Annotated in this window: 61 protein-coding genes and 2 tRNA genes (1 of these 63 running past the window's edge); 48 read left to right on the top strand and 15 right to left on the bottom strand. The window is 49.7% G+C overall.

Features of this window, described 5'->3' with window-relative positions; all coding sequences use genetic code 11:
• The 3 genes from Mcas_RS09805 to Mcas_RS09795 all read right to left on the bottom strand — a co-directional run.
• Positions 1–20, bottom strand: the 5' end (the start) of a protein-coding gene (locus tag Mcas_RS09805) for a hypothetical protein (RefSeq protein WP_040335348.1). Its footprint begins 208 nt before the window's first position; 20 of the gene's 228 nt are visible here — the first part of the coding sequence; the start codon lies at positions 18–20; its stop codon lies off the left edge, out of view.
• Between the two features lie 118 nt (positions 21–138).
• Positions 139–1,194: a pentapeptide repeat-containing protein gene (locus Mcas_RS16725; RefSeq protein ID WP_052567111.1), complete on the bottom strand. Its 1,056-nt coding sequence runs from the start codon at positions 1,192–1,194 to the stop codon at positions 139–141.
• A 90-nt stretch (positions 1,195–1,284) separates the two neighbouring features.
• A complete protein-coding gene (locus Mcas_RS09795) occupies positions 1,285–2,406 on the bottom strand; it encodes a metallophosphoesterase family protein (RefSeq protein WP_081853757.1) in 1,122 nt (373 codons plus the stop codon).
• A gap of 253 nt (positions 2,407–2,659) precedes the next feature.
• On the opposite strand from Mcas_RS09795, the gene Mcas_RS09790 reads away from it, so the two are divergent.
• Together Mcas_RS09790 and Mcas_RS19220 are read left to right on the top strand one after the other, a co-directional pair.
• Positions 2,660–2,869: a hypothetical protein gene (locus Mcas_RS09790; protein WP_040335346.1), complete on the top strand. Its 210-nt coding sequence runs from the start codon at positions 2,660–2,662 to the stop codon at positions 2,867–2,869.
• A complete protein-coding gene (locus Mcas_RS19220; RefSeq protein ID WP_052567110.1) occupies positions 2,850–3,098 on the top strand; it encodes a type II toxin-antitoxin system RelE family toxin in 249 nt (82 codons plus the stop codon). The genes Mcas_RS09790 and Mcas_RS19220 overlap by 20 nt, the downstream gene beginning before the upstream one ends.
• A gap of 209 nt (positions 3,099–3,307) precedes the next feature.
• Here Mcas_RS19220 and Mcas_RS09780 read toward each other — a convergent pair whose 3' ends face one another.
• Positions 3,308–4,552: a disk-shape morphogenesis protein volactin gene (locus Mcas_RS09780; protein ID WP_052567109.1), complete on the bottom strand. Its 1,245-nt coding sequence runs from the start codon at positions 4,550–4,552 to the stop codon at positions 3,308–3,310.
• A 299-nt stretch (positions 4,553–4,851) separates the two neighbouring features.
• Here Mcas_RS09780 and Mcas_RS09775 point away from each other — a divergent pair, with 299 nt between their 5' ends.
• The 26 genes from Mcas_RS09775 to Mcas_RS09655 all read left to right on the top strand — a co-directional run bounded on the left by Mcas_RS09775 (position 4,852) and on the right by Mcas_RS09655 (position 25,647).
• Positions 4,852–5,385: a hypothetical protein gene (locus Mcas_RS09775; RefSeq protein WP_040335345.1), complete on the top strand. Its 534-nt coding sequence runs from the start codon at positions 4,852–4,854 to the stop codon at positions 5,383–5,385.
• An 82-nt stretch (positions 5,386–5,467) separates the two neighbouring features.
• A complete protein-coding gene (gene mamK / locus Mcas_RS09770) occupies positions 5,468–6,529 on the top strand; it encodes a MamK family actin-like protein (RefSeq protein WP_040335344.1) in 1,062 nt (353 codons plus the stop codon).
• 3 nt (positions 6,530–6,532) lie between these two features.
• A complete protein-coding gene (locus Mcas_RS09765) occupies positions 6,533–7,153 on the top strand; it encodes a Uma2 family endonuclease (protein WP_052567108.1) in 621 nt (206 codons plus the stop codon).
• The gene (locus Mcas_RS09760; protein ID WP_040335343.1) at positions 7,146–7,385 is read left to right on the top strand and encodes a lipopolysaccharide assembly protein LapA domain-containing protein; all 240 of its coding nucleotides are present in this window, start codon (positions 7,146–7,148) and stop codon (positions 7,383–7,385) included. The genes Mcas_RS09765 and Mcas_RS09760 overlap by 8 nt, the downstream gene beginning before the upstream one ends.
• Before the next feature lie 23 nt (positions 7,386–7,408).
• Positions 7,409–8,083, top strand: coding sequence for a hypothetical protein (locus Mcas_RS09755; protein ID WP_040335342.1), 675 nt, complete (start codon positions 7,409–7,411; stop codon positions 8,081–8,083).
• 6 nt (positions 8,084–8,089) lie between these two features.
• Positions 8,090–8,242 carry a hypothetical protein gene (locus tag Mcas_RS18175; RefSeq protein ID WP_156033298.1) on the top strand — a complete coding sequence of 51 codons (153 nt, stop codon included), beginning with the start codon at positions 8,090–8,092 and terminating at the stop codon, positions 8,240–8,242.
• 42 nt (positions 8,243–8,284) lie between these two features.
• Positions 8,285–9,355, top strand: coding sequence for a magnetosome magnetite formation protein MamP (gene mamP / locus Mcas_RS09750; RefSeq protein ID WP_040335341.1), 1,071 nt, complete (start codon positions 8,285–8,287; stop codon positions 9,353–9,355).
• Entirely contained in the window at positions 9,328–10,251 is a 924-nt protein-coding gene (gene mamM / locus Mcas_RS09745; RefSeq protein WP_040335340.1) for a magnetosome biogenesis CDF transporter MamM, read from the top strand. Before mamP ends, mamM begins: the two co-directional genes overlap by 28 nt.
• 152 nt (positions 10,252–10,403) lie before the next feature.
• Positions 10,404–11,081 carry an EcsC family protein gene (locus Mcas_RS09740; RefSeq protein WP_040335339.1) on the top strand — a complete coding sequence of 226 codons (678 nt, stop codon included), beginning with the start codon at positions 10,404–10,406 and terminating at the stop codon, positions 11,079–11,081.
• Entirely contained in the window at positions 11,066–11,653 is a 588-nt protein-coding gene (locus Mcas_RS16720) for a LemA family protein (RefSeq protein ID WP_052567107.1), read from the top strand. The genes Mcas_RS09740 and Mcas_RS16720 overlap by 16 nt, the downstream gene beginning before the upstream one ends.
• 40 nt (positions 11,654–11,693) lie before the next feature.
• Positions 11,694–12,587 (top strand): cation diffusion facilitator family transporter, encoded by an 894-nt coding sequence (locus Mcas_RS09730; protein WP_040335338.1) that lies wholly within the window; start codon positions 11,694–11,696, stop codon positions 12,585–12,587.
• Positions 12,584–12,967 carry a hypothetical protein gene (locus tag Mcas_RS09725; RefSeq protein WP_040335337.1) on the top strand — a complete coding sequence of 128 codons (384 nt, stop codon included), beginning with the start codon at positions 12,584–12,586 and terminating at the stop codon, positions 12,965–12,967. The genes Mcas_RS09730 and Mcas_RS09725 overlap by 4 nt, the downstream gene beginning before the upstream one ends.
• Before the next feature lie 58 nt (positions 12,968–13,025).
• The gene (locus Mcas_RS16715) at positions 13,026–13,676 is read left to right on the top strand and encodes a tetratricopeptide repeat protein (RefSeq protein ID WP_052567106.1); all 651 of its coding nucleotides are present in this window, start codon (positions 13,026–13,028) and stop codon (positions 13,674–13,676) included.
• A gap of 38 nt (positions 13,677–13,714) precedes the next feature.
• Positions 13,715–13,954, top strand: a complete 240-nt coding sequence (locus tag Mcas_RS09715) for a hypothetical protein (protein ID WP_040335336.1) — start codon at positions 13,715–13,717, stop codon at positions 13,952–13,954.
• Positions 13,955–13,989: 35 nt separating this feature from the next.
• On the top strand, positions 13,990–15,804 hold the full coding sequence (locus tag Mcas_RS09710; RefSeq protein WP_040335335.1) for a trypsin-like peptidase domain-containing protein: 1,815 nt from the start codon (positions 13,990–13,992) through the stop codon (positions 15,802–15,804).
• Positions 15,801–16,523, top strand: a complete 723-nt coding sequence (locus Mcas_RS09705; RefSeq protein WP_052567105.1) for a LemA family protein — start codon at positions 15,801–15,803, stop codon at positions 16,521–16,523. Before Mcas_RS09710 ends, Mcas_RS09705 begins: the two co-directional genes overlap by 4 nt.
• 15 nt (positions 16,524–16,538) lie before the next feature.
• Positions 16,539–16,979: a hypothetical protein gene (locus tag Mcas_RS09700; protein WP_040335334.1), complete on the top strand. Its 441-nt coding sequence runs from the start codon at positions 16,539–16,541 to the stop codon at positions 16,977–16,979.
• 197 nt (positions 16,980–17,176) lie between these two features.
• Complete coding sequence (locus Mcas_RS09695) at positions 17,177–18,235, top strand: coiled-coil domain-containing protein (protein ID WP_040335333.1); 1,059 nt, start codon at positions 17,177–17,179, stop codon at positions 18,233–18,235.
• Entirely contained in the window at positions 18,232–19,383 is a 1,152-nt protein-coding gene (locus Mcas_RS09690) for a coiled-coil domain-containing protein (RefSeq protein ID WP_040335332.1), read from the top strand. The genes Mcas_RS09695 and Mcas_RS09690 overlap by 4 nt, the downstream gene beginning before the upstream one ends.
• Entirely contained in the window at positions 19,384–20,454 is a 1,071-nt protein-coding gene (locus tag Mcas_RS09685; RefSeq protein ID WP_040335331.1) for a sulfite exporter TauE/SafE family protein, read from the top strand. It abuts the gene before it with no gap.
• Positions 20,455–20,484: 30 nt separating this feature from the next.
• Complete coding sequence (locus Mcas_RS09680; protein ID WP_040335330.1) at positions 20,485–21,096, top strand: hypothetical protein; 612 nt, start codon at positions 20,485–20,487, stop codon at positions 21,094–21,096.
• 73 nt (positions 21,097–21,169) lie between these two features.
• Complete coding sequence (locus Mcas_RS09675) at positions 21,170–22,135, top strand: HEAT repeat domain-containing protein (RefSeq protein WP_040335329.1); 966 nt, start codon at positions 21,170–21,172, stop codon at positions 22,133–22,135.
• Between the two features lie 14 nt (positions 22,136–22,149).
• Positions 22,150–22,767 carry a hypothetical protein gene (locus tag Mcas_RS09670; protein ID WP_040335328.1) on the top strand — a complete coding sequence of 206 codons (618 nt, stop codon included), beginning with the start codon at positions 22,150–22,152 and terminating at the stop codon, positions 22,765–22,767.
• Entirely contained in the window at positions 22,764–23,483 is a 720-nt protein-coding gene (locus Mcas_RS09665; RefSeq protein WP_040335327.1) for a hypothetical protein, read from the top strand. The genes Mcas_RS09670 and Mcas_RS09665 overlap by 4 nt, the downstream gene beginning before the upstream one ends.
• A 4-nt stretch (positions 23,484–23,487) precedes the next feature.
• Positions 23,488–24,090, top strand: coding sequence for a hypothetical protein (locus tag Mcas_RS09660; protein ID WP_040335326.1), 603 nt, complete (start codon positions 23,488–23,490; stop codon positions 24,088–24,090).
• Between the two features lie 306 nt (positions 24,091–24,396).
• A complete protein-coding gene (locus Mcas_RS09655) occupies positions 24,397–25,647 on the top strand; it encodes a 3-deoxy-D-manno-octulosonic acid transferase (RefSeq protein WP_162176298.1) in 1,251 nt (416 codons plus the stop codon).
• 11 nt (positions 25,648–25,658) lie between these two features.
• Here the strand turns inward: Mcas_RS09655 and ilvD are convergent, their stop codons facing one another.
• From ilvD to hemH, 4 genes are all read right to left on the bottom strand, one after another.
• Positions 25,659–27,314 carry a dihydroxy-acid dehydratase gene (gene ilvD / locus Mcas_RS09650; protein ID WP_040335325.1) on the bottom strand — a complete coding sequence of 552 codons (1,656 nt, stop codon included), beginning with the start codon at positions 27,312–27,314 and terminating at the stop codon, positions 25,659–25,661.
• Between the two features lie 69 nt (positions 27,315–27,383).
• Positions 27,384–27,641: a DUF465 domain-containing protein gene (locus tag Mcas_RS09645; protein WP_052567103.1), complete on the bottom strand. Its 258-nt coding sequence runs from the start codon at positions 27,639–27,641 to the stop codon at positions 27,384–27,386.
• A 91-nt stretch (positions 27,642–27,732) separates the two neighbouring features.
• Entirely contained in the window at positions 27,733–29,109 is a 1,377-nt protein-coding gene (hemG, locus tag Mcas_RS09640) for a protoporphyrinogen oxidase (protein WP_040335324.1), read from the bottom strand.
• A 39-nt stretch (positions 29,110–29,148) separates the two neighbouring features.
• Positions 29,149–30,099, bottom strand: coding sequence for a ferrochelatase (hemH, locus tag Mcas_RS09635; RefSeq protein WP_040335323.1), 951 nt, complete (start codon positions 30,097–30,099; stop codon positions 29,149–29,151).
• 152 nt (positions 30,100–30,251) lie between these two features.
• Between hemH and Mcas_RS09625 the strand changes: the two genes are divergently transcribed.
• The 5 genes from Mcas_RS09625 to Mcas_RS09605 all read left to right on the top strand — a co-directional run bounded on the left by Mcas_RS09625 (position 30,252) and on the right by Mcas_RS09605 (position 37,647).
• Entirely contained in the window at positions 30,252–31,544 is a 1,293-nt protein-coding gene (locus Mcas_RS09625; protein WP_162176297.1) for a TolC family protein, read from the top strand.
• A gap of 5 nt (positions 31,545–31,549) precedes the next feature.
• Positions 31,550–32,719 carry an efflux RND transporter periplasmic adaptor subunit gene (locus Mcas_RS09620; RefSeq protein WP_040335320.1) on the top strand — a complete coding sequence of 390 codons (1,170 nt, stop codon included), beginning with the start codon at positions 31,550–31,552 and terminating at the stop codon, positions 32,717–32,719.
• Positions 32,637–35,924 carry an efflux RND transporter permease subunit gene (locus Mcas_RS09615; protein ID WP_200873675.1) on the top strand — a complete coding sequence of 1,096 codons (3,288 nt, stop codon included), beginning with the start codon at positions 32,637–32,639 and terminating at the stop codon, positions 35,922–35,924. The genes Mcas_RS09620 and Mcas_RS09615 overlap by 83 nt, the downstream gene beginning before the upstream one ends.
• 539 nt (positions 35,925–36,463) lie before the next feature.
• Entirely contained in the window at positions 36,464–37,051 is a 588-nt protein-coding gene (gene hisB, locus Mcas_RS09610; protein ID WP_040335318.1) for an imidazoleglycerol-phosphate dehydratase HisB, read from the top strand.
• Entirely contained in the window at positions 37,051–37,647 is a 597-nt protein-coding gene (locus Mcas_RS09605) for a YkgJ family cysteine cluster protein (protein ID WP_052567102.1), read from the top strand. Before hisB ends, Mcas_RS09605 begins: the two co-directional genes overlap by 1 nt.
• Positions 37,648–37,810: 163 nt before the next feature.
• Here Mcas_RS09605 and Mcas_RS17655 read toward each other — a convergent pair whose 3' ends face one another.
• Positions 37,811–39,004: a lectin-like protein gene (locus Mcas_RS17655; RefSeq protein ID WP_081853754.1), complete on the bottom strand. Its 1,194-nt coding sequence runs from the start codon at positions 39,002–39,004 to the stop codon at positions 37,811–37,813.
• Positions 39,005–39,233: 229 nt separating this feature from the next.
• On the opposite strand from Mcas_RS17655, the gene Mcas_RS09590 reads away from it, so the two are divergent.
• Together Mcas_RS09590 and Mcas_RS09585 are read left to right on the top strand one after the other, a co-directional pair.
• Positions 39,234–39,947: a hypothetical protein gene (locus tag Mcas_RS09590; RefSeq protein WP_040335316.1), complete on the top strand. Its 714-nt coding sequence runs from the start codon at positions 39,234–39,236 to the stop codon at positions 39,945–39,947.
• 117 nt (positions 39,948–40,064) lie between these two features.
• Positions 40,065–40,328 carry a hypothetical protein gene (locus Mcas_RS09585; RefSeq protein WP_040335315.1) on the top strand — a complete coding sequence of 88 codons (264 nt, stop codon included), beginning with the start codon at positions 40,065–40,067 and terminating at the stop codon, positions 40,326–40,328.
• 173 nt (positions 40,329–40,501) lie between these two features.
• Here Mcas_RS09585 and Mcas_RS16710 read toward each other — a convergent pair whose 3' ends face one another.
• From Mcas_RS16710 to Mcas_RS09560, 5 genes are all read right to left on the bottom strand, one after another.
• Positions 40,502–40,984, bottom strand: coding sequence for a hypothetical protein (locus tag Mcas_RS16710; RefSeq protein ID WP_052567100.1), 483 nt, complete (start codon positions 40,982–40,984; stop codon positions 40,502–40,504).
• Positions 40,985–41,121: 137 nt separating this feature from the next.
• Positions 41,122–42,420 carry a B12-binding domain-containing radical SAM protein gene (locus Mcas_RS09575; RefSeq protein ID WP_040335314.1) on the bottom strand — a complete coding sequence of 433 codons (1,299 nt, stop codon included), beginning with the start codon at positions 42,418–42,420 and terminating at the stop codon, positions 41,122–41,124.
• A gap of 63 nt (positions 42,421–42,483) precedes the next feature.
• Entirely contained in the window at positions 42,484–43,743 is a 1,260-nt protein-coding gene (locus Mcas_RS16705; RefSeq protein ID WP_052567099.1) for a metallophosphoesterase, read from the bottom strand.
• Positions 43,744–43,824: 81 nt separating this feature from the next.
• Positions 43,825–43,901, bottom strand: a tRNA-Asp gene (locus tag Mcas_RS09565).
• Positions 43,902–43,947: 46 nt separating this feature from the next.
• A tRNA-Val gene (locus Mcas_RS09560) sits at positions 43,948–44,023 on the bottom strand.
• Positions 44,024–44,153: 130 nt separating this feature from the next.
• On the opposite strand from Mcas_RS09560, the gene holA reads away from it, so the two are divergent.
• The 8 genes from holA (at position 44,154) to Mcas_RS09525 (ending at position 50,486) form a co-directional block, all read left to right on the top strand.
• A complete protein-coding gene (gene holA, locus Mcas_RS09555; RefSeq protein WP_162176296.1) occupies positions 44,154–45,020 on the top strand; it encodes a DNA polymerase III subunit delta in 867 nt (288 codons plus the stop codon).
• A 131-nt stretch (positions 45,021–45,151) separates the two neighbouring features.
• Entirely contained in the window at positions 45,152–45,619 is a 468-nt protein-coding gene (locus tag Mcas_RS09550) for a coiled-coil domain-containing protein (RefSeq protein WP_040335312.1), read from the top strand.
• 72 nt (positions 45,620–45,691) lie between these two features.
• Entirely contained in the window at positions 45,692–46,066 is a 375-nt protein-coding gene (locus Mcas_RS09545; protein ID WP_040335311.1) for a response regulator, read from the top strand.
• Positions 46,063–46,698: a hypothetical protein gene (locus Mcas_RS09540; RefSeq protein ID WP_040335310.1), complete on the top strand. Its 636-nt coding sequence runs from the start codon at positions 46,063–46,065 to the stop codon at positions 46,696–46,698. Before Mcas_RS09545 ends, Mcas_RS09540 begins: the two co-directional genes overlap by 4 nt.
• 10 nt (positions 46,699–46,708) lie before the next feature.
• Positions 46,709–47,689, top strand: coding sequence for a sensor domain-containing diguanylate cyclase (locus tag Mcas_RS09535; RefSeq protein ID WP_052567098.1), 981 nt, complete (start codon positions 46,709–46,711; stop codon positions 47,687–47,689).
• A 16-nt stretch (positions 47,690–47,705) separates the two neighbouring features.
• Positions 47,706–49,193 carry a DEAD/DEAH box helicase gene (locus tag Mcas_RS09530; protein WP_052567097.1) on the top strand — a complete coding sequence of 496 codons (1,488 nt, stop codon included), beginning with the start codon at positions 47,706–47,708 and terminating at the stop codon, positions 49,191–49,193.
• A complete protein-coding gene (locus tag Mcas_RS18710; RefSeq protein ID WP_052567096.1) occupies positions 49,163–49,831 on the top strand; it encodes a DEAD/DEAH box helicase in 669 nt (222 codons plus the stop codon). Before Mcas_RS09530 ends, Mcas_RS18710 begins: the two co-directional genes overlap by 31 nt.
• Positions 49,812–50,486, top strand: a complete 675-nt coding sequence (locus Mcas_RS09525; RefSeq protein WP_040335309.1) for a DUF2290 domain-containing protein — start codon at positions 49,812–49,814, stop codon at positions 50,484–50,486. Before Mcas_RS18710 ends, Mcas_RS09525 begins: the two co-directional genes overlap by 20 nt.
• A gap of 48 nt (positions 50,487–50,534) precedes the next feature.
• On the opposite strand, the gene Mcas_RS09520 is transcribed toward Mcas_RS09525, so the two are convergent.
• Complete coding sequence (locus Mcas_RS09520) at positions 50,535–53,624, bottom strand: efflux RND transporter permease subunit (RefSeq protein ID WP_052567095.1); 3,090 nt, start codon at positions 53,622–53,624, stop codon at positions 50,535–50,537.
• A gap of 216 nt (positions 53,625–53,840) precedes the next feature.
• On the opposite strand from Mcas_RS09520, the gene Mcas_RS09515 reads away from it, so the two are divergent.
• From Mcas_RS09515 to Mcas_RS09500, 5 genes are all read left to right on the top strand, one after another.
• A complete protein-coding gene (locus tag Mcas_RS09515) occupies positions 53,841–54,332 on the top strand; it encodes a DUF29 domain-containing protein (RefSeq protein WP_081853751.1) in 492 nt (163 codons plus the stop codon).
• 302 nt (positions 54,333–54,634) lie between these two features.
• Complete coding sequence (gene argJ / locus Mcas_RS09510; protein ID WP_040335308.1) at positions 54,635–55,828, top strand: bifunctional glutamate N-acetyltransferase/amino-acid acetyltransferase ArgJ; 1,194 nt, start codon at positions 54,635–54,637, stop codon at positions 55,826–55,828.
• A 135-nt stretch (positions 55,829–55,963) separates the two neighbouring features.
• On the top strand, positions 55,964–56,344 hold the full coding sequence (locus Mcas_RS18705; RefSeq protein ID WP_200873674.1) for a Fic/DOC family N-terminal domain-containing protein: 381 nt from the start codon (positions 55,964–55,966) through the stop codon (positions 56,342–56,344).
• Positions 56,344–57,096, top strand: coding sequence for a Fic family protein (locus Mcas_RS09505; RefSeq protein ID WP_200873673.1), 753 nt, complete (start codon positions 56,344–56,346; stop codon positions 57,094–57,096). The genes Mcas_RS18705 and Mcas_RS09505 overlap by 1 nt, the downstream gene beginning before the upstream one ends.
• A gap of 177 nt (positions 57,097–57,273) precedes the next feature.
• The coding region (locus tag Mcas_RS09500) for a transposase (protein WP_162176295.1) at positions 57,274–57,671 on the top strand (398 nt) is incomplete at its 3' end.

The raw sequence follows: 57,671 nt of genomic DNA, 5'->3' as shown, positions 1-57,671 counted from the left end.
ATCTCTGTTGAAATAACCATTTTATTCACCTCTTATCGCTTTGTACTTTTAGCTCTAAAATGAAGCTATGACTATATAAATCAGTTGATGGCATAAAAAGACAAGTGTCAACAGCACAGCACCCGAAATGCTATAGGCTTATTTGTATGTCTCCATGCAAGAGCCTGCTATTTCGCTGCAGGCAGAATGTACCGAACCGTCTTGCTTTATCAGGTTCATTGACACGCGCCTGAGGTGCATCTTGAAGTTCCCGCTGAGGGGGGTTATCTTGTACATGGAATATTCAGATTCCAGGACGGAGATTAGCTGCTCTGAGGGGTCAGTGCCCCTGATGGCTACTTGCAGGGCAGAGGCAAGCTGAGTCGCAGCCATGTTTAACAGGTCGTCTCTGGAGACGTTGAGGCGTATGGAGGCTTGTTGTCCGCTTATGTTGATGCCGGAGATAGTCAACCCCAACCTCGGGTGATTTTTGCCGATGTGTCGCACAATGGCCTCAAAACCAAACAGGTCATCAAAGAGCAACGGCGACTCTATCGTTACATCAATTGCGGCATAGCTGCCATACATCCGTTCAAACTGGCCAGGGACAAATGATATCTTGTGCCTGTCCCTCTCCGCTGAATTGTACAGCTCACTGCTGCGGTAGATGTAGTCTGCACAGGCATCCTTGAGATTCCATCCTGCCGTGGAGATGTTGTACAACAGGGCGCCGGTAAAATCTGCCCCCGTAAGGTCTGCCGATATCAGGTTGGTGTTTATCAGGGCACAGTCCCTGAGGATGCAAGACCTCAGCGATGCGTTGTACAAGGTGGCGTTTGAGAGGTTTGCCCCGGAGAGGTTTGCCCCGGAGAGGTATGCCCCGGTCAGGATCGCAGAGACCAGCTCCGCTTCGGTGACAATAGCCGCAGAGAGGTCGGCCTCGATTAAGGATGCGATCTTGAGGTCAGTCCTGTTGAGGTTTGTCCCGTAGAGGTCAGCCCTGTTGGCGTTGGCCCGCGACATGAGTGCATCACTGAGGTCTGCCCCTCGTATGTCTGCCTTGTATAAGTCGGCGCCACGGAGGTCTGCCTTGTGCAGATTAACGTCTCTCAGATATGCCTTCTGGAGGTTTCGTCCGATCAGCTTTGCCCCGCTGAGGTCCCATCGCTGTAGCGACATAGGGCCATTTACAACACCCATCTCCGACAAGGCCATCCATGTCTCCTCCTTTGTCATAGTCGTTTTGTTATAACATATCTACATGGCGATAGTCAAAAAATATAAAGAAGTCCCCTTGACCCCCTTTCAGGTGCCGCATTTGTCCACAATCCTGTCCTGCGCCTCCCACCCCGGACATGGTTTGCCCGCACCCGACAGACAAAACTTATCAATGGGCGTGATGTCGTCCGTCAGCGAGCTGAATCCGTAGGTGGTGCCAAATATCTCATTGGCTGTGACGTCCATGACGGTAAAGCTGTACTTGGCGGCACAGGCAGAGAGTCCGTATGCCGGATTGGGTTTGTGCAGGGGCGCTCCGCCACCGCCTGCGACTATGTGGGTCACGCCGTTGGACCATCTGTGACCATCGGCGGTTTCGATCTTCCTTCTTACGTAGTAGTGCTCGTGTCCGGCAAAATATATGTCAACGTGGTTGTCGTTTAATACGCTCATCAGCTCAAGCATGTGTGTGGTCGCAGGGGGATGCTCATTGTGAACGCCGGAGGAATAAACGGGCTTGTGAGCGAAGACAAACCTGTGCTTTTTATTGCTGCCGGAGACCCTTTCCCTGAACCACTTCAACTGCTCCGACGATATGTCATCATAGTACTTAACGTCCTTTGTCACATAATAGGTATCCAGTATCGCAAAGAATGAATTGCCAAACTCAAAGGCAAATACCAGGTTCTCATACCCGGGCAACTTAGGCTCTTCCGGGAAACAGATTGGTCCGACCGTGTTTGAGGTGCAAAAACTGCACTGATACTCGCTCTGCATCTGCGGCGATGTGTTCGTTCTCCACCAGGCCGGAAAGGAGGCGTAGAGTTCATGATTTCCTACCGCCACTGCATACGGTATGCGGGCATCGTTGAGCTGCTTCATGGCCCTTTTGCCTGAGCCGTAGGCATCGGCGCCACCCCTTCTGGCCAGATCGCCCGTGTGGATTACAAAGAGAGGGGCCGGGTTAAGTGAAACAATATACGTGTTGATCCTCGATATCACATCCGCATTGACGGTGTGCATCAGATTACCCCTGGTGTCGCCGTATACGACAAAACGAAACGTATCCGTCATCCCGCCGGCCCTGGAGGCAAGGTACTCCTCAAAGCCGGTGTTATCCCCGTTTTTGCTCCCCGCACAGTTCGGGGAAGCAGCAGAGCATGTCACAAGCAACAATGACACTGCCGCCACCAACCACTTATAGCTCATTTCGATTGCGTACCATACAAAGAAAGAAAGTAAAGAAAGGGGCGGCTCCGCCCCCCTTCAGAACCCCCTGCAAGGGGACCAGTCCCCTTGACCCCATATAAAAACCATTGTCCACTTGCTTATTATTAATCATAACTCTATGCTCAAGTTTTTTGCAAGCAGTTTTGTCTGCGGTCTGCGGAGGACAGTTGACGTTGTAGCTGCATCTCAGTTATTATAAAGACACAGCAAACTATCAAGGAGGACATGTGCTATGAAGGTAAGCGATATGACAGTTGAGGAGTTTACAGGGTTGATGGAATCCATTATAGAACGCAAGCTCAGTGAGTATTTTAATGACCCCGATGAAGGTCTTGAATTAAAGGATGATCTCAGAGAGTACCTTGAATCTCATCAGGACGACACCGACACAATCTCCTTTGATCAGATAAAGAGCGATTTGTATGATCGTAAAATTATCTAAAAAGGCAGAGTGTGAACTTAACAAACTTGCCCCCATCGTTATGCGGCAAATAGTAACTCACGTGGACTTAATACGCAATAATCCTTTCAACATGAAAGTCAAACCTTTACATGGCAAATGGAGAGGGCATTTCAGATATCGCGTGGGTAAGTGGCGGGTTATCTTTGCCCTGGTAGGTAATGAGATTGTCATCAAGTCCATTGGTCATAGACAGGATATCTATAAATAAGCTGAGTCTATACTGTAAACAAGATATAATGGGGTCAAGGGGACTTCTTCGTGCCCGGGGCGGGTGCGACCCGCTGCGACAAAATTGCGCCTCGCCCCTCCCCTTGCGGGGGGTCTGAAGGGGGCCAGGTGCGACTTTTATGGCAGGGGTGCCTCACCCCCTGGAGCGCCAAGAAGCAGAGCCGCCCCCTTCTTTTCTTTCCTCTTTTCTTATGACTCCAGGGTCATGGCCATCTTTAGTGCCCCTTTTGCGGTGGTGTTGAGGGGGTCTTTGGCTATCCGAACCTCGGAGATATCTATGGGCATGTTGCTCCTCCTGAGGCCTTCGTCAAACCTATCCTTAAACCCCTTGGGCATGGCAGTGCCGCCGCTGAGGACTATGGGGATGGGGGCCGATATCTTGGGGATGTTCTCCGAGGATGAGATCACTTGCCTGAGGTTTTCAACCAGCGTACTGATGAGGTCCATGTAGTAGACGTGCAGGGCGGTTTCCATCCTGTTCTTGGGAAGCACCGACAGATCAAGGGATTCCTCTTTGGTCACCTTTATCTTGGTTGCCGGTTCGCCTATTTCACGGCTGACCATTGCATCCACGTAGTCGCCGCCCTTCTGTATGCTGAAGGTAATGACCGGCACGGACAGGTATGACAGGCAGACGTTGCACATCCCCCCTCCCAGGCTTATCCCGATACCCGTAAAATTATCATCGGCAAGCTCCTCCATGACAATGGCCAGGGCCTCATTTATGGATATCGGCGTGTACCCAAGACTGCCAAGATACATCTTTATGATCGACTCATAGCCGGCCACAAACGCCGGGTTATCCACGGGTACACCGGGGATGCTGAAGCATATGTATTCACCGAAGTTCTTTGGCTTTTTGACAATCGTGCTTATTATCGACTGGATGATCGTTATGCCGTCGTCTTCCTTTGAACTGAGGAGGCCCTTTTCCATCGGCCTGCGGGTGTTTTCGTTGAACATGTTGGCAAAGCTCTCCGCCGAGTATCCAATGACGTAGTAGAGCTTGTTCTTTTCGACAAACAGGACATTGTTCTGCGTCAGTATTTTCTTGGTAAACTTGGATTGTACGACGGGGAAGAAGGCGTTGAGTTGTTTTGCTATGTGCAGGTCACCTCCCTTGCTCTGCGCCATGACGATGTTGCTGGTGCCAAGGTCAAGCCCCACCGGCCCCCTGGGACTCTCCGCTTCGGTTGACGCCGGTTTTGAGGGTTCGGGTGTTGGTACCCTTGAGGGTTCGGGTGCCCTCTGTTGAGGTGGCGTCATTAGCGGCTCCTCCGCTGCCCGCACCTGTTGTTGCTGCAAAGGTGGTTGTACCGGGGGCATCTCCTGCCGCAGAGGCGCCTCCTCGGGCTGCTTGCGCTGCTCCATATCCTTTATGCGATCTCTTAGCATCTTAAGCTCATCCTGAAACTTATCTAACTCGTCCGCCATAGTAGCCTCCTAAAAATTCTTACATGTCATAACTTAATGTTATGCAAAAAGCATTACTAAAGCATTACTAAAGCATTACTAAAGCATTACTAAAGCATTACTATATGCGTATTATAACTTAACGATCAGTTTTTTTGCAAGAAAAATTTTTTTACCGGAAAATTTTCTCTTGACATTGGGTGTGCGACATGTTATGCTTACCTGAATAGATTGTGATACATTGTAAGGATAACAAGGCAGGTAAATATTTGATGTGCCGAAACGTAGCGATAGATAATTTTTTGGAGGTATTTAGGACAATGACCCCTAAGGATATTATGTCATCCGGAGTGGACGTGTTGAATGAGACATGGCTTTATTCTGTGGCCTCGGTTGAGTACAGTGGCTTGGTGTCGTACAGTTATTTAAGGCGCGGGGTGGACCTGACAGGGTCTTCGTGGGATTATGTTGCTGATCGGTCGGTCAAGTACGTTGCCAACCCGGTTGTGCAGTCGTTTAAGTATGTAGCCGATCCCGTTGTTCGGTCGTGGAATTACGTAGCCACTCCGGTTGCCGACTCGGTGAAGTATGTTGTTGCACCCGTGAGTTATGTCGGACAGTGGTTTAAAAAGCTCGGCCCTCTGTTTACGTGTAAAAATGCAGAGCGGGATGAGAAATTAACGGCTATTGAGGCTCGGTTGCAAAAAATAGAGGAACGCCTCGCCAATATAGAAAAACACGGTGTTGTGGTTGCAAGCGACATTACGGTTATCAAGAAAGAAGTTGACGAATATAAGAAGGCGCTCCTGCGCGGAGTTCTGCAGGAAAATATCATGTTGAGGGAAGAGACATAATTCTGTTATGCTACGAGAGACATAATCTGGCCATGCCAGGATAAAGTTATGTCAATCTCAGAGATAACGGAGAATAAGGACGATGACAAAAACAAAGATACTTAACATTGGAATAGACCTTGGGACGTCAAGGAGTGTTATAGCGTGCGATAACGGGGTGCGGACGTTTGTGCCAAGCTACGTGGGATTTCCAAAGGACGCCGTATCACGGAAGATGTTTGGCCGGGACGTTATCTTTGGAGATGAGGCCATCAAACACCGGATGGCGCTGAATCTCTTCAGACCCTTTGACAAGGGTATGATCAAGTACGCCGATACAAATCCGGAATCCAAGGAGTACAAGAACGCCCTCTATGTGGCAAAGGCGCTGCTGCAACACCTCGTTGATCTGGCCAAGGAAGGGGATCAGGAAAGAGGGGTTGACTACATAGTGCGAGGCGTCATAGGGGCGCCGGCCTTGGCAAGTAGGAAAAACAGGAAGGCCCTCCTCGATGTGGCACGAGGTATACTCGATGGTGTGATGATATCGTCGGAGCCATTTACGGTGGCATACGGGTTGAATCTGCTTTCCAATGCGCTGATAATCGATATTGGCGCCGGCACCGTTGACCTGTGCAGGATGCACGGCACTATTCCCACGGACGAGGACCAGATAACGACCTTCAAGGCCGGTGATTACGTGGACCAGGCATTTTACGACCTCATTACAAAAAAGTACAAGGATGTCAACCTGACTATCAACATGGTCAAGAAGTTCAAGGAAGAAAACGCATTTATCTCCTCTCAGGGCGAGAGGGTGTTCATAGAGGTGCCCGTCAAAGGCAAGCCCGAAAAGCGTGACATCACCGACGAGTTGCGCCAGGCCTGCAGGATGATAGTGCCCGATATAGTAGAAGGTATACGAAAACTGATAGCCGAATATGACCCCGAGTTCCAGAACAACCTCAAGCAAAACGTCGTCCTTGCCGGTGGCGGAAGCCAGATCATAGGCCTGCGCAAGGAGATCGAGGACTACATGATAGAGACGCTCGGCTACGGAAAGGTGATAAAGATAGAGGAACCCCTCTTTGCCGGTGCCAACGGGGCAATGATGCTGTGCAAGGACATGCCCGATGAGTATTGGGACGAAGTAAGCAAGCGATAATCAATGGAAAAAACACTGTCAGATATACAAACCCGGTGGACGACAGAAGACCCGTGGGCAGAGGAAGGCCGTTTGGCTGCGCTGTGTGGCGACTTCGATCTGACCGAAATTATAGACGGCCAGGAAGTTGTGGCGTATAGCCCGTCCTTTGAGCATCAGAACGTACTGATGAAAATTGCCACAAAGATTATTATCCACCTGCAATACCATAAAACCGGTGAGTTGTTCTTATCGCCTCTGGATGTGATATTAGAGGAAGGTCGGCAGAGGTTGCAGCCCGATCTGATATTTATAAAGAACGAAAGAATGTCTATAGCCCAGGACTGGATACGCGGCGTGCCCGACATGGTGTGTGAGATCGTGTCGTCGGGGAGCTATAGGTATGATGCAATCAAAAAACGCAGGATATACGAGGACTACGGTGTTGCGGAGTTCTGGCTCGTCCAGCCTCAGTACAAGGCCATCGAGGTGTTTACCATAGCCAACGGCAGGTACGTTCAGCTTTGTGCGGCGGCAGAGGAGGGTGTAATCACGTCAGAGGTGATTGACGGCCTGGAGTTTGATGTCAGAGATATCTTTGCCAAAGAGAGATTGATAGATAAAGGAGTAGACGGGTTTGCTTAAAAAATTACTGTTAGCAGGGATAGTTCTCTTTCTGGCGGCGGTGTTTCTGGATCAAAACTATGTACAGGTGCCGGTGAAGTTTTTCGTGGGTAATCCGTTTCACTTCAACCTGAGTTTGATTATTATTATCAGCGTGTTTGTGGGAGTTTTGCTGACAGCCCTGTCAATATTAGGGTTTAACATCACCAGGGATAAACTCCTGAAAAGAAAACTGAGTTTGAAAAAACATTAAATGTATATATGTAGGAGGATCACATGGAGAAGAATCTAAGGTATATGATGTCGCATATGGGCGATTACATGGCTGATTTGATAGATAAGGTAAGCGATGCCGCAAAGGCCTCTGCCAAGGGAATTGTCCTTACCTATGATATACGTGATCTGCGTGGCAGAAAGAAAGACGTCTTGCACAAGCTAGGCAAACGCCTGACGGAGTGCAGGAACATCGACGGCGGTGCGTTTGTGGCCAGAGACGATGAACTTACCAGACTGCTCGACGAATTTGACGACATCCAGAACAAGGCGGAGACGTTTCTCAAAGAAAGAACCGAACGGCTCTATCCCCAGGAGGCAACTTCGTGCGTGCATTCGGCAGCCGAGTTGAAGGATGCCGTTGACATAACCCCCGTGGCTGAGGAAGCCGTAAGCAAGCCGGTTGAGGCAGTGGCCGAAGAGATCGTCAGCAGTGAGCCGGTTGAGACAGTGGTCGAAGAAGCTGTTAGCGAACCGGTTGAAACGGCGGCTGAAGAGGTCGCCAGTGAGTATGTTGAGCCGGCGCCTGAGGAGACTGTCAAGAATGAGGATGTCAATAATATCTCAATTATTTCACCACTGCCGGTGGTAGCCAGTGAAGGTAGTGAAGCATCCGTTGAGGACGTTGGCAGCGAAGATCAGCCACAAGACGAAAAAACGCAAAACGAAGGGGTATAGGCAACCATGTCAAAAATAATGATAGGCGTGTTTTTGGGCGTATTTGTAAGTGCATTGACCTATGAGATACTCTACAGGAGCAATCCCGAACTGATAGACAGGATCAAGAACAAGACGATGGAAAAACTGGACTGTCTGCTGGCCGTAAATGAGGTATGAACACGGCAATGACCTCGAGACAAGGATGAAAGGTGCATAACGATGAAGGGCTTTCTTAGAGCAATAAAGTACATAGCCGTCGGCATATTACTGACAGTCGTGTTTCTTTTCTATCTCAATCCGCCCGAGCCTGTGCGCGAAATGTTCAGGATAAAGGACAAGGATAAAAGAGCAAAACACATAGATGCCCCCAAGGTGAGCCTCAGCGATGCCATCCTGGTTGCCGGCAAGCGGATTTTCAACTGGAGACAGGCCAACAAGCATCAGTTGGTAAACGGCGCCATAGCGCCAGACCAGCTCCAGCCGGATGCAAACAATCCCGCTCCTCCGGCAGTCGATCCGCTCAACAACGCACAACCCTTTGACAACAATGGCGTTGTGGACCCGTTGGCACAGCAACCCAACGGTGATGCCCCGATAGATGTGCCAAACGACGTACCGCTACAGGCACAGTTCCCCGGTACTCAAAAGGGGGCAACATCTCAAGCGGCGGCCAATCAGAATCAGACCCTCAACAACCTGGGCACCAAGACCAAAGACATCGCCAACACCATTATAAACGAAACAACGGAAAAGATACTGCAAGAGGGCCACTGGATAGGCCTGGAGGTAGTCCCGCTGACGCCTCAACTGGCTGCGGCAAACAACATCCCCGCTGACGTCGTGGGCGTGCTCGTGGATGAGGTCACACTAATGGCCGCCGCTGCCGGGGTTATGGCAGGAGACGTGATACTTGCGGTCAACGGCCTGAAGGTCAAGGACCTAAACACCTTTGAGAAATCAACCAGACAGGTCGCAACGACAAACCAAGCCACCGTAGCCGTATACAGAGGTGGCACCAACAAAGACGTAAAGGTTGTGGCCAACAACGCCCTGGGTGTGGCACAGATGGAGGGGGCGCCGATGATCCTCTCAACCGCCGTCAGACCCCACGGCTACTACGGCCCCTGTGACAGGTGTCACGTGATATCAAAGACACCCAGTAACAAAACCGGACAACTGGCAAAAGATGCCGGCGATGTGTTAATCACCACCCCTCCCCCAATACAGTGGGGGGCACAGTCACCACACGGAGACAGAGGAAAATGCACCAACTGCCACACAATAAAATAGACCCCGATCACATAGTCTACAAGGAGTGCTACAAGTGCGAGAGCAAGGCAACCCTCGTGGCTGTCGTTGCCAATCTCCTGCTGGCCGTGTTCAAGGCCGTCATCGGAATAATCAGCGGCAGTAAGTCCATACTCGTTGACTCCCTGTATTCCTTCAAGGACTTCATGACCTCGCTGGTGGTCTACGTGGTGGTGATAGTATCAGGAAAACCAGCCGATGACAACCACCCCTACGGACACGAAAAAATAGAGTTCGTGGCCATACTGCTCATCAGCATATTGATAATAATCGGCACACTGTTCTTGTTTGTCCACTCGGTGAAGTCGGTGTGGCTTGCCTTCCAGGGCAATATCGAACAGCCGCGGTTTATAGCGTTCTGGGCGGCGTTGATATCGGTGGTGGCAAACTACAAGATAGCGTCGTATCTCTCCTGTGTCGGACACAAACGAGGCTCGCTGGCAATGCTGGCCAACGCAAAACACAATCATTCCGATGCCGTATCCTCCGCCATGGTGGCAGGGGCTATCCTGGGCACCCACTATGGATTGTATTTCCTTGACCCCCTTGTGGCAGTTATCGAAACCATCGACCTCATCCGCTTAAGCGTAATCATGCTCAAGGATGCACTGGACGGCGTCATGGACTCAAACGTAAATCAGGGAACCATCGACCACATGGAGGAATTGACAAGACTAGTCCCCGGAGTGCAACAGGTAACACAGGTCATAGCCAGAAAGGTTGGCAGGGGCATGTGGGTCAGCATAGTCATAAAAGTCAAACCAGACCTGAACTATGAGGACGGATACCGGGTTGGCCTGCAGGTCGAGGAAACCATAAAGAAAAAAGTCGGCAATGTTGCCGGTATTAACCTATCTATAGAACCACATGTCGTATGAGTATGTTGGTAATAAGAATGTCTGAACCACGATTTAACGGATTCAGAGATTGTCAGGATTATGTAAGAAAAAGTCTTGTATCTTTTTCCTGTAAATCCTTTAATCTGTTTAATCTTGGTTCAGACAGTTTCTTCCACTTAAACGATAAATAGATGAAAGAGAAAGATTTTGATTGGTTTGAGAAGCTGTTGATAGTCACTGGCACTAACCTGGCAGAGATCAAGGGTGAGGTGCAGGACATCATGAGGGAGTATGAAGGCGAATACGAAGGCGTACCTAAAAAGATAGTGGCATACAAGGTGGCAAGTAAATTGATAAGAGACAGCGCCCTGAAGGCCGGAACAGTCGGTGGAGTATCGGGTGCATTTGCAACGATCCCCGGGCTGGGGACAATTAGCTCCATTGTCCTGGCCACAACGGCAGACATAGCCATACTATTGAGGTTACAGGTGGAACTCTGCTACTGCATAGCCGTGGCTTACGAGGTCAACCTCAACGAGGATGAACTCCGGGCAATCACGCTTGCGATCCTGGGATTTTCAGGCTCAACACAGTGCGTAAAAGGCATAACGGCCGGGGTCACCAGAAAGCTCATTGATGAGTTGGCCGAAAATTACCTCAAGGTCGGCATTGCAAAGGCAACCGAAGGCGTGGCCGAGGCGTTGCTCCCGCGCCTGATGCGCAACGTGTTTAAGTTCATGCCCCTTGTGGGCGTGCCCCTGGGGGCGTCTATTAATATAGCGTCAACCATAAAGTTGGGCAACCAGGCACGGAAGTACTTCAGCACGTGGCACGACCCCGTAGAGTTGGATGTATGCGTCGGAGAATAGGCAAGAAAAAACTGTTTTTGGTTGTTGTACCACTGGCGATTTTCTTTCTGACAGTGGCAGAGAGGGACTTGGTCTACAACAGACTCATAGACAAACAACACTTTGTGCATATAGCCAAAAGTGGGGTAGAGGCTGAAACCCAACGCCGTCATGACGTTGTGTACGGTAACATGGCGGTGGCAAAGAGATACGTGGAGATAGAAAAACAGGTGTTTGAGAAATTGAGCACGTTAAATGGGATGATAAAAGACAACGCCCCCGTAAATGACAGGGGCAAGGTCCAGGATGAGATCATAGTGCTGATGAGAGACCTCAATCTCATAGCCGAAGCCTATCCCGGCATAAAGGCAAAAGGCCCCTACATGTTCCTGATGGAAACGATGCAGGAGGCAGGAATACGGTTAAGCAATGCACGGCATAACTACAACAGCATCCTGTATGAGTACAACGTGTTTTGCCGGATGTTCCCGTTTAACATCTTTGCCCGTCTGTCGGGCTTCAGGGAAGAGGAATTCTACGAGGCCGTGCACGGGGCAAACAAGGTCCCGACCTTTTTACAGTTGACAAAGTGAAAGAGACTGAGTTGATAAGGAGGACATAAGACGATAGTTTATGAAGTATCCTGAATGTGAAGTATGCGGTAAATGGTCGCCGCGATTGAGTTTTGTCGGTAATTCCGCCATATCGGTGTTCAAGTTTGTCGTGGGCATACTGACCGGCAGTAAGGGGCTTGTGGCAGACGCCATCCACTCGGTGGCCGATGCGATATCGTCCCTGTTTGTCCTCATAGCCCTGAAGATATCGTCCAAGCCCAAAGACAAGGGACACCCCTTCGGACACGGCAAGATAGAGTATATCAGCACGATATCGGCCAGCATATTTATATTTATATGTGCAACGATGATATTTATAGATGCCCTGCACAGCTTTAAAAGCGGTGTTCGTGAGGTGCCGGAAAATGCCGCCATCTTGGCCACTGTCATAGCGTTGATATTCAGCTACCTTATGTACTCATCCAACTCGTGTGCCGGAGGGCAGCTCAACAGCCCCGCACTCATGGCCGATGCCGCAGAGAGCAAGGCAGACAGTCTGACTTCGGTGGCAGTGCTCCTGGGTCTGATCGGAACAAAGATCGGTTACACGCAGGCCGATACGGTGGCAGCGGCGGTGGTCGCCCTGTTCGTCTTCCACATCAGCGTGGAGATGTTCCTCAAGGGCGTAAACGGTCTTATAGACGTCTCCATGGACAAGGAGGTCATAACGACCATCGTTGATATGTGTATGAAGGTAGATGGCGTTGAGGGCGTAAAGAGCGTAAAATCCAGGTGCATGGGGCAAAAGTGTGCCGTTGACGTGAGCATCGACGTCTCAAACAAAGAGACGGTGTTGAGCGTACATAATATAGCAGAGCAGATAAGACAGGCAATTACGCTAAATATAGATGAGATAGACGAGGTCTTTGTAAAGGCACAACCAATTGGAAAATGGAGGTTTTGGGGCACATGATTGGTGTTGAACTAACGGGTTATATTGCTTTAATTGTACTGATAGTCGCAAACGTGTACTATCCCGCAAGGATGATCGCAAGGACGTTCTTCAACGATGTCAGTGAGGTAAAGGCGTTTTTTAACAAGTATCTGGGCTTGCACATGTATCTGAACTTCTTTGGCCTGCTGATCGTGGCAATACATGGGCACAGCGCCGAAGAGAGAAACATTGTCCTGCAGATAGCAATGATGCTGACGATATTTATGGCAGTTGCCGGCTTTACGATGTACCAGAAGGCAAAAAAAGGGCAGGGCAGAGATGATGATCTCTATCACGCCAAACAGATATTGTTCTTTGCATGGTTCATAACCGTACTGGTGGGACATGCAATACTGTAAGCTAAAGAGAATTAAGTTAGTATCTATGTATATGAAAGACGGAGGTTTTAATTAACGGATGATGGAAAAGTTTGACACAAGTGACCTGCAGGTCTTGTTGAAAGTGGCAAAGGTCAATTCAGGAAAATTCCTGGATACGATGATCGGCTACTACAACAAGATATTTCAGATATCCAGCGCAGAGACAACAACTATTTATATGGATATTGGCGACAAGAAACGCACAAAGGGAGATTTTGACGGCGCCATCAGGGCATACAAAAAAGTGCTCAAGGCCGACCCCAATAATGTCGATACCCTCCTGAAGCTCGGCAAGACATACATGGATATCGGATTGCCCAATGACGCCATAGAAACTCTGCGGAAATTTGTAGTCCTCGATACGACCTCGGCAGAGGCATACTATATACTGGGATCGGCCAACTTCATGATCGACGAAAAGCAGGCGGCCATAGATGCCCTGGAGCGCGCCATTGCGCTAAACAGCGGTTATGCGGATGCCTACTATAAAATCGGCTTGGTCTATGACAGTATGGCCGAACACGACAAGGCCATAGAGGCTTACGAAAAGACAATATCGATTAAACCCGGCTTTATCAGGGCGTATCAGAGCATTGGACTGGCCTACGAGGGCAAGGGGCTAAGGGATGAGGCCGTGAAGTACTTCAAGAAGGCCCTGGAAAAAGAAGAAAAAAAGGCAAGGTATTAAATGTTTAAGATAAATAAAAAAAACGTAAGGAGTGTAATATGCTGAGTATTGTTTTTGGGTTGATAGCAATATGCCTGGGACTGTGGGGTTTGTCCAACTACTGGTGGTATATAGTAGACGTGTTTGTCGGTATCTTGCCGCTGTTTTTGATCTTTGGCGGATTTATAGCGGTACTGGCCGGAATAAGAAATACCGGACTTACTGCTAAAATGAAGGACAACAACGTAAACAAGACAGAGGCCCATGAAGCTGATGAAGCTGATGAAACTAACACTTAGGGTTGTGGCATAAGCTATAATGATAGGAGAAGGCTATGGAAAATTACAACACAGAAGATAGCATGGAGCGTCAGGCCGAAAGCTGCCCCAAGAGTTACAAGCCTTGGATATGGACGATAGTGATTATGGCCGTGCTGACCCTCGGATGGGCTGTATATGAGAGCTATCAGAAGGGCAGTATAGTCAGAAAGCTCCTGGAGACCGACGACTATAAGGGCATGGCCAAGGGCAAACTGTCAGGCTTCTACAACACCGCCGGGACAACCCAGGTAAAGGCCAAGATATCCCAGAAGACGTATCACGAAGTTATAGATGCCGTGCGCCCGTCCCTGGTTGGCATAGACGTTGCCGTTGGCCCGATGCAGAACGCACAGGCCCCGGACCCAAATAATAACAACGTAACCTTCATTGCCGCCGGCGAACCAGCAGTCAACTACACGAGGGTAGGCTCCGGTGTCATCATAGAACCAAGCGGCTACGTCCTGAGCAGTTACCACGTCGTCTCAGGTGCGGTTGCGATGAAGGCCACCGTTTACGATGCCGAAGGGGCAGCACGGGAGTATCAGCTAAAACTGGTAAACGCCGATAAGGAAAACGACCTGGCGCTGTTGCTTATACAGGGTAAGGGACCATTTCCATATGCGTTCCTGGGAGACGCCAACAAGACAAGAACCGGAGACTTCGTCCTCGCAATGGGAAGCCCCTACGGTTTTGACCAGACCATTACAAACGGCATAATCAGCAGCCGAAACAGAACCATAACCATCGGCGGTCGTATATATGAGGGAATGCTCCAGACCGACGCCCCAATTAACAAGGGCAACAGCGGTGGCCCGCTGGTCAACCTTGATGGCGAAGTAATAGGAATCAACACGGCCATCTATTCCCCAATGGGCACGTTTAGCGGGATTGCGTTTGCCGTACCGATAGACAGGGCATCCGAACTGGTTGCCGGCGTGGTGGACTTCAAGGGTGGTGCAGTGCCCGTTGCCGCCGGACAATTGGTGGCCTGGCAGCGCAGTGGCCGACAGGTAGGAAACAGCTTCAAGCTCCCCAACGGTCAGATCATAACCCCGCCCCATCCCTACAAGGGCAAGTGCATCACGTGTCACCCGCAGTTGTGCGTAAACAATGGCGCCGGCATGGGACCAGGCATTGGTATTGGACCTGGTATGGGTCAGGGTGGCAATATGCCTGCTGCAATGGGGCAACAGGGTCCGATCCAGCAGGTGGCAGCACAGGCCAACATCAACGATGAGCCATTCCTGGGTATAGTTGTCCAGTCGGTTGATACGGTCGTGGCCGACCACAACGGCATGATCCATCCCGCAGGCGTCCTGGTAGACAGGGTCTATCCCCGTACAACCTCCGAAGCAGCCGGACTCCAAAGAGGAGATATCATACTCAGAGTAGATGGCAGACGTGTAAATACGCCGGTTGACTTTAAACAGGAACTGGCCAAAAAGAAGATAGGCGCAAAGTTCGAATTCGAAGTGCTGCGCAACAAGGCAACGATAAAGATCAAGATAAAGACCGATCAACAACCACCGTTTCTGCCGGAGACCAAGCTCAAGCCAATAAAGGAGTTTGTCTGGTTGGGTTCGGAGTTCCAGCCGCTTAAACAGCCGCTTGCGTTCTACGTCAAAAACGGCGTGTTCGCAGCCGACATAGAAGGAGTCCTGGCCAGGGCCGGTCTGATGCGTGGCGATATCATCGTGGGCATCAACAAGATGGACGTCAACGACATGCCGTCCTTTATCGAAATAACCGGCAAGTTAAAACCAGGCAAGGGCATCCTGCTTGACGTACTCAGAGCGGGCGAGTTCCTCTACATAACGGTGCCTCAATGAATGAAAAGGTGCAAATGAACAGGATCATCAAAAAGCTCTACGCCAAAGAGCTTGGGCTTATTGAGGCCGCTCCTGTTGTGCGCATAAGGAGGATAAACCCCCTTACCCTGATCAGACAGCAGTTGTGGAGCAGGCACTCCGCTGCCGTCCGGGTCGCAATGTTTGCCCTTTTTATGGCAATGATATCGGCAGCCATATACTACTACAACGCATTTACGATTAATGTCTATAAGGTAAAGATGGAGGCCGCACAGATCGACGTGCAGTTGCAACGCCGAAACGACCTCATCCCAAACCTCATAGCGGTCGTCAAGGAGTACATGGGATACGAAAAGAACGTGTTCCTGCACACCGCTGACGTAAGGTCTGCGGTAAAGTCCATAGAGGACACGCTCAAAAAGCCCGGCACCGTTGCCGGGGTCGCCGCCGCAGGTGCAAAAGAACTTGAAATGGCCTCCGCACTGTCAAAGTTCCAGGCAGTGGCCGAGGCCTACCCGGCCCTCAAGGCATCCGATGCCTACCAGGCGCTGATGAAGGAACTCTCCGATACCGAAACACGAATCGCCGAGATGCGCATAAACTACAACAAAGCAGTGACGTTTTACAATTCAAGGCTAAATATGTTCCCGGCGAACCTGTTTAACCTTTTGTTTAGTTTCAGACCCATCGAGGCATTTGAATCAGAACAGGGCGCAAAGTCTTCGCCCAGGATGAAGTAAAAAGAGGTGTAAACTATGGTTGAAAGCGACATCGAACAGAAGATAAAGACCATGAACGAGGGCGAAAAAAATACCCTCCTCAAAGACCTGCTAGTGGCAGCCCTGAAGGTTAAGGATATCTCCGACTCAAGGAAGGCCGTGATGGGCGAACTCAAAAAAACCTCCGAACGGGTAATTAGCGACGTCGTTAAGGTGATGGAAGACCAGATAGTCCGCGCCGAAAGCGAAAAGGAAGAACTCAAGGTACAAATCAAAAAACTCCAGGACAACACCGCCCAGTATGAGCAAAAGATAGCAAAGGTTACGCGCGAAAGCGACGAAAAACTACGGGCCTTCAACGAAGTCCTGGAAAAAACGGAAATGGTCGCAGCACAAGCACTGAAAGAAAAAAGCGAAGTCCAGGAAAAACTAAAGAGACTCCAAGATAGTTGGGAGAGCTTTGTCAGTGGGACGTAAAGTGTATTTGGTAGTCAGATATATGATTGAAATATTGTATCTAAGCATACACGGCAAACAAGGTATAATGGGGTCAAGGGGACTGGTCCCCTTGCAGGGGGGTCTGAGGGGGGCCAGGAGCGTCCTGGAGCGACAAAGAAGCGGCTCCGCCCCCTCCTTGTGCCTCTTTTTAACCATAAGAGGGGGATAATTTTTCTATGGTTGCAATACGGATATCAAATGGTAACGGGTCAGAGACCCAGGAGTTTGACGAACTAAACGGTAAGTCCAAATATCTCTCCACCGAACTGGAGGAGTTGATTGCCGAGTTCAATCGCCTCAACGCGACAATCGAAAAAGACGGCTATAACCTACAAAAAACAAAGTCGGAACTGGCACAGAACGACCTCGAGATAAAGGCAGCCTCCGATGTAATCCTGAATTACAGGAACAAAAAAGCCAAACTCGGAGACCCCGACGAAATACTCAAGGAACTGGATTTCCTCGATAAACGCCTGTCCACCCTACAGGAGGACGAAAGAAAACTCAAGGCGGATATCTCCAAAACGGAAACCCTCTCCTATAACGACAACCTGGACATCGAAGAGTTAAAGACAAGGTTGCAAGCCCTGGTGTCCTCAATTGAAACAAATACGTCTCAGAAGGAGTCCCTGACGGTACAGGTGCGTCAACTGCAAGAAATAGCAGCAGTCTTTGTCCAGGCAGAGGCCCTCGAAAAAGAACTGGATACCCTCAACAACGACTATGACAACTACGTCAATGACCTCGACAAGGTCAAAACGTCACTGTCAAGGGAAACGGATATCGTCGAATCACTCAGAGGCAGCGTAAAACAGTATGAAACCCAGTGCAAAGAACTCGAAATAAAAACCAGGGGCGTGGACGAACTGGTCAAAGAACGCGCGTTTATGAAGTCCGAAATCGAGTTCATATCTCCCCAGGTGACTAGCTATGACATACACATACGGGATCTCACCAGGGACCTCGAGGCCAGACAGGCAGAACTCAATACCCTGGCCGGTGGCAACGCACAGAGCAAGGAAGAGTTAAGGCTGATAGACGATGAAATCGCCCAAAAAGACGGTGAACTTCAAGCAGTTGCCGAGCAGCGCCAAAGAAGCGACGAACTGGCCGCTACACTTGAAAAAACCCTCAACAACCTCAAAGAGGCATACATGGATAAAATGATCCTGGATACCGAAATGCAGTCTATCGACGGCAAAGCAAGCCTCATAGCCCAGGCGGTGCGCTTATGATGACCAGAGACTACAGCCCCAAAGAGACTACCTACAACAGAGAGGAGATGCTCGATCTCATAAGTAATGTGGTACAAACGCTGGTCATTAAAAAGAGGATCATCGCCCTGAAATCGGAGATCGCCAAAAAGCTCAGAGACGTTCAATACATGCAGGACAAGGTCGCCACAGTCAGGAAAAAAAGCATCGACCTTAAAACTTCCATCTCTGACTTGGGTAAAAAGTTGGCCCAGTCCCGCGAGTCTCTGAAGAACTACAGAGAGGAAAAGGCAAAGGTACTCATCTGGCTGGAAAAACTCAAGGAGTTTGAAAATACCCCTGGCCTCATCGACGACAAAAAGAGACAGGTGCAAACGTTGACCGACAGCGTTCACAAGCTCTCGGAGAGATTTAAGACGCTCGATAAGTCATACAAGGAGGTCAGCAAACTCAAACAAGACCTGCTCCGCAATACGGAGGAAAAAACAAAAACCGCAGACAAACTCTCAGACGAAGTGCTCACCCTCCAGCGGCAAAAAGACCAACACGCCGATAAACCCTACCTGACCGCAAGCAAGGACGAACTCTCCGCAATGCAAAAGGAGGCCGCAGCAAAAATAAAAGACCTCCAGCAAGAGATCAAAAAGGTCAAGGACATGCTCACCAAGGGCAAAGCCGAGCTTACACAGGCACAGGCCAGTCTGACCAAAGAAACCCGGGAAAAGGAAAAACTCTCCGCCACCGAAAAGGAACTCGAAGAAAAAATCGCCTACTACACCTCCATAGAGGACAAGGATGTACTGAGCGCCGATATCGATGAACTCAAAAAACAACGTATCGCCATCATTGCAGAACTCGAAGAAAAACAACGCAGGATACATGAACTTGAAAATAGCATCGAATCAACAAACGAAGCCATCGAAGCTGAAAAACACTTCACCGAAAACTTCGAAAAACGTAAACTGCTCTTGGAGGAAAAAAGAAAGCAGGTCGAAGGTATCCCGCAAAAACTGGCAGAGTACAGCCGGCAAGCGGATATCAATGAACGCTTGATACATCAGAGTAAGCAACTCAATGGTTATATAGATGCCGTAAATAAACTCATAGATGCCGAAGTCAAAGGCATTGAGAAGTACTTTAAGGTATTTGAAGAGGCGGTTGCAAAGTAAATGCTGATGAAATCAATCCAACAAACAACCCAAAAGGTGATCCGACAGGCAGTCTGGGAGATGAAGACACAAAACCCCCTGTTGCTGCTGCTGATACTGGGAGGCATATGCTGTATCGCTTGGTTGATGTTTGACGTCACCTCAACAACAACCATGTCGGCAAATCCACCCGTCATAACCGTAGACCCGGATGTTGCAGCAGATATGGTAATGCTGGAGACAACCCCCATGATCGGCGTCGGCCAGACCCTTCATGAGCCAATAGACGGTTTTTTTGAGATCGTGTTACTGCTTGTCGTAGGGGTCTCAATCGGCTTTATCGGTACGCTGATAGGGGCAGGGGGAGGATTTCTGGTAGTGCCGGTGTTGATTATATTTTATAAGTTCCTACCGCACTATGCAGTTGGAACCTCTATGATTATCGTCTTTCTCAACGCCCTCTCAGGTACGTTTGCATACGTGTCACAGAGACGCATAGACTACGAAATCGGCATCAAATATTCCGTGGTGGCCATCCCCGGCGTGATCATCGGCGCCGTGCTCGCCCTCAATATAAGCATCAATACCTTTTACGCTATATTTGCCATGTTGCTGACCGTGATGGCATATGTGCTGATCTTCGTAAACGACTTCTGTCTGGTCAGGGAAAAAGTTGATGACCTGCCACTGCGCCGGACACTGCGTGACTCCTTCGGTACAACTTATGTCTACAGTCCCGATATGGCCATAGGGTTTTCGGGCAGCTTTATCGTAGGCATCATATCGGGTCTGCTGGGTCTGGGTGGAGGCATTATACACGTCCCATTTATGAACTTCATCGGTATGCCCCTGCACGTGGCCACGGCTACGTCGCACTTTATAATAGTCATAACCAGCTTCTTCGGCCTCGTAACCTTCCTTGGACTTGGGGCCGTCAATGTAGATTATGCCGTAGTCCTGGGAATTGGCTCGATCCTGGGCGCCTATTACGGGGCAAGGGCCTCTATCAAAACACACTCGGAGATGTTGAAAAAGATCATCGCAGTACTGTTGGTGCTCTTGTCGATTAAACTATTTCTGAATATCACATAAGGATTATATAAAAAAAGTTAGGAGGATACAATGCAGCAAGAGACGCAGAGAAAAGGATTTATGGGTGGCGTGGCAAGGGCACTAAATGCCACAGGCAGCTTTATGGTAAGTGCATACGACGTCAGCGCTGACTTCACAGTGGCTATGTACAATCAGTTAAAAAAGACTCCAGACCTCTTGAAAAAGACTCCGGACCTCTGGAAGAAAACAGTAGACCTTATGAGTTTTACCCCCGCACTGGCATCCAAAACAAAAGACCTGTTTGTCGGTGGTGTGTCAAAGATTAAACTCAAAAAAGACGAAGCCGGTGAACTCGAAGACAAGATCGAAGAGTACGAAGACAAGATCAAGGGCCTGTTCTATGAGATAGGACAGGAGGGAGCGTCGGCAGAAAAACTCGACTCCGATAAAGCAAAAAAACTCATAAGTGACGTCAAGGAGTACGAAAAAGAGATACAGAGACTCAAGGTCCGTATAGCCGAGCTGGAAGACATCAAAAAGGCCGAAAAACTAAAACAAAAAGAGAAAAAAGGCCGAAGAGAAAAAAACCGCCGAAACAAAGGCAACAAGGAAAAAAGCCAAACCCGTAGATACCGGCACAGTCAACGCCAACATCAAGTCCAAGACCGACAAAGCCGTTAAACTGGGCGAGTTCGACACCGATTCCGATCGTGCAATATTCAGCAAGATAGCAGCCGACCTGCTCGACTCCGATATGGAGATAAAGATACTCTCCGCCGCAGAACTCGGAAAGATCGGTAACAAGGCAGCCGTCCCCATACTGCTTGAGGCCGTCAACTATAATAACCCGTTTTTGACCACCGAGGTCGTCAACTCCCTGACCAATATAGGAGATACACAGGCAATAGAGCTGTTTGTCGATCTCCTCAACGATCCCGCTTACAGGGTCAGACTCAGCAGCCTCAGGGGTCTGTACAAAATAGGCGAAGGCGACAGGATAAAGCAGATACTCACCGAAGCCCTGAAAGACGAGCATCCCGAAGTAAGACGCATGGCCGCCACATACATCGGCTGGAAGGATATCACGGAGGCCGTACCGTCCCTCGTGCAGTCGCTTAACGACAAGGAGGACAAGGTCAGAAAGGCCGCCGCCATTACCTTGGCAAGTCTCAAGGACAAGACGGCTGTGCTACCGCTGATGAGACTCCTGGGTGATGACAACGTAGAAATCAGAGAAAAGGCGCTGGAGTCATTGAGTATCCTCACGGGTGAGTCTATATCGTTTGACGTGCAGTTGTCGGGCAGCGCCCTTGCCGGTGCAATCGAGGAGCTGAAAGATTGGTGGCAAAAGGAGAAACTCGGCAAAGTGGAGTCCTTTGAGCTTCCCTCTGAGGGCGAAAGCGTATCGGTCGAAGCTGTAACAGAGGTACAAGAGGTCCCTGATGAGACATCACCGGAGGCATCCCCGGTACAAGAACCGGTAGCCGAAACCCACGAGTCGATCACCGAGGCAGCCCTTGCCGCCATGTCAGCAGAGGAGCCTGCTGCAGAAGAATCAGCCGCACTGGAAGCAACCACCGAAGGCCAGGACAGCAGACTATCCGAGGCACAACTGCGCGATATGTCAAAGTCCGAAATCATAGCCCTATGCACTGAGCGTGGCATCGAGTGCGATGAGACCTTTACAAAGACCGAGCTAATAGAGTTATACCTCAAATAAGGAGGTAGTGATAAATGCCACAGGAGCAGATAAACGAGCAGATAACGGATTCCAATCCGGTTACACCCATCAACGATCAGGGTATAAATGCAGACTCCATCGTGGAGGATGTATTAAAAAAAACCGAAACGGAACTGGAACTGGTAAAAAAACAGGTCAAGTCCCTGGAGGACAAAAACGAACTGCTTACAAAGGATGCAAAGGTGCTTGAACTCCAACTCCTTGACAAGAGAATGGAACTCAAGAAGCTGCTCAGACAGGCCAACGAGATCAGAGGAAAGCAGCTCAAACCCATGATAGATGAAAACAGCCTAGTCTTTGACACCGACTTCCTGCAGGCGGAGGTCACAAGGCTGGGTGAGGTCTATGACAGCGTCTCGGAACAGTTGAACGAGGATATATTTGTCCTTGGCAACATCATCATGGATATCGAGTTCATGAAGGGTGAAATGAATATCTACAAGGAAAAGATCAACTCTGTCCAGGGGGATATACCCAGAAGGACGATAAGCCTTGCGGGCCTGGAGGACAAACTCATCCAGACCCATAAGGGCATGAAAAATCTTCTGGACAGAATGAAAGAGATCAACAAAAACGTCAAGGTAGAGTTTTACAAAAAGGAGACCAGATGACGCCAACAGATATAACGCAAAGAGATGCCAAAAGAGATGATATCTCAGATGCAGCAAACAACGTAACAGAGATGTCTGCCCCTGATATGGATGCCTTGGAGTTTCCCTTTGAGAGCAAGACACAACACCAGAGTCGTGCCCTGATGACTACGCCGCTGTTGTCTGAGATCAGGGGAATTGAGTTCCTCAAGGAAGTGATCAGTTCCGTTGACGTAGAAAAAACGCTCAACGACATGTTTGCCATAATAGGCAATATGGAAAAGCAGCTCAAGAAAGTGCTTTCCATAAACGCCATACTGGACAAGGACCTCAGGGCATCAAAGGAGATCATCTCAGAGCTGCGCCATGAAAAGGGACAGGTTGAGCAGAAACTCCAGCGCATCACCGATGAAACCGCAACCAAAGAGGAGCTGCAGGCAGAGATCGAGCACCTCATTGATGAAAGAAATATCGCCCAGACCGCCATAGTTGACATGAAAAAGGAGATCGGCGCCCTCAAACGCAAAGAACTGCTAGCCAGGGAACGTGCCGATGACCTGGAGATTGAGAAATCAGACCTGATCAGGGAAATCAACTACCTCGAGATAAGGTATTCCTCTGCGATAGAGGCAATCGGTCGTCTGGAGAGGGAGATTAGTACGCTTAGGGGTGAGCGTATAATCAATCTTGAAAAGATAAAGTCGCTTAAGAAAAACGCTACCACGCAGGCAGGGTAAAGCAATGTATAAGTTCAGAAGGACACAACAGCAGCCGCAAGCGCCACAGGAAAAAAGCGCCTACGAGGTACTCTACGACGGCATCAAGGATACGATCAGGGGGAAGCTGACGGAGTTAAAGGATTCAAGGGCGCGACAGGTTGAGCTTGAAAGTGAAAACAGGGAACTGGAAGCAAGAATAAAACAGCTCAAAAATGAAACCGAAGGAATTGATGCCGTAATAGCCTCAATTAGCCTTGAAATCAAGATGACCAACAACAGGGCGGCGGGCTATAATGGCAGCATAGAATCCTTAAGTTCCAGGAGAGAGTACCTCATTGAAGACGTCAACAGACTCAAGGTAAACATAAAGACCATCATGGTGGACATGGACAACTGTATGGCGCTTAAGACCCACCTCATAGACGAGGTGGATGCCATAAGGAGCGAACGTGACACCATCGTCAAAAAGCTCAGGAACATAGAAAACGGGGTACAGCAGATATCCCAAAGAAACGAAACCGTGCTTCCTCATCTGCAGGGGTACAATAAGGTACTCAGGCAGTTGTACACGGTCTGTAAGGAGACAGAAAACAAGATGGACGTGGCCATAAAACTCCTAACCTGACAACCTGCTCAAGATACAAAAGAAGGGGCATATAGCTTTAAGATAAAATATCCTTTGTTTTTTAGCGTGTTGTGCGAAATGTCGGCTTATGGGTCAGGGCAATCGCATTTGACCGTAAGAAAAAAAAAGGGGCGGCTCCGCTTCTTGTCGCTCCAGGTCGCACCTGGCCCCTTCAGAACCCCCTGCAAGGGGAGGGACGAGGCGTCCGGCCACGAAGAAGTCCTCTTTCCCATTATTTCACACTCAATTATCATGCCTGAAAAAACCTGTGTTATTTCAGTATACCCACATGTTATAATGTTCTTAATGATGTTTTTGTATAATGCCTTGTATACGGGGGCGTTGGCTCTGCTGCTTCCCTTTGAGTATTTCAAGCGGCCTGGGCCTCTCAGGAAGCGGTGGTTGTCCGACCGGTGTGGCTCCGGTGATTCCGGGGGCTGGAAGTCAAAGGATGCCCCTGTGGTCTGGCTGCACGCCGTGTCAGTGGGTGAGGTCATATCGGCCGTACCGCTTGTGAAAAAGATTTTGCAGGAGCTCACCCCCAACGTCGTTGTCTCAACGGTCACCGACACCGGTCAGGCCGTGGCCAGGCAGAAGTTTCAGAACAGTGTAAGACTTATCTACGTTCCCTTCGATCTGCCACACACGGTCAGACGGGCAGTTGAGTGTATAAGGCCCGATATCTTTATCGCAATGGAAACCGAGCTGTGGCCGGGGGTCTTTCATACCATGCACGCATACAACACGCCCGTGGTAGTTCTCAATGGCCGCATCTCCTCCAGGTCGTACAAGGGCTACAGACATATAAGGTTCTTCATGAAAGACGTCCTGTCTATGGTGAGCCTCTTTGGAATGCAGAACGAGGTCTACGCCAAACGGATCATAGATATTGGCGCCGATGAGAGTCGTGTAAAGGTCGTTGGCAACCTCAAATACGACATCGAATCACCGACGGTTGTGCCTGCGTGGGCTGAACAATTACCAGTACCAATGATTGTGGCCGGTTCCACGCATGAGGGCGAGGAAGAGATCGTACTGGCGGCCTTTAAGCGTCTCAGGGAGCAGTTTGCAGGGGTGGTATTGGTACTTGCCCCGCGACACCCGCAGCGTTTTGACGAGGCGGAGCGGTTGATCAAACGTGCGGGGCTGAGATGCTTGCGGCGGAGCATGTTTAGGGGTGTGCTGCCCCAGTTGGACGTGATACTTCTCGATAGCGTCGGAGAATTGGCCGCACTCTATGGGGCTGGGCAGGTCGCCGTCATGGGCGGCAGTTTTGCGCCAAAGGGCGGGCACAATCTCCTGGAACCGGCTTCGTGGGGGGTGCCGATTGTCTGTGGCCCGCACATGGACAACTTCCCCATGACCGGGGAGTTCATCCAGCAGGGTGCCGCCATTAGCGTGACTGCCGACAGCCTCTGCGACACTCTGGGAATGTTGCTTGCTGATAACTCATTGCGTCAACGCATGGGGACTGTGGCCAGGGAGTTGTACACAAGGAACTCCGGCGCCCTGGCACGGTGCGTCAAGGAAATAGCTCAGGTGCTAGCGGCAGGGTGAGGGTTTCTTTTCTATGTCTTCATGATGGCGCCAGTAGCTGCTGATGTAACCATCTTTGCATACCTGCTGAGGTATCCGGTCGTTATCTTTGGGGGTTGGGGCTGCCAATCCTTGAACCTCCTGCCGATCTCATCCTCGGCGACGAGCAGGTCGAGCCTCCGTTGCGGGATATCGATCCTGATCCTGTCGCCGTCCTGCACGATGGCGATGACGCCGCCCTCCATAGCCTCAGGCGATATGTGCCCCACACAAGGCCCACGCGTACCCCCGGAGAACCTGCCATCCGTGACGAGGGCTACCGAATCGCTCAATCCCATACCGGCAATCGCAGCCGTACACGATAGCATCTCCCGCATCCCGGGACCACCCTTGGGGCCCTCGTAACGGATCACCACCACGTCTCCGACAACTATCTTGCCCGACATGATGTCTGCCATCGCTTCTTCCTCGGAGTTAAACACCTTGGCCGTGCCCTCAAAACACATCATCTTCTCCACCACGGCAGACTGCTTGACCACCGCACCACCGGGGGCCAGTGTCCCACCGAGGATCGCTATCCCGCCCTCGGCGTGATGCGCCTGATCCAGCGGACGGATCACCTCATTGCTGACAATGACCGCCGCATCTATTATCGTGTGTGTACTCTTGCCGGAGACCGTCGGCATGTCGTGAAGCAACGAGGCAAGCCGCTTCATCACCGCCGGGATACCACCGGCATAATGCAAGTCCTCAAGGTAATGCTCGCCACCGGGGAGCATGTTGGCAATGTGCGGCGTCGTCTTGCTGAGTTCGTCAAACACCTCTATAGGCAACGATACTCCGGCGTCGTGGGCAATGGCCGGGATGTGTAACACCGTGTTGGTGGAGCCGCCAAGGGCAGTGTCTATGCGCATGGCGTTTTCAAATGCCTGACGAGTCATTATATCACGCGGCGTTATGTTGTCCCTGACCAGGTCTACAACCCTGCGACCGCTCTCAAAGGCAATGCGCTTCTTCTCAGAGGAAACCGCCAGGGCGGTTGCGCAAAAGGGCAGACTCATTCCCAGGGATTCTGTCACACAGGCCATCGTGTTGGCCGTGTACATCCCCTGACACGAACCCACCCCGGGACATGCGCACATCTCAAGGGCCTGAAGCTCGCTGTCTCCGATCAACCCCTTCTGATACCTGCCCACGGCCTCAAACGTGTCATTGACCAGCGACAGGCGTTTGTCACTAATACGTCCGGAGTGCATCGGCCCGGCCGTAACCACTATAGAGGGGATATTGACACGCGCTGCGGCCATCAACATCCCAGGGGTTATCTTGTCACAGTTGGTCAGCAACACCAGGGCATCAAACTGATGGGCATTCGCTATGGACTCTATCATGTCGGCTATCAGGTCGCGCGACGGTAGCGAATAATACATCCCACTGTGCCCCATCGCTATGCCGTCACAGATGCCCGGTATGCCAAAGAAAAACGGATATCCTCCGCCCGTATGCACACCCTTTTCAATAAACCGTTCCAGCTCTCGCATCCCGATATGCCCGGGGATGACGTCCGTAAAGCTCGTCGCAACCCCTACAAAAGGCTTATTCATCTCAGAGGGCGGTATCCCCGTTGCATAGAGGAGCGTCCGGTGAGGCACCCGCTCTATGCCCTTTTTTATCTTGTCACTGCGCAATGTCTATAACCTCCTGGTTTTATCAACACAATACCCCTCCCTTTATGGAAGAGGTCCGGGGAGGGGGCATCACCCCTCCGAAGATACCCCGGCTGCCATCGAATAATCCGGCATCTTCTTGTACTGTCTTATCATCTCTGCAATTCTGTCCTTTTTGAACAGTTTTTCCTTCTGTATCTCCTTCCTGCGAAAGTCCTCTTCAGTGGTCAGATACAGCTTCTTGTCCATCTCGTCTATCTGCAGGTCCAAGTGTCTGTGCTCCTCAAACAGCCTCCTGAATTGCTCGTTATCTGACCTTAATCTCTCTACGATCTGTTCCTCTGTCATTGCTACCTCCTTAATAAAGGTTTACTATCTTATGGTGTTTATAAATCATAAAAAAAAGCTATACGTGTTATCCGTGTTCTTTCTGATATCGCTATACATCTGCAAACATCTCCCCGGCAATCCTCTCAACCAGCGCAAAGGAGGTCTCTATGCAGTCGTTTACCCCTATGCCCCTGTACGAATTGCCATGCAGATACAGCCCCCGGTGCCGTTGCATCAGGTGGCCGATCCTGTCCAACATTGCGGGATGGCCTTGGTTATACTGTGGAATGGCTTTTTCATGTCTGTATATCTTTATCATTTCGGGGGTATCTTTCAGGCCAATGATGTCGGACAATTCTGTTAGTACGGTTGAAACGAGGTCGTCGTCTTTCAGCAGGGCGATGTGTGGATTTCTTGCCCCGCCGGCCATTGTTCGCAAGAGGGTGTATCCCTCCGGTGCCCTGTGTGGAAAGACAGTTGAGTCAAACAGCGTCCCCAGGGTCTTTTTTCCGGCCCTGGAGGGAATCAAAAACCCAAAACCGTCAACGCCATCGCCTTTTATATGTTCCGTTTTGATCCCCATACACACTACCGATACGGGGGGATTGACGATGCCGGCAAGTTCCCGCGATATTTGAGCGTCCAACTCCCTCAGCATAACGCAAGAGGCATATGCCGGCGCTGCCAGTATGACCACGTCTGCCTCTATGGGGTCTTGTGCGTCAAAGTGTACGACGTACCTCTCACGCACCCTCTGCACTGCCACGGCAGAATGCCCCACCATGAGCCTGGGACCCAACCTTTCACTGAGAACGTCGATGATACTGCCCATACCTGCATCAAATGACGTCAGCACACCACCGGGGCCTGCCGAAACGGTCTGCTTGGTCTTTCGACTCTGCCACATCTTTTGAAGCATTCCGCGTATCAATCCGCCGTAGTTGGCCTCGAGATTGTACACCTTGGGAAAACATGCCTTCAAGGACAACTGTTGTGCATCCCCTGCGTATATGCCAGAGGCCATAGGGTCGATCAGGGTTTCGTATGCCTCCCTGCCCAACCTCCTGGTTGCAAACGAGGCGAGGGTCTCATCTTCGATGTCTTTAGCCGGAGGCAGAAACGCCTCCATCAGTACCCGTACCTTGCCCCCTGCACTGAGCAAGTCGGAACGTACAAAGGCCGTCAACCCCTCCGGTACCCTCTGCAACCGTCCCCCCCAGTATACGTAACGACGCCTGGCTCCTTCGTTGCTCCGAACCGGAGAGAGTCCTAAGCGAGCCGACAGCTCAAGGGTTCTGGGGCGGTTATCGAGAAATCCGTTGACTGCACTTTCGATAAGATAGCCACTCTCCTTGTGCGTCCATATCTTCCCCCCCGGTCTGTTCTGCCCCTCAAATACCCGTATCTCTGATGTCGGAAACCTCTCTGCAAGCAGATACCCGACGGTTAATCCCGCAATGCCACCCCCAACTATTGCAACTGTCATCTTCTCCCTATGTCACCCGCTTACATTGTGCTGTCAGCATCATTTATAATACCCGTTTATAATATCTGTGAGGGCTTCTATGAACAAAGGCTCTGTGTTTAAAGCCCTCGTCCTCTTTAATATTATACCATGTTTTTTTGCTAAATGTGAATACAAAATATCTATCTCATACAGGGTCTCAATGTGGTCAGAGACAAAGCTGATGGCAACAACGATCAAACGTCTTACGCCCTCGGCGGAGAGTTGCAGGATTTTTTCCTCCGTGGAGGGAGTCAGCCACTTTACGGGGCCGCTTCGGCTCTGGAAGGACAGGTGGTAGGTTGGCCCGGGCAGCATTTCTTTTATGAGGTCGATGGTCTTGTTGAGTTCATCGAGGTATGGGTCGCCGTTTTCGATAAAGTAGACCGGCAGGCCGTGTGCGCTCATGAGGATGTGGCAATCTGCGTGGTTGTCGTCACCGATAGCCTCCACAATGGACTTGACAAGGGCATCGATGTAGAGTCTGTTTTGCGACCAACTGCGGATGTAGGTGCAGGGCAACGGATAGGTCTTGAGCACGTTCTGGAGTTCGGCAAATGCCGATCCGGTTGTGGCCAGGCTGTAGTGCGGGTAGAGGCTCAGGGCGATAAAGTGCTGTATGCCGTCTGCGTAGGCCTGTGCAACCGCCGCCTCTATAAACGGATGCCAGTATCTCATCCCCACGTAGACCCTGAAGTTGCCACCGAGGGAGGTCTGCAGGGCATTGGCCTGTTCAAGCGTGAGGCGAGTGATGGGGGATGCTCCGCCTATCTGTTGGTACATTGCCCTGGTCTTTGGTGCGCGGCTCAGGGCAATAGAGGCGGCAATGGGGCGCTGCAAAAACTCCGGCCCCAGCTTTATGATCAGCCGGTCGGAGAAGAGGTTGTACAGAAACGGTCTCACCGCTTCCAGTGAGTCCGGCCCTCCGAGGTTTAAGAGCAGCACGCCGGTGGTATTACTTTTCTCTGTCATCAGGATATTGTAACATAATCAAAAAAAAAGAATGAAGAAGAAAAAGACGACCCCCTTGATTTTCTTCTGACATTTCTTTTACACTGTTCTTACACGTTATGGTATACAGGGCAATCATAAGAACATGCTGGACGGTATGCTTTTTACTGGTAATGCCGGTGATAGCAGGGGCAGCGGACATAAGCCTCAGAGACGCTATCGGGTTGGCCATGAAGGACAACCACCGGATCAAAGCCGTCACCTTCGCAAGTGAGGCATCAAGCAACGATGTGGACATAGCACGCGCAAACCTGCTCCCCAAGGTCACCTTTGAGGAAACCATCATGCGTACAAACAATCCCACATACTACTTCATGTCAAAGCTCAACCAGAGCCGCTTTTCGCAGCAGGACTTTGAGATAAGCGCACTCAATCACCCCAATCCGATCAACAACTACCGCACAAACCTTGAATTTGAGATGCCGCTGTTTGCGCGCAAGGCATCCCTGGGGATCGACATCGCTAAAGACGCACTCGATAGCAAACACCACGAGCTTAAGCGTATCAGGGAAAGCGTTGCCTTCGATGTGGTAAAGGCCTACGTGGGCGTAAAGATTGCCGGAGCGTATGTCGGGGTAAGCAACAAGGCCATTGAAGACGCAGGGGAACACCTGCGGGTGGCCAGGGTGCGATACGATACGGGCGTAGGCACGTATGCGGACGTCTTACGGGCGCAGGTATCTGTGACAGAGGCAGAGAGCAGGCTGGCAGGTGCCCAAAAGACCTTGAACTCCTCAAAGCGCTTCCTGGGCCTCATGATTGGTTCAAACGAGCCATATGGCATCGTGGATGAGGATATCATCATAGAATTGCTTCCTTACGAAGAATACAATACCATTGCTGCCAAAAGGGCCGACGTGCTCTCCATGGAAAAAAATAATGAAACGGCAAAAAAAATGATAAAAATGGCACAGGCCGACTATCTGCCTTTGATCGGTGTGGGCGGCAACTATCAGTTCAACGATCGCAACATACCGTTTGGCTCCGACGGGGATAGCTATCAGCTTATGGCGTTTATGCGGATAAACGTATTTGACGGCCTCAAGCGTGAGCACGAAATAGCAAAGGCCAGGTACAAGGCCAACGAGGCGGCAGAGTATCTGGAGGGATTGAAGAAACAGGCAGGGTTTGAGGTCTATGACGCCTATCTTGGGGTCGTGGAGAGCGAAAAGAAGCTGGCCCTGGCGCTGGATGCCCTGAATGTTGCCGAAGAAGGGCTGAGACTCACGGCCAAACGGTACGCCAATGCCATGGCCCCGATGGTCTCCCTGCTGGACGTGCAGGCGGCTACGGATAAGGCCCGTGCAGATGTGGCCGCGGCCAAGGGACAACACATTATAGCGCTGGCAACACTGGAGTTTTATGCCGGGAGAATTTTAAATGTTTTCGATATACAGAGGAGATAGCGGTAATGTTAAGAAATAGGGTATTTTTATTACTTGCGATAATATTTGCGATAATAGTCTTGTTGGCTTCATGTGAAAAGACCAGGCATGAAACAACAGAGAAGGTCTCCCGTCCGGTTGTAAAGGATGTCACAACGGAAAAGGTTGCAGCTACGGAGGTGCAGGACGTCTATGAGACCAGCGGTACGGTCAGGGCGGAGAACGTCACCGTGCTATCGGCCCGCGTAATGGGTCAGATAAAGGCCATCCACGTCAAAGAGAGCGACACGGTAAGGGCCGGAAAAGTCCTGATCGAAATAGACGACACGGAGTTTTCCAAAAAGCTCGCACAGGCACAGGCCGCACAGGCCGAGGCAAAGGTCGCCCACGATATGGCGCAGGAGACAAAGCGCCTCGCTGATATCACATTCGCACGATACAAGCGCCTCTATGAAGAAAAGGTGCTGACCGCCCAGGAGTTTGACGAGGTTGATGGCAAGCGCAACATGGCTGCCCTGTCGGTGCAACAGGCAAAGGCTATGATTGGGCGTACCGAGGCGGCTATTAACGAAGTAAAGGTGTATTTTGGTTACACGAAGATAACGGCCCCCTTTGACGGCGTCATAGTCAAAAAGATGGCAGAAGCCGGGACGATGGCCGCACCGGGGATGCCGCTTATAACAATGGAACAGGCCGGAAAATACACGGTAAATGTGAGCCTCGATGAGCGCATGTATAATCACGTAGCTGTCGGACAGAAGCTCAACGTCCGTATCGATGCCACAGGCGGCAGTGAAACCGGTACCGTGTCGGAGGTCAGCCCACAGGTAGACCCTGCCGGCAGGACGTTTAATCTGAAGATATCCGTTACTGCCAAGGACGTTAAAAGCGGTTTTAATGCCACAGTTGATATCCCCGGTGGTATGCGCAAGGTCATCCTTGTGCCGCAGACCGCAGTTGTGGACAAGGGGCAGTTGACCGGAGTCTACACCGTCAGCAAGGAAGGCGTTGTCAGTTTCCGTATGGTTAAGGCCGGGAAGGTCTATCCGGACAAGGCCGCCGTTGAGGTGCTCTCCGGACTGAATGAGGGCGATGAGGTGGTCGTAGGCGGGGTTGGCAACGCCATCGACGGTGGGACGGTTTCCAGGACCGGGGCATCAGGGACCGGGGCAGTCACCACTGAGGGTGCAAAGTAGGAATATGCAACACCTGGGGATATCAGGCAAGATAGCGTCTTCGTTTATAAAGTCAAAGCTCACGCCGTTGATTGTTTTTGCCTCTCTGTTGATGGGGTTGTTTGCCGTCTCGGTGACCCCGCGTGAGGAAGAGCCGCAGATAGTGGTGCCGATGTTTGATGTCATGGTCAGCTATCCGGGGGCGTCTGCCAGGGAGATGGAACAGCTTGTCACATACCAGATGGAGAAGGTTCTCTCCGAAATCACGGGCGTGGAGTTCGTCTACTCGGTGACAAGACCCGGCTTCACGCTGGCCATAGTCAGGTTCTACGTTGGCGAAGATACCGAAAAAAGCTCCGTAAAGCTCCACCAAAAACTCGCCGCCAACTTCGATAAAATCCCCGCAGGTGTCTCAAGACCATTGATCAAGCCCAAGTCCATTGACGAGGTGCCGATAGTTTCTCTGACGCTTTCAAGCGACGAGTACTCCGCCTATCAGTTGAGAAGCGTTGCCATGCAGGTTGCGGACGAAATCAAGAAAGACAACAACGTCGCTGAGATATACGTAACTGGCGGACAGACGAGACAACTCAGGGTGACGTTCAGCCCGGAAAGACTCAAGGGCTATGGACTGTCACCGCTATATATAATCAATGCGCTCAAGAACTCAAACGTGCTGCTCCCCTCGGGGGTGTTCCAGCAGGACAACGTGGAGTACGTGGTTGAAACCGGCAAAAACTTGCAATCAGCACAGGACGTCAAAGACATCATTGTAGGTGTCCATAACGGCTCTCCAGTCTATCTGAGAAACGTGGCCGATGTCACGGACGGCCCTGGTGAACCATCCAGTTACGTCTTTATGGGCCACGGGGCACGGGCAAATCATCCCGGACTCTCAAACGCCGTCACAATAGCACTGGCAAAAACCAAGGGATCAAATGCCACCACAATTGCCGAAAAGGCCATCGAAAAAATAGAACACCTCAAGGGCTGGTTAATCCCAAACGGCATCAACGTCACCGTGACACGCGACTACGGCGAAACGGCAAAGGAAAAGTCCGACTCCCTCCTGGAGCACCTCTTTATTGCAACGTTTTCTGTAATCCTGCTGATAGCCTTCACGCTTGGATTTAAGGAATCAATCGTGGTGGCGGTGGCCGTTCCGGTGACGCTGGCCCTTACGCTGCTGATAAATTACCTCTTTGGTTATACGCTAAATCGCGTGACGCTCTTTTCGCTGATCTTTTCAATTGGCATACTTGTTGACGATGCCATAGTGGTCGTGGAAAACATCCACCGACATTTCAAGCTACACGGGGCAAGCGTAAGCAGTGCCGTAGCGGCCGTGGATGAGGTGGGCAATCCGACGATCCTGGCCACATTTGCCGTGATCGCCGCCCTTATGCCGATGGCCTTTGTCAGTGGTTTGATGGGGCCGTATATGAGACCTATCCCGGTTGGTGCCTCATCCGCCATGATATTTTCCCTGCTGATCGCCTTTATCGTGACCCCGTGGATGGGTTACATGGTGCTTAAAAACGTCAAACACGACTCCCACAATTCCCCGGAACAGGATGACGAAGGACAGGGAATGTTATCGCTCTATGAAAAAATAATGAAGCCGCTCCTTGAGCATCGCCTCTACAGATATGCTGCCCTGTTGGCAGTGTTGTCGCTTCTGGGTGGTGCTGTCTTGCTCTTGCCGTTGAAGCTGGTAACCGTCAAGATGCTCCCCTTTGACAACAAAAGCGAATTGCAGGTAATTATAGACATGCCCGAGGGCGCCACGCTTGAAAAAACCGCCGAGGTTACACGTGCCCTTTCGGAATACATAAAGACCGTTGCCGAGGTCATGGACTTTCAGTTGTACATAGGGACGTCTGCCCCGTTTAACTTCAACGGTCTGGTCAGACACTACTACATGCGTCAGGGTGCCAACATGGCCGATATCCAGATAAACCTGCTTGACAAGAGCAAGCGTACCGCCCAGAGTCACGACATCGCCAAACGCATCCGTGCCCCACTCGGTGAGATAGCCGCCCGCTATGGCGCCAACATAAAGATTGCGGAAATCCCCCCCGGCCCTCCCGTGATGAGCACGCTGGTGGCCGAGGTCTACGGCCCCGATACGACACGACAGATCGAAATCGCCAGAGATATCATGGGGATTTTCAAAAAGACCGATGGCGTTGTTGACGTAGACTGGATGCTGGAGGACGACCAGGTCAAGTACGTCTTTGAAACCGACATGGACAAGGCATCCCGCAGTGGCGTCAGTGCCGAGGCCATTGCCGGTACGATGAGGACGGCCCTAAACGGCATGAGCGTAGGACTCCTGCACTCGGAGACCGACAAGGAGCCAGTGGAGGTGGTGTTACAGGCTGCACTGCAAAAGAGGTCCGGCCTCAGTGTCCTGGAGGGCATCACGGTGCCTTCGCAAAACGGCACGTTGTTACCGCTGATGGAACTGGTTCGTGTCAAAAAGGAGATTGAGGATAAGACGATCTATCACAAGAACCTCAGGCGTGTCACATACGTCACCGCCGACGTGGCAGGCAAAGAGGAAAGCCCCGCATACGTGATCCTCAAGATGAAGGATGTCATCAAGCACTTAAAGCTCCCCGAAGGGTACGAGCTTAAACAGTATTTTTCCGGTATGCCCTGGCTTGACAAGACGTACTCGATGAAGTGGGATGGCGAGTGGCAGATAACCTATGATGTGTTCAGGGACATGGGAATTGCCTTTGCCGTTGTGCTTATTCTGATATACGTACTGGTTGTGGGATGGTTTAAGAACTTCATCACGCCCCTTATCATAATGGCGCCGATTCCACTTACGCTCGTTGGTATACTGCCCGGGCACTGGATGATGGGTGCATTTTTTACGGCCACCAGCATGATAGGCTTTATAGCGTTGGCCGGGATAATCGTCAGGAACTCGATACTCCTGGTCGATTTCATTCAGGTCGATTGGAACGAATCCGGCAATCTCAAGGATGCCATCATCAAGGCTGGAGCTGTGAGGTTTCGGCCAATTGCGTTGACTGCCCTGGCCGTCCTGGTAGGCTCCCTCGTGATGCTCTTCGACCCGATCTTTCAGGGTCTTGCCATATCCATGATGACCGGGGCGGTGGTTGCCACGTTGTTGACGCTTATAGCGGTCCCGCTCCTGTTTTACGAGTTCTACAAAAACAGGAAATGCCCCACCACCGTGGATGAGTGCTAATCGGGAAGAAGAAAGAAGGGGGCGGTTTGTGGCAGGGGTGCCCCACCCCCCCTCAGACCCCCCTGCAAGGGGCGGGGCGCAATCTTGTCGCAGCGGGTCGCACCCGCCCCGGGCACGAAGAAGTCCCCTTGATCCCGTAAAGGGTTGGTTGGTTAGGTTGAGGGTTAGGTAGAAGTTCGTTAGCTTGTCAGTCCTCACTGTATGCTCTATCCTCTAAATTGCTGGGGTGCATAAGAAAGTAGTGGCTAATGGATTCCTGCTTGCGCAGGAATGACACATATGGGCGCAAAATGCCATTTCCTGTCATTCCCGTGAAAACGGGAATCCATCTCCAAAAACAGCATTAAATGGCTATTTAGAAAAAAACAGTAAATAATGCTTCCCTTGACGCCACCAAAAATTTATGCGCCCAATTGCTGTGGATGTTTGTGTTTTGAGTTCTGGTGGTGTATAATATAGAGATGGTAGTGATATTACCATTAGAGGTATAGGTTTAAATTAATCATGGCTGGTAATCTGACAAAAATTAGGAGTATCTGATGAATAGAAGGGCACAGACACACAGAGAGACAACAGAGACGGATGTCAGCGTCGAGATAGACCTCGATGGCAGCGGAGAGGCACACATTGACACAACGATACCGTTTCTCAATCACATGCTTAACCTCATGGCCAAACACGGCCTGTTTGACATCACCATAACGGCCAGGGGCGACACGGAGGTTGATTACCACCACCTGATGGAGGATATGGGGATCACCATAGGTCAGGCGCTGTCACAGGCACTTGGCACCAAGGAGGGCATAAATCGCTACGGTGCGGCCATCATCCCGATGGATGAGTCGCTGGCGGAGGTGGTCATTGACCTCAGCGGGCGACCATACCTGGTCTATCACGTAAAGGAGACCCTCGGCACCCTCAAGGACCTGCAGGTGTCACTCTTTGAGGACTTCTTCAGGGGTCTGAGCAATCATGCCCTGTGCAACCTGCACATCATACTGCACTACGGCAGGGACGCCCATCACATATACGAGGCCATCTTTAAGGCGTTTGCGCGGGCGCTCTCCGTGGCCATTACCAAGAATCCGAGGGTCGAGGGCGTACCATCCACAAAGGGGACACTGTAATGGCTGCAAATGACCTGACTCCGTTTATGGATAAGCTGGGCGAAATATATCGGGAAATCGACGAGCAGTATGCCCACATGCAGGGCGTCTATAACGGCTTTGGTTGTGACGGGTGCGATGACAACTGTTGCACGACCGTGTTTTACCACTACACACTGATCGAGGAGTACTATCTGTTTCGCGGACTGGCTGAGATCACAGATCAACAATTGGTCGAGGCCGTATTGCAGAATGCCGAGACCTACCGTCTGCAGGTGGCCAGACGTCCGCATGACAGCCACATGCTGAGGCTCATGTGTCCGGTGAACCATCAGGGGCGTTGCATTGTCTATGAGCACAGGCCGCTGATATGCCGTATCCACGGTGTAGCGGCGGTGTTGCATTCGCCGACGAAGGGCAGGCAGCAGTGGGATGGTTGCCAACAGTTTGTGCAACAATACGGCGAGGACGTGAAGACCAAGGGACAACTGCTTGATCGGACGCCGTTTTATTCCAGGATTGCAACGCTTGAGAAGCAGCTCAGGGAGGAACTGGTCTATGTGCAAAAGGTCAAAAAGACGATAGCCGACATGATAGTTGACTTTGCCAATGGATGAAATAACAGCAGAGGTCTCAAGAGAGGAACTCATTAGTTTGTCAATAAACCTTATACAAAAGACAAGGAGGCTGATTACCAACACCGTAACCAACCTCCTTGTTGTGCATCTATCCTCTTAACAGTTACTTACCGGATTTACCGAAAGCCTATTTACCAAGAGCCTACTTAATAATATCCCAGTCACTCATGGGGACTAGCCCAATCACCTTTTTGTCGGCTATCTCCATGCCGTCCATGAACCAGACAACCAACAGTCCTGAAGTCATGTTATGCCAGACGATATCGTACTTGCCGTCCTTGTTGAAGTCTCCAACCTTCTTGATGTGCCAGTTGAGGTCTGACATCGTTATGGGCGAGCCCTTGCCTGACGCTGAGGCACCATCCATAAGCCAGATACCAACCTGACCGCTCTTTGAGTTTTGCCACAGGATATCAGCCTTGCCGTCGCCGTTGAAGTCGCCCACGCCCTCGATCTTCCAGGTCAGGTTGTCAACCGTCCCCGGTGTCCCGTGTGTGAGTACCGTTCCGTCCTCCTTCATGAGGTAGATGTATACCATGCCCGTTGTCTTGTTGTGCCAGAGGATGTCGTCTATGCCATCGCCGTTGAAGTCGTACTTCAGCCCCCTTGTGGTACTGGTGCAACCTGATGTGAAGGTGACGGTCACGCTTTTACTTGAGGTTACGTTTACCGTGCAAGTGTTAGCGTTTGTGGTATCGCAGCCCGTCCAGGTGCCGAATGTTGAGCCGGAGTCTGCTGTTGCGGTTAATGTCACGGTCGTGCCGGTGTTGTACGATGCAGAGCATGTGCTTCCGCAGTTGATCTTGCCGTCTGCGCTTGTTACGCTGCCGGAGCCGTTGCCGGACTTCGTGACGGTCAGGGTGTACTGAGACGGTAATGGTGATTCCCATTCGCAAAGTGAAACTTTGGAGTTAGAACAATCGCTATCATTCCATTTCCATTCTGTTCCTGAATTCCATTGTGTTTTCGGGGGCCAGTATTCGAGACAATTCTCATTTCCCTGATAATTATCAGGTTGATAACTATCCCAATTTGTAAATTCCAATTTTTCGTTAGTTACCCATTTCCAGGTGCCTTCTGATTCTGCATCAGTTGCTCCAAGCCAACAAAATTTGTCATTAGGAGTAACTGAAAATAAGTTATCGATAAGAAACTTATTCTCATCGGTTGACGTTATGGTTGCTAAGTATCCGCCTAATTTTTCGCAATTGGCCTTTGCATCGGCCCATGTCATTTGTGTATCGATTCTCTGGTAGGTGTGGTTGTTTGCTGGATTGACGACCTTTTCCGAGTCAGCCGTCGCTACCCCCCCATTGTAGCAAGTATCATGCCACATATCAACGCTGCCACAAATATCTTTCGCATAACCTACTCCTTCGTTGCACTATTTTTTTGCTTTACCCGGCACCCGGCTGGGTATCGCTCATGTCTCGGCAAAGCCAAGCCTTTATATGGTATCACATGTTAAACTCAACTGTCAAGGATTTTTTTTCGGCAAGCGAACCCACTACTTGTCAAACAGCCCTGAGACATGGTATTATTAAGCAGCAAGGAGGTTTATGACAATGTATGCAACGGAAGATAGTTTAGACAGGTTAGAGGCTATTGTTGGGGAGCTGGCCCGGGAAAATGCGGAGCTGGCCCGGCAACTGAAGGAGTGGGCAAAGCGGGCCGAGGAGGATACCCGGCAGGCTGCGGAGGATACACGCCAACTGAAAGAAGCAATGAGGATATCATCGGAGAGGGTTGATACGCAACTGGCAAAAACCGATGCGCAACTGGCAAAAACCGATGCGCAACTGGCAAAAACCGATGCGCAACTGGCAAAAACCGAAAAATTGGTTGCAAAAACCACAAAGACTGTCAATGAACTAACTGGCAAGTGGAGTAATTTTGTGGTGGGGTTAGTTTTGCCGGCAACAAAGAAGATGTTCCAGGAAAGGGGGATTGAGCTGAAAAGAGTCCATAAAGGTGTCTATATAGAGGATGCCAACGTGGAGATTGACATCTTGGGAATTAACGGCCAATATGTAGTGGCAATAGAGATCAAGAGCACGTTAAAAGTAGAAGATGTAAATGAGCACCTGGAGCGATTATCCAAATTTAAAGAAGCCTTTGATGAATATGTCGGGCGGATTGTCATAGGCGCGGTAGCAGGCATTGTCATAGATAAAGGAGTTGACAGGTATGCTTATCACAAAGGTCTCTTTGTCATTGGCCAAAGCGGTGATACGGTCAGGATACTTAACGACGGTAAGTTTGTGCCGCGGCATTTTTGAACTGCTCCGTGCCTTACCAGCTAACTATTCAGTTGTCATTCAACCCGTAACAGCCTTGCAGGTTTAAAATGCATCTATCAGACATATTTATCATAAGAACTGAAATGGAGTAACAACATGGAAAAACAATCCGTACCACTTAAAGAGGTAAGGGAACTGGCAAACAAGTTTACCCCCCAGGAAATAGAAACCTGCATAACACAGCAACTTCAGGAAGGCATAAACGAGTGCAAGATGGGCGGCCCTACCGATCACGTCATCAACGAACTGTCCAAGGCCGAGTTTGTAAGGGCTCGCATGGAGGCAGGGTTGACGCTGACCGACGCCATGCGTGAACTTGCCAAGAGGATACGCAACGTACAAAGCGGCTTTACGGGGTAACGCGCAACGTATCAGGCAGATTTAATTATGGGGTCAAGGGGTCAGCGACCCCCGGCTCGGTGGGGGACTGGTCCCCTTGCAGGGGGTTCTAAAGGGGCCAGGTGCGACCTGGAGCGACAAAGAAGCGGAGCCGCCCCTTTCTTTTTTTTTGTCCCATGCACCCTATATCCGATTTATTTGTGTGTGGCAGCCGTCTTGCCCAACCACACCTGGACACGCGTGTTGTTGCCCCAATCGCCGGGGATATTGATGTAAATGATACAGTTTTTGTTTGACTTGGAAAAGGCCAGTATAACGTTCTTCTTTGCATAGGAGGAGGCAATGAATTCCCAGCCCCTCTTTGGCATCTCGTGGTTGAAGAATCTGATCAGGGACTCCACCGTTACCGGTGCAGAGTACGTCAACGCACCGCCGACAAAGGCACGGGTGTTGATCAGGATAGATTCGTCCTCTTCCAGATTCAGTTCCTGTGGGATTGCAATGTCCTCAAATTCCGTCCCCATGAGATTGATGTGACCTGGCAATGGCGCCGGGGCGGGAGGGACTGAGGCAGGTTGCCCCGACTCCGGTGAATTATCGGCCCTTACGGTTGTGGTTGCAGTGCAGCCGGCAACTGCAACTATAATCAGCCATCCAAATATTATTGCTCTGAGCATGTCTGTGATATCTACCTCCTTTAGTCTTAATATTAACGTATCGTTACATTCTACAGTATAGCACATTTGTGTGGATTGAGGCAACACGCATGCACGCCCCCCTATTTCGTAGGGAAGGTGGACACTTTATTGCACACTTACTTTGACAATAGCCCTTTTATCCTCATGATGGTGTTGAAGATATTTTCGGTATATGCGGTTGCGGGGTTGTTGTAGTAGGTGGGGTAGAGGAGGTTGTCGTTTGCCTTGATGGTGCCCTGCGACAGGGCTAGTTCACAGAGACGGGTGTGGGGTTCGATCCGCAGGGTGTTAAACTCAAAGTGTACGCGGTTGCCCATCTGTGCCTTGGCTTTCAGGAAAAAGGCTATCGTAGAGATGAAGTTATCAAAGCTCTGCCCCGGGGGATTCTTAAAAAAGTTGTAACTAATTTCCACCCCGTCCAACCCCCTGACGATGCCATAGGCCCTGAGGATGTCTCTCATCGTGATGTTCTTTCCAAGCCGACGCAGACAGTGACCGGAGAAGCCATCCGGGGAAAATATTATATTGCTGCAACCCGCCCTGACAACAAGCTCAAGGAACTGTCGCGTCAGATGTTTTTCGCTAAACCACGCCGACCATTTAACCACAAGTTGTCTGCGCAGTAGCTCGTTGCAGATATCCTCGGCGTGTTGCAGTGGAACGTTAAATATGGAATCAACAAACGTAAACCGTCTCACACCAGAATCCTCAACAAGCCCCTGTATGTCGTCCACCACCCTGTGGGGAGAACGCAGACGCATCTTTTTGCCGTTTAAAAAGCCATAGACACAGTATATGCACCCCATGCTGCACCCCCGCTTTGTCTCCACCCCTATGGCACCCTCTCCATATCGCTCCACCGACATCCCGTAGCGCCGAGGCAGTGGCAGGGCGTCAAAGTCCAGCGCAACCCCACCGAAGGAATAACGTACCTGTCCGTCCCTTCTGTAAAAGACGTTGGGTACGACCGAGGGGTCATCTAAATTATCCAGGAGCAGCGGCAGGACGGCCTCTCCCTCTAAAAAGACGCCGTAGTCGATACTTGGCTCGTCCTCCATGATCTGAGGGGCAAAGATGGAAAACCCCGCCCCGCCTGCAATGACCTTGACCCCTGTGGTTGTGGCCCTTATGACATCCAGTGTTTCTTTTATATATGCGTAGTAGAAGACGCTCTCCGACTTATTGGTAGAGTCTATGTTCCTGATTGATATGCCCACCACATTGGGGGAGAATTGTCGGAGTATATCTCTGAGTCTATCAAATGGGGCGTGGTAGAGGTTTGTGTCAAGGGTCATCACCTCGTGTCCGGTCAGTGATGCCTTGAGGCAGGCCAGAGACAGCGGAAAGATAGCCCTCCGCGGGTGTTCGCCCTTGTCAGCACCACCCAGGTATGATTGGAGCAAAAGGACTTTCACCGGAGTTTCTTTAAATATAGCATTTTAAGGCTGCAACAGGGGTGGCGCTGAAATCACTGTTGCTCACAAGACCTCTGTGAACTTGAACATATCCGTCCCACACGCCGGGCAGATACTGGGAGCCCTCTCCCCCCTGTGTGTATAGCCACATCGGGTACAGGTGTGATATTTCTCAACAGGGATATCCATGCCATCGGTTAATTTATCAAGCGCATCAGACAGCATGGCATGGTGAACCCTTTCTGCCTCCATGGCGGCACTGATTGCCGTATAGGCTCTTTTAGAACTATTAGTCCCTGAGGTCTCCAGGTAGGCGGGATATATTTGGGTGAATTCTTCCTTTTCGCGCTCTATCGCACTGACGGTGTTTGCCTTGGTATTGCCCAACTGATTGGAGGCGATGAGCATGTTCTTTGCGTGTATAAATTCCGATTCACTCAGTGCCCTGAATAATTTTTCCATGCCGCGCAGGCCATGGTTTCCGGCTATTTCGGCGTAGAGGAGGTACTTTCTGTGCGCCTGCGATTCCCCGGAAAATGCCGCCATCAATCCCTCAAGTATCTCTCTGTCGGCGCCATCCTTATCATATACAGGGGTGGTCCTCTCAAAAAATATATCCGTTATCTCCGGAGACCACTTGCCCTGCTTGTAGACCATCTTAAAGGTGTGATGAACATTAGCCTTCAGACACGTGTTCTCAATAGGATCAAGCCTTGACCCTGCACCGCCTGTAACAATTACCCGATAGCCGTCAATCTTATAATCAAAGGCCGAGTGTACGTGTCCACAAAATATCAGTCTTATGCTCTCTTTATATTCATCAGTTGCCCGTTTGAGCTTATCCCACTCCTCTGCGGCGATGTTGTTTTGTATGAAGGGATTGGGTGGAGGGATGTGAAACATGACAAAGACATTGTCACCGGCATTTTCCCTCAAAGTTGATTCGATAAACTGTATGGTGGCATCCGTGAAGTATCTCCGTGAGTTGTCTGCTATCAGCAGCAGGGCATTAGGGGCCTTGATGAAATAATCCTTTCTGCCCAGGAATCGGTCATACTCCTTTACATCGTGATTTCCCGCTACACAGAACACGGGCGTTTTAGCATTGGAGTTGACAATATCTATAAATTGTCTGAAGTACTTCTCCGTCCCAACGGGGACCAAGTCGCCCAGCACAACAGCAAGGTCTGCCTGCATACGCAATATCTCTTCAAAGATCACTACGTTTTTTGTATTGTAACCATCGCATCCCGGGTCTCCACACACCAGGAAAGAAGAGATCTCCGTCTGCAGGAAAATGTTATCTTCGATCTTTTGTATCATAAGGGGGTCATGTGCTGCTACTGGAGACCAACCGTTCCCCTGTAAGGGGAGTATTGACTCACCGGCTAACAATTATTAAAATGGCGGGGCGGACGGGGCTCGAACCCGCGACCTCTGACGTGACAGGCCAGCGTTCTAACCGGCTGAACTACCGCCCCACTGCTAAATCTCTCTCGTTTGTCCTCTTATTCCCCAACTAAGTTATGGTAGGCGGAACAGGGCTTGAACCTGTGACCCCAGCCTTGTAAGGGCTGTGCTCTCCCAACTGAGCTACCCGCCCACATCATAAACTACAGAGGTATTATTACATATATTTTTGGGTTTGTCAAGCAAAATTTAGAGGATACAAAAAATCTTGCTCTAAAAAAACTCCTGTGATGATATACTATAAGCGATGGAGCAATATAATAGTGTTTGATGATTTTTTGAAAGAGAAGGCGGAGGGGTTTCCTGCCGCCGTCTATATGCTCGGTTACACGGAGGAGTTTTTCTTTGCACAGGCCCTGATGCTCTTGCGGCAGGGACATGCCGAGCTTGAGGTCTTTGACCTCGATGACAAGGTACAGGGGGTATCGATGCGGACTGTCGTGGAGGCATTGAATCAGGTGTCGATGTTTTGTCCAAGACCCTGTGTGGTGCTCAAGAACTACCAGAAGATCAAAAAGGCCGACCAGACTCTTTTGGCCCGATACATAGACAATCCCTCAAGTCGTTCCATACTGGTGCTGTGTTACAGCGGCGATTCAAAGAAGGTCGATACCAGGGGCGTCAAACACATCACCCTGGACCTCAAAAAAACCGCCCTCCCCGCATGGGTCAAGGAGCGTACCGCCCATTACGGCATAAAGCCCTCGCAGGAACTGATACGGTTTATCTGTGACATCTACGCCGATGACCTGTTGACGTTGGATAACGAACTCAATAAGCTCTCACTGCTGGGTAAGAAAGAGTTGTCGCTGGAGGACGCCTGTGAGTTGTTCTACGGAACCAAGCAGTACAGCCCGTTTCAGTTGACAAAGGCCATAGCCGAGGCAGACGTTGGCAAGGCAGTGACGATTTTTAGAGGATTGCAGGAACACTCTGAACCATTTGTGCTCCTGGGCGCCATCAACTGGGAACTTAAAAAGCTGAACCTGCCCCCAAAGATAGCGCTCAGGTGCTATGAACTACTCTCCGATGCCGACATCCAGGTCAGGGCAAATCCCGATTATCCCTTTGAGCTGCTGATTTCCGGTCTGTGCAGTGCCCTGAAACGAAACAGACCACCTGCACGCTAACCTGACATATGCCTACAAAATTCCTATGCTCCCGTTGAGATAAAGCCGCATGTTTACTCGTATAAAAAGAACTGCAAAAAAGTGGTTGTTTTTTCTTTAACTAAGATGGTACAATTTATATCATGTTAGTAATGCTTGACACATTTAAGACGGTTAAAAACCTTAAAGATGCCGGCTTCTCTGAAGAGCAGGCGAAGAGTCTTACTGATGCCCTAATTGAAATACAATCTGCAAGCGTGGAGCATCTTGCAACAAAAACAGACCTGATGACTATAAAGTCTGAACTGAGAGACGAAATCGCAAAACTCAGGGAAGACATGGCAAGGCTGGAAGGCAGAGTCAACACAAGACTCTCCGAAATGGAAAGCAAGTTCGATGTAAAGTTCTCTGCTATGGAAAACAGATTCTCTGGATTGGAAAACAAGGTATCCGACTTGGATAGCAGGGTATCCGGCCTGGAAAACAGGATATCCGGACTTGAAGGTAAACTCGACAGCAAGATATCCGACGCTAAATCAGACATTATCAAGTGGGTGGCAGCCATGCTTGTGGCTCAGTCTGCATTGATAGCTGCCCTGGTGAGGCTGTTATCACACTGAGGCTGTTATTACCGATGACAGCGGTAGGTCTGTCTCACCAAACTTTAACACATATACTAAGGAAGGTGCTTGATGGCTTTTTCGATACTGGTCGTTGATGACTCGAAAACGGCACGATTTATGATCAAAAAAGAGCTGTTGTCGATTATCACGGAAAAAGAGGTGGCCTTTACAGAGGGGGCAAGCGGTAAGGAGGCAATCGATAAATGTCTTAATGAGAGTTATGACCTTATATTCCTGGACCTTACAATGCCCGATATTACCGGATACGACGTCCTTGAGACTCTTCAAAAACAAGGGGTGAAGACAAACACTATCGTTCTAAGCGCTGATATACAACCCGGGGTTAAAGAACGGGTCAAGGCTTTAGGCGCTGTTGGATATTGCAAAAAGCCGTTTTCACACCAGGTGCTGGTTACCATACTTAAGGAGAACAATCTCCTGTGATCAGCTTCAGTGAGGACGAATATGACTTCTTAAAAGAGGTCTTTAACCTTGCAATGGGGCAGGCTGCCTCTGATCTTGCCGTGTTGTTGAACTCATTTGTAGACATGCGTGTCCCTGACATAAAAATAGTAAAGGCAGAAAAAGTGGTAGAGGCCATCATCGGAGATGCCTCCTGCTGGAGAGACGAACCGGTAACTGCAACTCGCCAGACCTTCTACGTTGATAGCATTGCAGATGGTGAGGCCATTATAGCCTTTGATGACCAGACCTTCGACAACGTCTCCAAACTCATAGGCTTTGAAGCAAAAATAGACCGCCAATATAAAATCGAACTGATGTTTGAAATGACCAATATAATGGTCAGCGCATGTCTCAATGGTATTTCAAATCAACTGTTTGGTAAAGACATGTCCTTTGCCCCACCCATGCTACTTTCTGAAAACAAAACCTATAAAAAAATTATATACGGCACATTTCAGCGCAGTCAGCTACACTGGGACCACACCATGTTGGCTAATATAACGTTTAAACTAAAAAATGAATCCTTTAGGAGTGAGATGCTATTATTTTTGTCTGAAAAATCAATCCTTGCAATACATAAATCTATAACTGGGAAACTTTCGGAGTTATAGGGTATATATTATGGTTGTGTCTATAGATGACTTTATAAGCAGGGCTATAATAGACAACCTCAACACGGGTATCGTGGTCATTGACCTGTCCTACAACGTGGTGATGTGGAACAACTTTATGGTCAAGTACGGTGAGCTGTCAAAGGAAGAGGCATTGGGCAGGAATCTCTTTGACATATTTCCGTATTTGCCAAAGGGGTGGCTGGAGCTTAAGTTTAAAAGTGTGCAGATACTAAAGGGGTATTCCTTCATATCATGGAAACAAAGGGCATATCTATTTAAGTTTCTCCATAATCGTCCCATAACCGGTAATGTAGATTACATGTTTCAGGACTGCACTTTTTTGCCAATCCTGGATGAAAACGCACAAGTAACAAGCATCTGCATCATAGTGCAGGACATGACCGATATAGCCATCTCCCAGAAGATGATTGACGAGGTGCTTGACGCCAATAAGATGCTTCAGCAGTTGTCTTACTATGACGGTTTGACTAACATATACAACAGGATGTATCTGGAAAAGCTGCTTGAGAGGGAATTTGAACATGCAAAGGCAGAAGACATCCCCTTTTCGGTCGTCATGTTTGACCTGGACCACTTCAAGAGGGTCAACGACACCTATGGGCACCTCGCAGGGGATGACGTGCTAAAGGCGGTTGCAAAGACGGTTGCTAATCACCTGCGGCAGGCAGATATCCTGGGCAGATACGGTGGAGAGGAATTCCTTATCATCGTACCTAATCTGTCCCATGCTGAACTGATGTTGTTCTGCCAGCAAATAAGAACCTCCATAGAGGAGACGGTTATACAGCACAACGGTATAGAGATAAGGGTCACCCTGAGCATTGGTATTGCCCCCTACCGTGAGAGTATGACGGACTACCTGCAGATCGTCCACGAGGCAGACATCGCCCTGTATCAGTCCAAAAAGCTAGGCCGAAATCGCGTGACAAGCTATGTGCAGATAGACGAAGTAACCTGTGAGGAGTAGATAAAACGTCAAAAAAATGATAGAAACCTTCAAAGGTATAACTCACAAACCAGTTTCAACGTCAGGACTGGTTAAGTACTTTAAGGCTCATCCGGAGTTAGACGGACACTTGTATGTTGGATATCCCATTTTCTTTGTGGGAGGGGAGAAATCAACAATTGACGCATTGTGGGTTTCACAAAGATTTGGTGTAGTCGTCTTTGACGTAATTGAGGGTACAGAGCTATATGGTAGAACCGATAATTTTCAAGATGAACTATACATGAAATTTAGTACCTTTTTATCGCAACATGGCACTCTAAACATAAAAAGACAGCTTGCCGTAGAAATTGAAGTAATTACATATGCACCCTACTGTGATATCAACGTTAGTAAAGGAACCAACACAGCAAGAAATGACAATGAATTGACCGATATATTGAAGGAACTACGGCAATGGCAACATGGCACATTATATGAATCTGTAGTGTCAGTAATTCAGTCTGTATATAAATTAAAACCACCAATAAAGAGAAAAAATATCGAAAGAAATGATTCCAAGGGTGCTATATTAAAGCGATTAGAAACCACAATTGCGAACTTGGACCAAGAGCAGGAAAAGGCTGTAATTGAAGCATACCAAGGGATTCAAAGGATCAGGGGACTGGCAGGCTCGGGAAAAACGGTTGTCCTTGCGTTAAAGGCGGCCTATTTTCACGCACAGAACCCCGATTGGAAGATCGCAGTTACATTTCATACCAGGTCTTTAAAGGGGCAGTTTACGGAACTGGTCGAGAGGTTTTGTTTAACCAAAACCGGAGAAGTGCCTGACTGGCAGCAACTGAGAATTATTAACGCATGGGGCAGTCCTAACAATACCGGAATATATTATGAGCTATGCAAAGAATATGGAGCAGAGTACATGGATTTCAAATCAGCAGTAGCGTTTCGGAACTCTACACAATCCAATGATAAAAACGTTTTTGATGTTGTTTGCACAAAGCTGTTAACGGATACAAATGATTTTAATGAAACATACGATGCCATCTTTGTTGATGAGGCACAAGACCTGTCTGAGTCATTTCTGAATATATGTTTTAAGATACTCAAAGAGCCTAAAAGGCTCATCTACGCCTACGATGAACTACAGAGACTTAATGAAGGCTCGACGCTAAGAAATCCAAATCAAATCTTTGACAGAGACGCAAATGATACAATCCTTTATAAGTGCTACCGAAACTCTCGGCCTTTATTGGTTACTGCCCATGCCTTGGGCTTTGGAACTTATAGAAAAGAAGGATTAGTACAGTTTTTTGATCAACCACAGCTATGGAGAGATGTTGGCTACACAATAAAAGAAGGCAGGTTAGAGGCAGGCAACATGGTTCGCCTTTATCGCACAAGTGAGTCATCTCCAGAGTATTTAGAGAATCATTCCAGTATGGACGATATCTTGAGCTTTAAAACCTTTGACAATCCCCAACAACAAGCAGAATGGATAGTAGAACAAATAAAAAAAATATAAAAGAAGATGAGCTTTTATATCAAGATATTATTGTCATAAATCCAGACCCGCTAACCACTAAAAAAGAAACGGGAATGATTCGCTCATTATTAATGAGTAATGATATAAACAGCCATATCGCAGGAGAATTTGATGCCGATATATTTTTCAGAGAGAACTCAATAACCTTTACTGGGATCAATCGTGCGAAGGGTAATGAGGTTGCTATGGTGTATATAATTAATGCCGGCTATTGCCATGGTGATACTCTTGTAGGCGATCTGTATCAAAACCCTAATCTCATAAAGAAAAGAAACATCATCTTTACGGCAATTACCAGGAGTAAGGCATGGGTGAGGGTCTGTGGACTTGGAGATAGGATGAACATGTTGATCGATGAATATAATGCAGTAAAAAATAACGCATTCGAACTTCAATTCAGATATCCCACAGCTAAGGAAATTGAGAAAATGAATCTTATTCATAGAGACTTATCAGAAACAGAAAAACAAAAGATAAACCAGGATATAAGCAGTTTCAATGATATGCTTAAAATAATAGGAAAAATAAAATCCGGGGAAAATTACGTTGAAGATTATCCTAAAGACATGCAAGTTGCTTTGCTTGCGTTACTAGAGAATGAAAAAAGAAATATTTAATCAAATACAAAAAATTACCATTGAGTTAATAAAAAATACTATCTCAATAGCACAAAATTACCCTGTTATCAAAAAGGGGAATAACAATGTCGAAGAAATTGTATGGTATGGATTTAAAAATATTTCCTTCACGTTGAAAAACCTTAAGTATGATGAGATATATGATGAATGTCGTAAGGAAAGAGAATATAACTTTCTCTTATTAGATGGTGCAATAGTGCAGATGATGTACAAGTTTGAGAAAAACAACCTTTTGAAACATCGTTTGGCTTTTTACTCAAGCCCGGATTTAGAAAGATATCAGACAGACCCTGAAACATATGAAGAAAGACATTATGGCAATCAACTTTTCGCTGATGTTATAGCAGAAAAAGTCATTCCTTTTCCCTTAAGATTCGATTATGACAAAAGCGATGAGAATTTCATACAATGTGATCACCCCTACTGTCACTCAACACTTGGAAACTATGACAATTGCCGTATACCAGTATGTTCACCGCTCTCACCCAATCGCTTTATACAATTTATCTTGAGGAGTTTCTATTTTGATAAATACAAGGAGTGTTTCAGCGATGATATGTTTAGTTGCGATTTAAACCTTGAAAGAACAATCAAACCATTAGAAACAAAACTTCTCCACTTTAATGTCTTTTGAGGGGTGGCTCAATTGTCGCACCCACCCCTGCCACAAACCGCCCCTTTCTTACTTCTTCCCAAATATCCACGTGCTCATGTCATCAAACAACTCATATGCTGCGGGCACGGCAAAGAGCGTCAGAAACAACGACGTGGCAAGTCCCCCGATTGTGGCGATGGCCATTGGGGAGCGTGTCTCCGAGCCTTCGCCAACGCCCATGGCTATGGGTAGCATACCAAAGATCATGGCAACCGTGGTCATCATAATGGGGCGAAGACGCACGGGGGCTGCCTCGATTATCGCCTCATGGGTCTTGTAACCGCGCTCCTTGAGCGTATTGGTGTAGGCAACGATGAGTATGGAGTTCTTCTTGACAAGCCCCATCAGAAGGACCAAGCCAATGAAGCTGAATATGTTGAGCGTCTTGCCGGTCAGTAACAACGCCCCAAATGCCCCGATAAAAGACAACGGCATCGCCAGCAGTACCGTCACGGGATGAATGAAGCTCTCAAACTGCGCTGCAAGTATCATGTAGGCCATCACTACCCCCAAAAATATGGCAACGGTCAGGTAATAAAACGACTCCCCCATGAACTCCGCTATCCCCTTGTATATCGTGGTATAGTCGGGGGGCAGCACGCCGTTTGCGATTTCGTCCAGTTGGGATGTTGCCTGCCCCATTGGGATGTTTTCAAGGTTTGCAAACAGAAAGATTGCCCTCTGTCTGTTGACCCTGATAATGCTTGTTGCTGAGGCGCCTTCTGTGACCGTTACCAGGTTTGACAACTCTATGAGTGCCCCGCTCCTGGAACGGACATAGAGGTTTGCGATTGCCTTGGGTTGTGCCCTGTCCTGCTGGTCTAACCTGACCCTGACGTTATAGCGTCTGCCCCTGGAGCTGTCCTTGTAGTGTGTGATATCGGTCTCACCGCCAATAAGAACGTTTATGACCTCTGCCACCGTTGCCACGTCCACGCCCAACTCCGCAGCCCTGTCCCGGTCAATGATAACTCGCACCTCCGGCTTGCCCTCCTCAAAGGAGGTATCAACGTCAACGATTCCAGGCAGCTTTGAAAACTTGTCTGTTATCTCCTTCATGTAGGTTTTAAGGGCATTGAGGTCACCACCACGTACTATAAACTGGATCGGGGCATTTCTCAATCCACCGCCTACGATTGAGATGTCCTCAACCGTTGCCTTCAGTCCGGTGACGCCCTGGGACAGGAGTCTTCTGATATCGGCCTTTACCTGCTCCTGGGTCTTCTTTCTCTCACCCCTGGGTAGCAGCCCAATAAACATAGACCCCTTGTTTATTTCGCCCGTCATCTCAAATCCCTGAGCATAGAACACGGTCTTGACCTCTGCCACTGCACTTACAATCTCCTCGGCCTTCTGAAACATGCCGTCAACGGCCTCTACCGAGTAATCAACCGGGGCCTGCAGGCGCACCACAAAACGCCCCTGGTCCTCCGGCGGCACCATCTCCTTGCCTATGAACTTCGTGATATACAGGCTGAAGGCAAATACACATCCGGCTAGAAACAGCACCTTTAACCTGTGCCGCAGCGCCACGATCAACATAGCCTTGTATGAGCGCTCAATACTGCCGTGCAATGCCTCAGACCATTTGTGAAACCACCTGCCAAGGGCCGTCTGTTTATGCCGCGGACGTATAAACCTCGCCGCCAGCATGGGCGTCAGCGTAAACGAAACGAGCATCGATACCAAAACGGAAAAGACCACGGTCAACGCAAACTGCAAAAAGAACCTCCCGATAAGCCCCTTCATAAAGGCCACGGGCAGAAATATCGCCACAATGGAAAAGGTCGTCGCCACAACGGCCATACCGATTTCGGAGGTGGCCACGTGGGATGCCTTTACGGGGTCATCGCCGGCCTCCACGTGGCGGTAGATGTTCTCTATCACGATGATGGCGTCGTCTATGAGGATTCCGATGCACAGAGACAGCGCCAACATGGTCATGTTATTGAAGGTAAACTTGTAGTAATTCATTAACGCCAAGGTCGAAATAATGGACGTTGGGATGGCAATTGCGCTTATCAGGGTCAGGCGCAGGTTGCCCAGGAACAGGAGCACGGCCAGCGACGCAAACAGTCCCCCATACACCAGGTGGTGTTGAACCTCACTGATGGATACCTTTATAAACGTGGACTGATCAAAGCTGATATCGAGGGACATGCCCGGGGGCAGGGTCTTTCTGATCTTTACGAGTTCCGCCTTGACCCTGTCAACGACCTCGACGGTGTTTGTCCCCGATTGTTTCTGTATGCCGATGCCCACTGACATGTGGCCATTAAAGCGTGCCACAGAGCGTTTTTCCTCCATACCGTCCTCGACCCTGCCAACGTCCTTGAGGCGGACAGTGGCCCCGTTGCGGGATACCAGGATTAGGTCGTTAAACTGGTTGGGATGTGTGAATTCGCCCTTTACCTTTATCGAGTATTCCTTGGAGTTGCCTTCGATCCGTCCGCCGGGGAGTTCGACGTTGCCACGTCTGAGGGCGTTGAGCACGTCGTCGTAGGCGATTTCGTATGCCTTCATCTTTGTGGCATCCAGCCATATCCGCACCTGCCGCAGACGCAGACCGGCCATACTCAACGCCCCAACGCCGTCTATCTTCTGGAGTTGTTCCTTTAGTGTTTCGTCGGCATACGTGGATAACTCGCGTACTGATCTCTTTACTGCTCCCGGGTGCTCCTGGGCAGTGAGGGCTAACCACATTACCGGATTGGCGTCGGGGTCAACCTTCTCGATGGTTGGTTCTTTGATATCCTGGGGCAGTTGTGCCCTGACCAGCGACAGTTTTTCTCGCACGTCGGCCACGGCCAGGTTTATGTCCCTGTCAAGGACGAACTCCACCGTTGTGATCGACGTGGACTCATAGCTCGATGACGTGATCGACTTGACGCCGTTGATGGTGTTGATTGCCTCTTCGATCTTGTCTGTGACATCGATGTCCATGATTTCCGGGCTTGCACCGGGCAGTCTCGTGGTGATGTTGACAATGGGAAAGTCCACCCGCGGCAGGAGGTCTACCCCAATATCGGGATAGCTCACGACTCCCCAGAGTACAAGGGCAAGGATAAACATCGTGGCAAGGACGGGCCGCCGTATGGAGGTATCAGCTAACCACATGGCTCAAGATTTTCAACCTTCGTTTTCATGTTCACGGTGTATTTTACATCTACCGCCATTGATATAACAAGCCTAAAAAAAACTCCTCGCTACCTTATGGCAACCTCATTTGGTCTGAGGGGAGGGCGGAGCCGCTCCCCTTCTTTCTTCCGGTCAAATGCGACTGCCCTGGCTTGCCACCTTGACACCTCTCATGGATAATGTTAGTATATAACTATGGATACCTTAACAGCTAACGACACGCTTACGGCTTCTTCACTACTCCAGGACACTCCTGGTCGTACACTCTATGAGGCTGATTTTTACCTGTGGGCGTTTCATAATGCCGACCTGCTGAGGCAGGGCAGATTTGCGGAGATAGACCTGGAAAATATAGTAGAGGAGCTGGAGAGCATGGCCAGAAATAACAACCGAGAGCTGTTGAGCCGATTGACGGTGTTAATAATGCACCTTCTGAAATGGCAGTATCAACCAAGACTGCGTTGTGGAATTTGGACTGCAACAATAGGTAACCAAAGAACCGAAATTAAGTACTTGCTTGGGGATAGCCCTAGCTTAAAACATAATATAGAAGCCGTTATTGCTAAAGGATTCATAGCAGCCAAACGAGAATTTGAAGCTGAAACGGGAATTAGCGCCAGACAATTACCTGAGACCTGCCCCTATGCATTTGAACAGTTGATGGATTATGGTTTCCGGCCCGAATAGCCCCGATCAAACCGGATAACCCCCTTGAGGGTAAAGATTGTCTTCCTGAAAGTGTGTCGTCGGCATACGTGGAAAGCTCCCGCACAGACCTTTTTATAGCTCCGGGGTGCTCCTGGGCAGTGAGGGCCAGTCCCCTTGACCCCTTCCTGCGCAGGTGTAAATCTCCGAACTATTACAAGCATCTTGCCATGGCCGTGTTGGAGTCTGTTATTGATGTTTTTAATGGTTTTAGTTTAGTATATCAGCATGACATTGTCACATTAATTTTTAAGGTAACAATACTGCTATAAAGGGGACACAGAGTGCAAGAGAGTGAACACAAACTACCCAAGGGATTTATAATCACCACGGCGGAGGCGGCAATCAAGGCTCCCGGTCGCCGGGATATCGTTGTCATATCATCCACGACGCCTGCAGCGGCAGCGGGCGTGTTTACAAGGAACGTGGTAAAGGCCGCCCCCGTCCTACTGGATATGGAGAGGCTCAGGGACGGTTGTGCGCAGGCCGTTGTCATAAACAGCGGCAACGCAAACGCCTGCACGGACCGTCAGGGAGTTGCTGCCGCCGTTGAGATGTCTGCCATAGTCGCCGATGCCCTGCACATTGCCGTGGACAACTGCCTGGTGGCGTCCACCGGGGTGATTGGCGTACAAATGCCGATGGAGCGGATCAAGCCGGCACTGCATGAGTCGCTGGCCAATCCCGTCAACAGAACGTTGCTGGATGCCGCATCGGCAATCATGACCACGGACACCTTCCCCAAGGCCGTCTCCAGAGACATAGAGCTTGGCTCCTGCACTGCCACCGTGTCGGCCATCGCAAAAGGAGCCGGCATGATAGCCCCGGATATGGCCACGCTGTTGTGCTTTGTCATAACCGACCTGAACATCGACCACACAGCCCTGCAACTGGCCCTGACGGAGACCGTGGATAAGACCTTTAACAGGATCACCGTTGACGCCGACACCAGCACCAATGACACCGTTCTGGTACTGGCTAACGGTCAGGCCGGCAATGAGCGGGTGGTTGCACACGGGTATGGGTTTTATTCCTTCAGGGCGGTGCTTCAGGAAATGCTCATGGAGTTGGCTGTTATGTGCGTTAAGGACGGCGAGGGTGCCACCAAGTTTGTCACCATAAAGGTCGCCGGTGCAAGCAGCGATGCCGATGCCAACAGACTTGCACGGACCGTGGCCAATTCCCTCCTGGTCAAGACTGCCATCTGTGGCGGAGACGCCAACTGGGGCAGGATCATGGCCGCCATCGGATACTCCGGCGTGGCGTTTGACCCCAACTGCGTCGATGTCTATTTTGATGACGTGCTGGTGGTCAAGGACGGCTACGGCGCAAACAACGACTCCATGGCCTACGAGGTCTTCAAAAAGAACGACATTGTCATAACCATCAATATGAACGCAGGTCAGGGCGCTGCAAAGATTTTCACCTGCGACCTCACGGAAGATTACGTCAGGATCAACGCGCACTACAGGAGTTAGACTGCCGTATCTGCGTCTATAGCGTGTTTCGATTGCATACGATACAAAAAAAGAAAGGGGCGGCTCCGCCCCCCTTCAGAACCCCCCGCAAGGGTACCAGTCCCCTTGACCCCATAAAAATGCCGTCGGTATACGATGGCACCATTTGATTATCACTACAATAGGTTCCCTCCAGCGGGACTTGGGCTTGAGAGGATCATCGCACTGATAGGTCCTGCCTCTGCGGCGGTTGCACGCTACGATGGCATCCTGTCGGCGATTCCAAATGCCAATGTCTTGCTCAGTCCCCTGACGACACATGAGGCCGTGCTCTCATCCAGGATCGAGGGAACGCAGGCAACCATGCAGGAGGTGCTTGAGTTTGAGGCAGAGGGAGAGTCAAAGGCGTTTTCCAGCGCAAAGAGGGCAGATATTGACGAAATCATCAGCTACAGAAACGCGTTGAATCATGCCGTTGATATGCTCCAAAAGCTGCCTCTTTGCCAACGACTGGTCTGTGCACACACAGGATATTGATGGACAACGTCCGCGGGTACAACAAATCACCAGGTCTCTACAGACAAGTGCCAAACTGGATTGGTCCCAGGGGGTGCTCCATTGAGGAGGCGACCTTTGTCCCGGTATCTGCCGACAAACTGCTCGAGGCAATGAGCCGGTGGGAGAAGTATGTAAACGACGACAAGGTGGTTGACCGGATTGTTCAGTTGGCCATCCTGCACGCAGAGTTTGAGGCGTTGCACCCCTTTCTGGACGGCAACGGACGTATCGGGCGGATGCTTATCCCCCTGTTTCTGTATCAGGCAGGTCTGTTGCAACGACCGATGTTTTATATCAGCCAATACCTTGAAGCTAACCGGGATGAGTATTATGGCAGGCTCCTGGCAGTCTCCAGGGATGATGATTGGACGGGATGGTGTGTTTTCTTTCTTAGAGCCGTGTATGAGCAGGCCGTCAAAAACGGCTCCAAGGCAACGGCCATCATGCAGCTATATAATGAAATGAAGAAAGAATTCGCTGAACTTACACATTCTCAATATGCAATTCACTCGCTGGACTGGATATTTGGACGACCTGTCTTTAAGGGCAGTGACTTCATAAAACAGTCTGGTATCCCCAAGGCAACTGCTTCAAGGATACTCAGCCTGCTGAAAGAGAAAAAAATCTTGAGCGAAATTGTTCAGAGCACTGGGCGAAGGTCATCCACCTTTGCTTATACCAGACTCTTGAGTATCACGGAGGGCTATGATTTCTTTGCGTCTCATGTATGAGATACAAAAGAGTTTGTGTCTCATGAAAGACAAAATATGAGACGCAAGTTTTTTCTATACGGAAAGTTACACATAAATTAGCTTGAGCCTCTTGCAAAACTCCTAAACTAAACCTTTTTTAGTTCTCTTTGTGCTATAATATAACACCTAAATATAATAGATTAAAAGGAGAACATAATGTTATTAGAGAGTATATCATGGTTAGCAGGAAATATACAACGGGTACTGTTCCCAGAGTTGGAAGAAATACTTACCGATTCAATAACCAAGAAACAAAAGCAGTTAGTTACAATCCTGGAGATAGTTCAGATAGAAAGACATATGTGGTGGGTAGACAGTCAATGCATAGGTCGTAAACTCAAGGAGAGGTATGCAATTGGCAGAGCGTTTGTAGCCAAAGTTGTCTATAATTACCCTACGACAAGTCTTTTGATAGAATCTCTAAAAACGATGCCAAATCTGAGAAAGATATGTGGATTTGCTAAAATACAAGATATACCATCAGAATCAACATTCTCACGTGCTTTTGCTGAATATGCACTACATGGGATAGGTGATAAAGTGCATGAAGCGTT

The sequence above is a fragment of the Candidatus Magnetobacterium casense genome, assembly GCF_000714715.1.
GTDB lineage: Bacteria > Nitrospirota > Thermodesulfovibrionia > Thermodesulfovibrionales > Magnetobacteriaceae > Magnetobacterium > Magnetobacterium casense.
The sequence above is the reverse complement of the archived record's forward strand: the minus strand, read 5'-3'. Positions and strand labels throughout refer to the sequence as shown.

Coding starts and splice junctions, on each gene's coding strand:
- hemG (WP_040335324.1), bottom strand. CDS start 29,109: ATGACAGTTGCAATAGTTGGGGGTGGCATTGCGGGATTAACCGTCGGG.
- Mcas_RS09795 (WP_081853757.1), bottom strand. CDS start 2,406: ATGAGCTATAAGTGGTTGGTGGCGGCAGTGTCATTGTTGCTTGTGACA.
- Mcas_RS16725 (WP_052567111.1), bottom strand. CDS start 1,194: ATGGCCTTGTCGGAGATGGGTGTTGTAAATGGCCCTATGTCGCTACAG.
- mamK (WP_040335344.1), top strand. CDS start 5,468: ATGACAAAAACAAAGATACTTAACATTGGAATAGACCTTGGGACGTCA.
- Mcas_RS09780 (WP_052567109.1), bottom strand. CDS start 4,552: ATGGCGGACGAGTTAGATAAGTTTCAGGATGAGCTTAAGATGCTAAGA.
- Mcas_RS09790 (WP_040335346.1), top strand. CDS start 2,660: ATGAAGGTAAGCGATATGACAGTTGAGGAGTTTACAGGGTTGATGGAA.
- Mcas_RS09585 (WP_040335315.1), top strand. CDS start 40,065: ATGGAAAAACAATCCGTACCACTTAAAGAGGTAAGGGAACTGGCAAAC.
- Mcas_RS09655 (WP_162176298.1), top strand. CDS start 24,397: ATGATGTTTTTGTATAATGCCTTGTATACGGGGGCGTTGGCTCTGCTG.
- Mcas_RS09740 (WP_040335339.1), top strand. CDS start 10,404: ATGAAAGAGAAAGATTTTGATTGGTTTGAGAAGCTGTTGATAGTCACT.
- Mcas_RS09625 (WP_162176297.1), top strand. CDS start 30,252: ATGCCGGTGATAGCAGGGGCAGCGGACATAAGCCTCAGAGACGCTATC.
- Mcas_RS09700 (WP_040335334.1), top strand. CDS start 16,539: ATGGTTGAAAGCGACATCGAACAGAAGATAAAGACCATGAACGAGGGC.
- Mcas_RS09525 (WP_040335309.1), top strand. CDS start 49,812: ATGAAAAAAGAAATATTTAATCAAATACAAAAAATTACCATTGAGTTA.
- Mcas_RS18710 (WP_052567096.1), top strand. CDS start 49,163: ATGGATAGTAGAACAAATAAAAAAAATATAAAAGAAGATGAGCTTTTA.
- Mcas_RS16710 (WP_052567100.1), bottom strand. CDS start 40,984: ATGCTCAGAGCAATAATATTTGGATGGCTGATTATAGTTGCAGTTGCC.
- Mcas_RS09695 (WP_040335333.1), top strand. CDS start 17,177: ATGGTTGCAATACGGATATCAAATGGTAACGGGTCAGAGACCCAGGAG.
- Mcas_RS09505 (WP_200873673.1), top strand. CDS start 56,344: ATGGACAACGTCCGCGGGTACAACAAATCACCAGGTCTCTACAGACAA.
- Mcas_RS09715 (WP_040335336.1), top strand. CDS start 13,715: ATGCTGAGTATTGTTTTTGGGTTGATAGCAATATGCCTGGGACTGTGG.
- Mcas_RS09535 (WP_052567098.1), top strand. CDS start 46,709: ATGGTTGTGTCTATAGATGACTTTATAAGCAGGGCTATAATAGACAAC.
- Mcas_RS19220 (WP_052567110.1), top strand. CDS start 2,850: ATGATCGTAAAATTATCTAAAAAGGCAGAGTGTGAACTTAACAAACTT.
- Mcas_RS09520 (WP_052567095.1), bottom strand. CDS start 53,624: ATGTGGTTAGCTGATACCTCCATACGGCGGCCCGTCCTTGCCACGATG.
- Mcas_RS18175 (WP_156033298.1), top strand. CDS start 8,090: ATGTCAAAAATAATGATAGGCGTGTTTTTGGGCGTATTTGTAAGTGCA.
- Mcas_RS16720 (WP_052567107.1), top strand. CDS start 11,066: ATGCGTCGGAGAATAGGCAAGAAAAAACTGTTTTTGGTTGTTGTACCA.
- Mcas_RS09775 (WP_040335345.1), top strand. CDS start 4,852: ATGACCCCTAAGGATATTATGTCATCCGGAGTGGACGTGTTGAATGAG.
- Mcas_RS09705 (WP_052567105.1), top strand. CDS start 15,801: ATGAATGAAAAGGTGCAAATGAACAGGATCATCAAAAAGCTCTACGCC.
- Mcas_RS09620 (WP_040335320.1), top strand. CDS start 31,550: ATGTTAAGAAATAGGGTATTTTTATTACTTGCGATAATATTTGCGATA.
- Mcas_RS09665 (WP_040335327.1), top strand. CDS start 22,764: ATGACGCCAACAGATATAACGCAAAGAGATGCCAAAAGAGATGATATC.
- Mcas_RS09605 (WP_052567102.1), top strand. CDS start 37,051: ATGGCTGCAAATGACCTGACTCCGTTTATGGATAAGCTGGGCGAAATA.
- Mcas_RS09725 (WP_040335337.1), top strand. CDS start 12,584: ATGATTGGTGTTGAACTAACGGGTTATATTGCTTTAATTGTACTGATA.
- Mcas_RS09515 (WP_081853751.1), top strand. CDS start 53,841: ATGGATACCTTAACAGCTAACGACACGCTTACGGCTTCTTCACTACTC.
- Mcas_RS16715 (WP_052567106.1), top strand. CDS start 13,026: ATGATGGAAAAGTTTGACACAAGTGACCTGCAGGTCTTGTTGAAAGTG.
- Mcas_RS09680 (WP_040335330.1), top strand. CDS start 20,485: ATGCAGCAAGAGACGCAGAGAAAAGGATTTATGGGTGGCGTGGCAAGG.
- hisB (WP_040335318.1), top strand. CDS start 36,464: ATGAATAGAAGGGCACAGACACACAGAGAGACAACAGAGACGGATGTC.
- Mcas_RS09550 (WP_040335312.1), top strand. CDS start 45,152: ATGCTTGACACATTTAAGACGGTTAAAAACCTTAAAGATGCCGGCTTC.
- Mcas_RS09660 (WP_040335326.1), top strand. CDS start 23,488: ATGTATAAGTTCAGAAGGACACAACAGCAGCCGCAAGCGCCACAGGAA.
- mamP (WP_040335341.1), top strand. CDS start 8,285: ATGAAGGGCTTTCTTAGAGCAATAAAGTACATAGCCGTCGGCATATTA.
- hemH (WP_040335323.1), bottom strand. CDS start 30,099: ATGACAGAGAAAAGTAATACCACCGGCGTGCTGCTCTTAAACCTCGGA.
- Mcas_RS17655 (WP_081853754.1), bottom strand. CDS start 39,004: ATGTGGCATGATACTTGCTACAATGGGGGGGTAGCGACGGCTGACTCG.
- Mcas_RS09530 (WP_052567097.1), top strand. CDS start 47,706: ATGATAGAAACCTTCAAAGGTATAACTCACAAACCAGTTTCAACGTCA.
- Mcas_RS18705 (WP_200873674.1), top strand. CDS start 55,964: ATGGCACCATTTGATTATCACTACAATAGGTTCCCTCCAGCGGGACTT.
- Mcas_RS09690 (WP_040335332.1), top strand. CDS start 18,232: ATGATGACCAGAGACTACAGCCCCAAAGAGACTACCTACAACAGAGAG.
- Mcas_RS09710 (WP_040335335.1), top strand. CDS start 13,990: ATGGAAAATTACAACACAGAAGATAGCATGGAGCGTCAGGCCGAAAGC.
- mamM (WP_040335340.1), top strand. CDS start 9,328: ATGCACCAACTGCCACACAATAAAATAGACCCCGATCACATAGTCTAC.
- Mcas_RS09730 (WP_040335338.1), top strand. CDS start 11,694: ATGAAGTATCCTGAATGTGAAGTATGCGGTAAATGGTCGCCGCGATTG.
- Mcas_RS09645 (WP_052567103.1), bottom strand. CDS start 27,641: ATGACAGAGGAACAGATCGTAGAGAGATTAAGGTCAGATAACGAGCAA.
- Mcas_RS09670 (WP_040335328.1), top strand. CDS start 22,150: ATGCCACAGGAGCAGATAAACGAGCAGATAACGGATTCCAATCCGGTT.
- Mcas_RS09545 (WP_040335311.1), top strand. CDS start 45,692: ATGGCTTTTTCGATACTGGTCGTTGATGACTCGAAAACGGCACGATTT.
- Mcas_RS09675 (WP_040335329.1), top strand. CDS start 21,170: ATGGAGATAAAGATACTCTCCGCCGCAGAACTCGGAAAGATCGGTAAC.
- Mcas_RS16705 (WP_052567099.1), bottom strand. CDS start 43,743: ATGATACAAAAGATCGAAGATAACATTTTCCTGCAGACGGAGATCTCT.
- Mcas_RS09685 (WP_040335331.1), top strand. CDS start 19,384: ATGCTGATGAAATCAATCCAACAAACAACCCAAAAGGTGATCCGACAG.
- Mcas_RS09755 (WP_040335342.1), top strand. CDS start 7,409: ATGGAGAAGAATCTAAGGTATATGATGTCGCATATGGGCGATTACATG.
- Mcas_RS09765 (WP_052567108.1), top strand. CDS start 6,533: ATGGAAAAAACACTGTCAGATATACAAACCCGGTGGACGACAGAAGAC.
- Mcas_RS09590 (WP_040335316.1), top strand. CDS start 39,234: ATGTATGCAACGGAAGATAGTTTAGACAGGTTAGAGGCTATTGTTGGG.